This window comes from Methanobacterium aggregans (assembly GCF_017874455.1).
GTDB classification, from domain to species: Archaea; Methanobacteriota; Methanobacteria; order Methanobacteriales; family Methanobacteriaceae; genus Methanobacterium_C; species Methanobacterium_C aggregans.
This window is the reverse complement of record NZ_JAGGLN010000003.1, coordinates 288,358-346,028: the sequence shown is the minus strand read 5'-3', so window position 1 is coordinate 346,028 and position 57,671 is coordinate 288,358. Positions and strand designations below refer to the sequence as shown.

General features: G+C 39.6%; 52 protein-coding genes (2 of these 52 only partly in view). 26 read left to right on the top strand and 26 right to left on the bottom strand.

The window, feature by feature from the left end; all coding sequences use genetic code 11:
• Positions 1-741: the 5' portion of a tungsten-dependent formylmethanofuran dehydrogenase subunit FwdF gene (gene fwdF / locus J2756_RS06710; RefSeq protein ID WP_209583892.1), read on the bottom strand. It extends 315 nt beyond the left edge of the window; 741 of the gene's 1,056 nt are visible here — the first part of the coding sequence; it begins with the start codon at positions 739-741; its stop codon lies beyond the left edge, outside the window.
• The gene (locus J2756_RS06705; RefSeq protein WP_209583890.1) at positions 713-1,195 is read right to left on the bottom strand and encodes a 4Fe-4S dicluster domain-containing protein; all 483 of its coding nucleotides are present in this window, start codon (positions 1,193-1,195) and stop codon (positions 713-715) included. Before J2756_RS06705 ends, fwdF begins: the two co-directional genes overlap by 29 nt.
• 516 nt (positions 1,196-1,711) lie before the next feature.
• On the opposite strand from J2756_RS06705, the gene mobB reads away from it, so the two are divergent.
• The 3 genes from mobB (at position 1,712) to J2756_RS06690 (ending at position 3,940) form a co-directional block, all read left to right on the top strand.
• Positions 1,712-2,437 carry a molybdopterin-guanine dinucleotide biosynthesis protein B gene (mobB, locus tag J2756_RS06700; RefSeq protein WP_209583888.1) on the top strand — a complete coding sequence of 242 codons (726 nt, stop codon included), beginning with the start codon at positions 1,712-1,714 and terminating at the stop codon, positions 2,435-2,437.
• Complete coding sequence (moaA, locus tag J2756_RS06695) at positions 2,421-3,365, top strand: GTP 3',8-cyclase MoaA (RefSeq protein ID WP_209583886.1); 945 nt, start codon at positions 2,421-2,423, stop codon at positions 3,363-3,365. The genes mobB and moaA overlap by 17 nt, the downstream gene beginning before the upstream one ends.
• Positions 3,366-3,604: 239 nt before the next feature.
• Complete coding sequence (locus J2756_RS06690; RefSeq protein WP_209583884.1) at positions 3,605-3,940, top strand: carboxymuconolactone decarboxylase family protein; 336 nt, start codon at positions 3,605-3,607, stop codon at positions 3,938-3,940.
• Positions 3,941-3,994: 54 nt separating this feature from the next.
• On the opposite strand, the gene fdhD is transcribed toward J2756_RS06690, so the two are convergent.
• Together fdhD and hxlB are read right to left on the bottom strand one after the other, a co-directional pair.
• The gene (gene fdhD, locus J2756_RS06685; protein WP_209583882.1) at positions 3,995-4,747 is read right to left on the bottom strand and encodes a formate dehydrogenase accessory sulfurtransferase FdhD; all 753 of its coding nucleotides are present in this window, start codon (positions 4,745-4,747) and stop codon (positions 3,995-3,997) included.
• Between the two features lie 63 nt (positions 4,748-4,810).
• Positions 4,811-5,395 carry a 6-phospho-3-hexuloisomerase gene (gene hxlB, locus J2756_RS06680; protein WP_209583879.1) on the bottom strand — a complete coding sequence of 195 codons (585 nt, stop codon included), beginning with the start codon at positions 5,393-5,395 and terminating at the stop codon, positions 4,811-4,813.
• Between the two features lie 195 nt (positions 5,396-5,590).
• Between hxlB and J2756_RS06675 the strand changes: the two genes are divergently transcribed.
• The 6 genes from J2756_RS06675 (at position 5,591) to J2756_RS06650 (ending at position 13,305) form a co-directional block, all read left to right on the top strand.
• On the top strand, positions 5,591-6,454 hold the full coding sequence (locus J2756_RS06675; protein WP_209583878.1) for a LysR family transcriptional regulator: 864 nt from the start codon (positions 5,591-5,593) through the stop codon (positions 6,452-6,454).
• A 218-nt stretch (positions 6,455-6,672) separates the two neighbouring features.
• On the top strand, positions 6,673-7,587 hold the full coding sequence (locus tag J2756_RS06670) for a carbohydrate kinase family protein (protein ID WP_209583877.1): 915 nt from the start codon (positions 6,673-6,675) through the stop codon (positions 7,585-7,587).
• A gap of 443 nt (positions 7,588-8,030) precedes the next feature.
• Positions 8,031-9,329: a phosphomethylpyrimidine synthase gene (gene thiC, locus J2756_RS06665; protein ID WP_209583876.1), complete on the top strand. Its 1,299-nt coding sequence runs from the start codon at positions 8,031-8,033 to the stop codon at positions 9,327-9,329.
• A gap of 426 nt (positions 9,330-9,755) precedes the next feature.
• On the top strand, positions 9,756-11,333 hold the full coding sequence (gene lysS / locus J2756_RS06660) for a lysine--tRNA ligase (protein WP_209583875.1): 1,578 nt from the start codon (positions 9,756-9,758) through the stop codon (positions 11,331-11,333).
• A 257-nt stretch (positions 11,334-11,590) separates the two neighbouring features.
• Positions 11,591-12,109 carry a UGSC family (seleno)protein gene (locus J2756_RS06655; protein WP_209583874.1) on the top strand — a complete coding sequence of 173 codons (519 nt, stop codon included), beginning with the start codon at positions 11,591-11,593 and terminating at the stop codon, positions 12,107-12,109.
• Between the two features lie 5 nt (positions 12,110-12,114).
• Complete coding sequence (locus tag J2756_RS06650; protein ID WP_209583873.1) at positions 12,115-13,305, top strand: hypothetical protein; 1,191 nt, start codon at positions 12,115-12,117, stop codon at positions 13,303-13,305.
• 367 nt (positions 13,306-13,672) lie between these two features.
• Here the strand turns inward: J2756_RS06650 and J2756_RS06645 are convergent, their stop codons facing one another.
• On the bottom strand, positions 13,673-14,683 hold the full coding sequence (locus J2756_RS06645; RefSeq protein WP_209583872.1) for a chitobiase/beta-hexosaminidase C-terminal domain-containing protein: 1,011 nt from the start codon (positions 14,681-14,683) through the stop codon (positions 13,673-13,675).
• Between the two features lie 478 nt (positions 14,684-15,161).
• On the opposite strand from J2756_RS06645, the gene J2756_RS06640 reads away from it, so the two are divergent.
• Complete coding sequence (locus J2756_RS06640) at positions 15,162-15,872, top strand: head GIN domain-containing protein (protein WP_209583870.1); 711 nt, start codon at positions 15,162-15,164, stop codon at positions 15,870-15,872.
• A 160-nt stretch (positions 15,873-16,032) separates the two neighbouring features.
• On the opposite strand, the gene J2756_RS06635 is transcribed toward J2756_RS06640, so the two are convergent.
• From J2756_RS06635 to polC, 4 genes are all read right to left on the bottom strand, one after another.
• The gene (locus J2756_RS06635) at positions 16,033-17,589 is read right to left on the bottom strand and encodes a DUF11 domain-containing protein (RefSeq protein WP_209583869.1); all 1,557 of its coding nucleotides are present in this window, start codon (positions 17,587-17,589) and stop codon (positions 16,033-16,035) included.
• Between the two features lie 426 nt (positions 17,590-18,015).
• Positions 18,016-18,471, bottom strand: coding sequence for a nucleoside deaminase (locus J2756_RS06630; RefSeq protein WP_209583867.1), 456 nt, complete (start codon positions 18,469-18,471; stop codon positions 18,016-18,018).
• Between the two features lie 104 nt (positions 18,472-18,575).
• Positions 18,576-20,879, bottom strand: a complete 2,304-nt coding sequence (gene nrdD / locus J2756_RS06625; protein ID WP_209583939.1) for an anaerobic ribonucleoside-triphosphate reductase — start codon at positions 20,877-20,879, stop codon at positions 18,576-18,578.
• Between the two features lie 93 nt (positions 20,880-20,972).
• Positions 20,973-24,287 (bottom strand): DNA polymerase II large subunit, encoded by a 3,315-nt coding sequence (polC, locus tag J2756_RS06620; RefSeq protein WP_209583866.1) that lies wholly within the window; start codon positions 24,285-24,287, stop codon positions 20,973-20,975.
• A gap of 654 nt (positions 24,288-24,941) precedes the next feature.
• Between polC and J2756_RS06615 the strand changes: the two genes are divergently transcribed.
• From J2756_RS06615 to J2756_RS06595, 5 genes are all read left to right on the top strand, one after another.
• Entirely contained in the window at positions 24,942-25,103 is a 162-nt protein-coding gene (locus J2756_RS06615) for a preprotein translocase subunit Sec61beta (RefSeq protein WP_209583863.1), read from the top strand.
• A gap of 182 nt (positions 25,104-25,285) precedes the next feature.
• Positions 25,286-26,635: an adenylosuccinate lyase gene (purB, locus tag J2756_RS06610; protein ID WP_209583861.1), complete on the top strand. Its 1,350-nt coding sequence runs from the start codon at positions 25,286-25,288 to the stop codon at positions 26,633-26,635.
• Positions 26,636-27,050: 415 nt separating this feature from the next.
• Positions 27,051-27,953 (top strand): hypothetical protein, encoded by a 903-nt coding sequence (locus tag J2756_RS06605; RefSeq protein WP_209583859.1) that lies wholly within the window; start codon positions 27,051-27,053, stop codon positions 27,951-27,953.
• A gap of 212 nt (positions 27,954-28,165) precedes the next feature.
• Positions 28,166-29,080, top strand: a complete 915-nt coding sequence (locus J2756_RS06600; RefSeq protein WP_342593117.1) for a hypothetical protein — start codon at positions 28,166-28,168, stop codon at positions 29,078-29,080.
• 234 nt (positions 29,081-29,314) lie between these two features.
• Positions 29,315-29,716, top strand: a complete 402-nt coding sequence (locus tag J2756_RS06595) for a DUF126 domain-containing protein (protein ID WP_209583937.1) — start codon at positions 29,315-29,317, stop codon at positions 29,714-29,716.
• Between the two features lie 134 nt (positions 29,717-29,850).
• Here the strand turns inward: J2756_RS06595 and J2756_RS06590 are convergent, their stop codons facing one another.
• From J2756_RS06590 to J2756_RS06575, 4 genes are all read right to left on the bottom strand, one after another.
• Positions 29,851-30,255, bottom strand: coding sequence for a DUF5518 domain-containing protein (locus J2756_RS06590; protein WP_209583855.1), 405 nt, complete (start codon positions 30,253-30,255; stop codon positions 29,851-29,853).
• A 32-nt stretch (positions 30,256-30,287) separates the two neighbouring features.
• On the bottom strand, positions 30,288-30,710 hold the full coding sequence (locus J2756_RS06585; RefSeq protein ID WP_209583852.1) for a DUF5518 domain-containing protein: 423 nt from the start codon (positions 30,708-30,710) through the stop codon (positions 30,288-30,290).
• An 85-nt stretch (positions 30,711-30,795) separates the two neighbouring features.
• Positions 30,796-31,149 carry a zinc ribbon domain-containing protein gene (locus J2756_RS06580; protein ID WP_209583850.1) on the bottom strand — a complete coding sequence of 118 codons (354 nt, stop codon included), beginning with the start codon at positions 31,147-31,149 and terminating at the stop codon, positions 30,796-30,798.
• Between the two features lie 181 nt (positions 31,150-31,330).
• Positions 31,331-31,690, bottom strand: a complete 360-nt coding sequence (locus J2756_RS06575) for a DUF5518 domain-containing protein (RefSeq protein WP_209583848.1) — start codon at positions 31,688-31,690, stop codon at positions 31,331-31,333.
• Positions 31,691-32,091: 401 nt separating this feature from the next.
• Between J2756_RS06575 and J2756_RS06570 the strand changes: the two genes are divergently transcribed.
• The 6 genes from J2756_RS06570 to J2756_RS06550 all read left to right on the top strand — a co-directional run bounded on the left by J2756_RS06570 (position 32,092) and on the right by J2756_RS06550 (position 37,590).
• Positions 32,092-33,333, top strand: coding sequence for a metal-dependent hydrolase family protein (locus tag J2756_RS06570; protein ID WP_209583847.1), 1,242 nt, complete (start codon positions 32,092-32,094; stop codon positions 33,331-33,333).
• 18 nt (positions 33,334-33,351) lie between these two features.
• Positions 33,352-35,799: a heavy metal translocating P-type ATPase gene (locus J2756_RS06565; RefSeq protein ID WP_209583845.1), complete on the top strand. Its 2,448-nt coding sequence runs from the start codon at positions 33,352-33,354 to the stop codon at positions 35,797-35,799.
• 79 nt (positions 35,800-35,878) lie between these two features.
• Entirely contained in the window at positions 35,879-36,025 is a 147-nt protein-coding gene (locus tag J2756_RS06560; protein WP_209583843.1) for a YHS domain-containing protein, read from the top strand.
• A gap of 21 nt (positions 36,026-36,046) precedes the next feature.
• Positions 36,047-36,172 carry a hypothetical protein gene (locus J2756_RS11645; protein ID WP_281063382.1) on the top strand — a complete coding sequence of 42 codons (126 nt, stop codon included), beginning with the start codon at positions 36,047-36,049 and terminating at the stop codon, positions 36,170-36,172.
• A gap of 404 nt (positions 36,173-36,576) precedes the next feature.
• A complete protein-coding gene (locus tag J2756_RS06555) occupies positions 36,577-37,194 on the top strand; it encodes a zinc ribbon domain-containing protein (protein WP_209583841.1) in 618 nt (205 codons plus the stop codon).
• A gap of 168 nt (positions 37,195-37,362) precedes the next feature.
• Entirely contained in the window at positions 37,363-37,590 is a 228-nt protein-coding gene (locus J2756_RS06550) for a hypothetical protein (RefSeq protein WP_209583838.1), read from the top strand.
• A gap of 165 nt (positions 37,591-37,755) precedes the next feature.
• Here J2756_RS06550 and truD read toward each other — a convergent pair whose 3' ends face one another.
• The 5 genes from truD to ftsA all read right to left on the bottom strand — a co-directional run bounded on the left by truD (position 37,756) and on the right by ftsA (position 43,980).
• Complete coding sequence (gene truD / locus J2756_RS06545) at positions 37,756-39,009, bottom strand: tRNA pseudouridine(13) synthase TruD (protein ID WP_209583837.1); 1,254 nt, start codon at positions 39,007-39,009, stop codon at positions 37,756-37,758.
• Between the two features lie 856 nt (positions 39,010-39,865).
• On the bottom strand, positions 39,866-40,861 hold the full coding sequence (locus J2756_RS06540) for a hypothetical protein (RefSeq protein WP_209583835.1): 996 nt from the start codon (positions 40,859-40,861) through the stop codon (positions 39,866-39,868).
• Between the two features lie 146 nt (positions 40,862-41,007).
• A complete protein-coding gene (locus tag J2756_RS06535) occupies positions 41,008-41,829 on the bottom strand; it encodes a right-handed parallel beta-helix repeat-containing protein (RefSeq protein WP_209583832.1) in 822 nt (273 codons plus the stop codon).
• Complete coding sequence (locus J2756_RS06530; RefSeq protein WP_209583830.1) at positions 41,808-42,380, bottom strand: right-handed parallel beta-helix repeat-containing protein; 573 nt, start codon at positions 42,378-42,380, stop codon at positions 41,808-41,810. The genes J2756_RS06535 and J2756_RS06530 overlap by 22 nt, the downstream gene beginning before the upstream one ends.
• A gap of 256 nt (positions 42,381-42,636) precedes the next feature.
• Positions 42,637-43,980, bottom strand: a complete 1,344-nt coding sequence (gene ftsA, locus J2756_RS06525) for a coenzyme F390 synthetase (protein WP_209583828.1) — start codon at positions 43,978-43,980, stop codon at positions 42,637-42,639.
• A gap of 215 nt (positions 43,981-44,195) precedes the next feature.
• Here ftsA and J2756_RS06520 point away from each other — a divergent pair, with 215 nt between their 5' ends.
• Positions 44,196-44,981, top strand: coding sequence for a hypothetical protein (locus J2756_RS06520; RefSeq protein ID WP_209583826.1), 786 nt, complete (start codon positions 44,196-44,198; stop codon positions 44,979-44,981).
• Positions 44,982-45,116: 135 nt separating this feature from the next.
• Here J2756_RS06520 and J2756_RS06515 read toward each other — a convergent pair whose 3' ends face one another.
• Positions 45,117-45,848: an HAD family hydrolase gene (locus J2756_RS06515; RefSeq protein ID WP_209583824.1), complete on the bottom strand. Its 732-nt coding sequence runs from the start codon at positions 45,846-45,848 to the stop codon at positions 45,117-45,119.
• Positions 45,849-45,910: 62 nt separating this feature from the next.
• Entirely contained in the window at positions 45,911-47,212 is a 1,302-nt protein-coding gene (locus J2756_RS06510; RefSeq protein ID WP_209583822.1) for an amidohydrolase family protein, read from the bottom strand.
• Positions 47,213-47,447: 235 nt separating this feature from the next.
• Here J2756_RS06510 and hisG point away from each other — a divergent pair, with 235 nt between their 5' ends.
• Positions 47,448-48,308 (top strand): ATP phosphoribosyltransferase, encoded by an 861-nt coding sequence (gene hisG, locus J2756_RS06505; protein WP_209583820.1) that lies wholly within the window; start codon positions 47,448-47,450, stop codon positions 48,306-48,308.
• Positions 48,309-48,591: 283 nt separating this feature from the next.
• Complete coding sequence (locus J2756_RS06500; RefSeq protein ID WP_209583818.1) at positions 48,592-49,371, top strand: fumarylacetoacetate hydrolase family protein; 780 nt, start codon at positions 48,592-48,594, stop codon at positions 49,369-49,371.
• A gap of 200 nt (positions 49,372-49,571) precedes the next feature.
• Here J2756_RS06500 and J2756_RS06495 read toward each other — a convergent pair whose 3' ends face one another.
• The 4 genes from J2756_RS06495 to J2756_RS06480 form a co-directional block, all read right to left on the bottom strand.
• On the bottom strand, positions 49,572-49,958 hold the full coding sequence (locus tag J2756_RS06495) for a DUF5518 domain-containing protein (protein ID WP_209583816.1): 387 nt from the start codon (positions 49,956-49,958) through the stop codon (positions 49,572-49,574).
• Between the two features lie 241 nt (positions 49,959-50,199).
• The gene (gene leuS / locus J2756_RS06490; protein WP_209583814.1) at positions 50,200-53,076 is read right to left on the bottom strand and encodes a leucine--tRNA ligase; all 2,877 of its coding nucleotides are present in this window, start codon (positions 53,074-53,076) and stop codon (positions 50,200-50,202) included.
• Positions 53,077-53,194: 118 nt separating this feature from the next.
• Positions 53,195-53,512, bottom strand: coding sequence for a divalent-cation tolerance protein CutA (gene cutA / locus J2756_RS06485; protein ID WP_209583812.1), 318 nt, complete (start codon positions 53,510-53,512; stop codon positions 53,195-53,197).
• Positions 53,513-53,561: 49 nt separating this feature from the next.
• Entirely contained in the window at positions 53,562-54,368 is an 807-nt protein-coding gene (locus J2756_RS06480) for an NAD+ synthase (RefSeq protein ID WP_209583810.1), read from the bottom strand.
• A gap of 327 nt (positions 54,369-54,695) precedes the next feature.
• On the opposite strand from J2756_RS06480, the gene J2756_RS06475 reads away from it, so the two are divergent.
• Complete coding sequence (locus tag J2756_RS06475; RefSeq protein WP_209583808.1) at positions 54,696-55,691, top strand: ArsA family ATPase; 996 nt, start codon at positions 54,696-54,698, stop codon at positions 55,689-55,691.
• Positions 55,692-55,866: 175 nt separating this feature from the next.
• Positions 55,867-56,232: a cupin domain-containing protein gene (locus J2756_RS06470; protein WP_209583797.1), complete on the top strand. Its 366-nt coding sequence runs from the start codon at positions 55,867-55,869 to the stop codon at positions 56,230-56,232.
• 15 nt (positions 56,233-56,247) lie between these two features.
• On the opposite strand, the gene J2756_RS06465 is transcribed toward J2756_RS06470, so the two are convergent.
• Together J2756_RS06465 and cbiE are read right to left on the bottom strand one after the other, a co-directional pair.
• Complete coding sequence (locus J2756_RS06465; RefSeq protein WP_209583795.1) at positions 56,248-57,348, bottom strand: RDD family protein; 1,101 nt, start codon at positions 57,346-57,348, stop codon at positions 56,248-56,250.
• Positions 57,349-57,601: 253 nt separating this feature from the next.
• On the bottom strand, positions 57,602-57,671 hold the 3' end of the coding sequence (gene cbiE, locus J2756_RS06460) for a precorrin-6y C5,15-methyltransferase (decarboxylating) subunit CbiE (protein ID WP_209583793.1). Its footprint extends 566 nt past the window's final position; only the last 70 of its 636 coding nucleotides appear in the window; its start codon lies beyond the right edge, outside the window; it ends in the stop codon at positions 57,602-57,604.

Below are 57,671 nucleotides of genomic sequence, written 5' to 3'. Positions count from 1 at the left end.
ACACCATCCGCAGTTCACACATGCTTCTTCATCTATGAAGGAGTCTCCTTTGATTTCAGCATCTTCGGGTTTGATATCGTATTCTCCGTAGGAACATATTCTGCAGGCAGCTTTTATTGCGTTAACTGGGCATGCTTTTTTACATACAAGGCAGTAAACACATTTATCTTTATCAACGTTGATGTCTGAGGATATGGTTGGGTCATCAGAAGTAGGTAATCTATAATCTAATGTTATGGCATCTGCAGGACACATCTCTTCACAAACACCACAGTTTATGCAGGTTTCCTTGTCTATCTCAATTTCACCACTCACAAGTTTGGATCTGTCTGGCAGTTCCCTTGCAATGGTTATTGCTTCCTGTGGACATGCAGTTTCACATGCCTTACAGTAAATACAAGTATCCTCATCAATATCTGATGATTTTATGAGCTGAGGATATTCTTCCATGGTTTTTATAGATTTTCCCTCTATCTCAAGGTCTAATGCATCGAATGGGCAGATGCAACTGCACATACCACAGAGTACACATTTATCTTCATCTATGTCTATCCTACTGGATTCCTGTTCTGTTCTGACCATGGCTCCTGTTGGGTTTACCTCTATAGCACTTACTGGACATATTTTTTCACACAAGCCACATGAAGCACATAGCTCATCTTTGAAAAGCAATTTTCTGGCTTCTTCGCCTGTTCTTTCTACAGAAATATCTCTACCTTCCACCATTTCTGTTGTCTCCATTATCGTCTACCTCCTTAATCTTAATTGATTTAGTGGGGCACATTTCTCCACAAATAAGACATCCACAGCACCATTCAGGGTTTATGTCTGCCTTTAGATCATCCAACACAACGGCATTCATCATGCATGAATCAACACAGAGGCCGCATCCAATGCATGAATTTCTCACGGAACATTCATATTTTTTATTTGAACATATCTTCACTAAGGTTCTTGTTTTATCCTTATCTTTAACAAGAACATAGGTCATTGTAAGAAAATCCCTTGGACATAAATTTGTTATTGCTTCTGCAACTTCTATTGAATTCCAGGATATGTTTCTACCATTCAAATAGTGTGAAACTGTTGATCTATCCATTTCGAGTTCTTTTGCAATTTCTCGTTGACTATGTCCGTCCTTTCTTAACTCAACTGCTGCTAAATATTTCAAACCTGATATTATATGTTTCGGCATATGGACACCATGTGTGTTAATTACACTTATGGATCCTGTGGATATATACATTTTCTCAAAAAATTAAATAGAAAAATTTATATATGATTGTGTAGATTCAACACATAAAAATGGTGTTTTAGAGCAATGATTCTTAGAAATGTTGAAAACATAAAAATGAATATTAAAGAGTAAAAATTGAATTAAAAACAATTTAAAGCTTCAATTTAAAAGAATTGGATTAAAATCTAAAATTGATAATCAAAGCATGAAACATGGACAATAGTCATTAAAAAATCCTTAGAAAATCCTTAAAAAAATCCTTAAAAATAAAAAAATAAATTATGAGCATCCCATCCTATTTTTATAGGTGATATATTAAGTTGAGTTCATAGATTGAAACCCGAATACATATATCCAATAGGATTTTTAGTGGTTTACCACATTACCTTATATGAGTTGGGGCTATCATTTAAGTAGAATAAGTACTTATAAAAATTTTAACGATAATTCTAAAGTTAATTTTGAGGTGCAATCATGAGGATCGTAGGAGTGGCTGGAACTAAGAATACAGGCAAAACAACCCTTGTTACCCGTATCATTACCGAACTCAGGGAAAGGGGTTTTCACGTGGGTACTGTGAAACATGCACATGGTGGACTGGATGTTGAAGGCAGGGACACTTGGCAGCACAAGAAGGCCGGAGCTGAGCTTGTGGTTGGAACTGGAAACGAAACTCTGTTCAACCTCAATGAAGGCCTGGAACTTGAAGAAATACTGAACATCATGAAGTACATAAAAAACCTTGATTTTGTAGTTTTAGAAGGTTTTAAACATTCACCGTATGTTAAAATAGCAACATCAGATTTTTTAACCCCTGAAGATGATTCATCCACCATACTAAAAACAGTTGATGTGATGAGATTAGATGACCATGACGTCGTATCTCTGGTTGATCTTATAGAGGAACGAAGTTTTGGAATCATACAAAGGCTTGACTGTAAGAAGTGCGGCTTTGAAAGCTGCCAGGAATTTAGAACTGCCAAGATCAGTGGGGCTGCAGGTGCCAATGTTCAATGTGTTACAGATTCATCTGATGTTCTCCTCAAAGTTGACGACTCCTTCATACCCATGAACCCCTTCGTGAAGAACCTGGTTAAAAAGGTAACCCTTGGAATGGTTGAATCCCTTCGAACAGAAGAATTTGGTGCTGAAGACTTCAAAAAGATTGAATTGATGATAAAAAATGAAGACGACCGATAGATACCAGAGACCCATAATATCCCTGAGGATATCCATAACCAACCGCTGCAACGTCCGCTGCTTCTACTGCCACCACGATGGTATAGTTGCTGAAAGTTATGAAATGTCTCCAGATGAAATATTCAGGATAGCAAAGATTGCAAAGAACATTGGAGTTGAAAAAATAAGGCTTTCTGGCGGGGAACCCCTGGTAAGAAAGGATATAGTGGAGATCGTCTCGAAAATATCTTCACTGGACTTTAGAGACATTTCCATCACTACCAACGGAACCCTCCTTGGAAGGTACGCAGCTGAACTTGTTGATGCAGGGCTTAGCAGGGTTAATGTTAGCTTCGACACCCTGAACCCCAAAACCTACCGTTTCATAACCAAAAGGGATTACATGGAAAATGCCAGGGAGGGTATAAAGAAAGCTGTTGAAGCCGGCCTTGACCCTGTTAAGGTGAACATGGTGGTTATGAAGGGTGTTAACGACCATGAGATATGGGACATGTTCCAGTTCTGCAGGGAGAATGGAGTTATACTCCAACTCATCGAGCTTCTCAAGACTGAGAACTGTGAAGAAGCAGAGTTTTTAGAGGATTATCACTACGATATGAACCCCCTTGAAGAGGAGCTCAGTAGAATATCCCACAAGGTTAAGAAGAGACGTTTCATGCAGGACCGGAAGAAGTACTTCATAGATGATGGTGAAATTGAAGTTGTCAGGCCTATGGACAATACAGAGTTCTGCAAAAATTGTACAAGACTTAGAATAACCCCTGAAGGTAAGATTAAACCTTGTTTGCTTCGAAACGACAACCTCGTAGATCTTATAGAATCCATGCGCAGGGGCAGTTCTGATGAGGAACTTAAAAACCTCTTTTTAAATGCAATAAATAAGAGAGAACCATACTACGCTGAAACATGTGCCACAAAATCCAGTTGAATCCTTTAAAAAATTTTTTACCTCAAAACCTGAATTTAATTGAGAAACCTTTAAAATCTGTTTAAATCTGATTTATTCCCCTTATAATATATTAAACTTTTTTTATTAAAATTCTTGTTTTAAGGGTTCAATTTTATTGTGCTGCCCTTCATCATGTATTTTTCTTGGACTTAAAAAATTATATTCAATCCAAAAAAAATAGATAAAACCTAAAGGAAAGGGTAAAGGAGGAAAAGGGTATGTCTGATAAAAATATTAAAAACACACTACCAAATAACTATGAAAACATACAGAAAAGGTTTGAAGAGTATGGTGAAGCTTTGAATGGTCTTGGAATTGCAGTGAAGCAAAGCGGCCCCCTCGATGAGAAAACTTCACAGCTTGTGCAGCTTGCAGCATCTGCAGCCATAAGATCTGAAGGTGCTGTTCACAGCCATGCAAAAAGGGCTCTTAAAGCAGGTGCAAGTCCTGAAGAGGTTTATCAGTCTTTACTGCTCATTACAAGTACCATTGGATTTCCAAATGTTGCAGCTGCAGTTTCCTGGGTGGATGATCTCTTGGAAGATTTTTTATAAATTCTTGTATGAATGCTCTTGAGTTGAAATCCCTGTTATGAATGTTCATTACAATTAAAAGGAAATCCTTTCAGGGTGGGTGTATATGTTGAACCTGCCACCCCTTACAAATCCAACTATTGTAAGCCCTGATTCTTCTCCTGCCATAAAACCAGAAGCAGTGGGTGCTGCTTTTGATGTTAGTACAGGGATTCCCATTCTTGCAACTTTCATAACCATGTCAGAAGGCATTCTACCACTTGAAACAATGAAGCTTCTTGAAAAATCAAGGCCTTTAAGCAATCCTGCACCCATCACTTTATCAATTGCCACATGTCGACTTACATCTTCTATTGTTATGAACTCTTCTTCTGTTACAAGTGCTGCTATATGTGTACCACCTGTTTCCTTCCAAACCTTAGATTCTTCTCTCAGTTTTTTGAAAGATTCTAAGATCTGATCCTTGGATATGGTGTAATCAGAAACCACTTCATCCACGAATTCTATTTTACCTCTCCATCCTCCAAAGCAATCAGAACTCATTACCATTTCCCTTCTAATATCAAAGTCTTGAAGGTCAATTTCAATGTTTATGGTGTTTTTATCTATGTCAATTTTTTTTACGCTATCAATGGAATCGATCAATCCTTCCCCTGCCAGGTATCCCAGAGCAAATTCCTTTAAAAAGGTAGGACTAACAGAAAATCTTCCAAATGCAAGTTCATTCACGATGATTTCAATTTCTTCATCATTAACTATCTTCTCGTCCAGCTCGAACGTTTCTTTACCAACCCTTATGGCTTTGACATTCCTAAACATTTCAGACATGATTTCACACTCGCTTTAATCAGTATCTTGAACTTCTGTAAGTTCGTAAGGATGAACTTAGGATCACTCCAGAACAGTGTGCCTCTCCTTGAGGTCACTTTCTGTTTTACCCATTCTATCCATGAGCTGGGCTATCAATCCATCAAGGAATATTAAGCTTGAAACCTCGAATAATGTTCCAAGGGGCGAAAGTGAGAGATGTTTTCCGTTAATCTGCCTTTTTATATAATTTTTTTCTATATCAATCTTTGTCCTGCCCTGAATGTGTACTATAAGATCTGACATCTTTCCAAGGGTTGAGTCGTCATATGAAGTTACTGCAATAAGTTTTGCCCCTCTTTTTTTGGCTATCTTTGCTGTGCTTATTATGTAACTGGTTTCTCCAGAACCTGAGATTGCAAGGAGACAGTCATCCTGAGTTATAGCAGGTGTTATCGTTTCCCCAACAACGTAAACACTAATGCCAAGGTGCATGAGGCGCATTGCAAATGCCCTGGCAACCAGGCCTGATCTTCCCTGTCCAAGGAGGAAAACATCTTTTGAAGAGGTTAGTACATCCATCAATTCCATTATAGTTTTTTCATCAAGTTCAGATGAAACAACCCGTACATTGTCAATTATTTCATCTATTGCATCGTTTAAAATCATGAGTTCACCAAATAAGGATTTTTCAAATTATTTATGCTTTCACTGTTATATTTATATTGTTATATCCTGAAGTTTATATCCCTGATGAATGTACCACTTAACAGGGATTTATTATGCATTTCTTGAGGACATCAATTAAGTTGATAGCTTAAAAAACAGAAGGATACATTTGATTCAAAAAAAAGAGGATTGGAAATGGATTACCTTCCGAAGCTGAACCTTTTCATAAATGGTCATGAATTCAACTACAAGTTCTTTGAAACCCTTGAATGTGTTTCAAAAACATGGTCCCAGCGTGAAGCTGCAAAGAGGCTTGGAGTGTCCCATGCAGTCCTGAACCGCAGGATAAGGGATGCCGAGGACAAACTAGGTAAGAGGATCGTTGAAACAACTGGTGCAGGTTCAGGGCTGACAGATTATGGACTTGAAATACTTCAAAAGTATCAGGAGTACATGCAGCGGCTTCAGGGACGTGAAATTCCAGTTATATGTGGGGGACATATTTCTTCAGGACTCATGGAAGTTCTTTCATCTGAATATGGCCTTGAAAGCCATGTTTACAGGACACAGGATGAAAGTGCCATCCAGCTTGCCCAAAGGGATATGGTGGATATTTTAACCTTCGACGACCCTGTTCAGGCATTCATGAGGGATCTGGACTTCACACCAGTTGCCTACGACCACCTTGTTCTTGTATCTGGTGGTGGCTATACTCCTAAAAGCATGGATGACATCAACGGCATGAGCTTCGTTGAGGTACCTGGTTCCTCCCAGCGTCTGGCATGGAACACCCTTGATGAGAATGGAGTGGATTACAGAGTAGTTGAACTGGTTAAATCCCCCTACGAAGCCCTGAAAAGGGTTCAGAAAAATGAAGATCTTTATACATTCCTTAACAGCAGTTTTGCAGGGGGTTCCAACGTCCTTGAGAACGAAACAAAACATATAATAAGCCTTGTGAATCTTAACCCTGAAAACCTTGTATTGAAAGATTTTATAGAATTCGTGCTTGATGAAGGTCAGCAGATAATTCGTGACGAAGGCTTTGAACCCCTTTGAAATGTTAGTATTTAAATGAATTGAAGATCAGTTTTATTTTTGACAATTTGTTTTAGGCAAAATTAATTTTAAATTCATTGAAAAAAAAGGAATCCTTTTAAATTTCCTGTTCCTTTTACCAGAACTTCTTAACCATTTACACTATTAAAAACTTGTTTACTAGGTTCTGGTTGGTTAGTTTTAAATATTTCAAAGATAAAAATATGGAGGGTGATGGATTGAGCAATAAAAAAGATTTACTAGCGGTTGGACACACAGCACTGGACTACATAATACAGGTTGGAGAATTCCCACAACCAAACTCCTCAACAGCAATAAACAGGATGCGCACATTCCATGGAGGTGCTGCAGCAAATGTAGCAGTTGTTGCATCCACACTTGGACTTAAATCTTCCCTTGTATCTGCGGTTGGGAATGAATTTCCTGGATCTGACTATGAGAAGAAGCTCAAAGACCTTGGAATAGACACCGCAAACATGATACTCATTGAAGAAGAGAAAACACCCACTGCATTTGTGATGACAGATTCCTCCAACAACCAGATAAGCTACTTCTACTGGGGTGCAGCAGCACACTTCCAGGACTCAGAAGTTCCATACAATGCCATTGACCACGTGGAAGCTGTTCATCTGGCAACTGGAGACCCGGGTTTTAACAGAAGATCTGGAGAGGCAGCCCATGAAGCTGGAAAGATGATATCCTTTGATCCAGGTCAGGACCTTCACATGTACTCCAAGGAGGAGTTAAAAGAGGTTTTAAAGATATCAAACATACTCTTCGGTAACCACTACGAGATAGAAAGGATAATGAAGACCACCCAAATGGACATGGATGATCTGAGGAACTTCGGTCCGGACATAGTGGTTAAAACCTGTGGAAAAAGTGGCAGCACCATCTACGCAGATGAGGAAGTGATGGTGGATTCAGTTCCAAGGGAAGCTGTTGACCCAACAGGTGCAGGTGATTCCTACAGGGCCGGTTTCATGAAGGCCTATTTGAAGGGTGAAGACCTGGAAACCTGTGGTAAATTTGCTTCAGCAGTTGCATCCTTTATTGTTGAAGCTGAAGGATGTCAGACAAATGTTCCTAACCGTGAAATGGTGCTGGAACGCATGCATGAGAGATGGGATTGAAACCTAGCATGGAAACACAACATATAGTTTTTAAAATTAAATAGGGTCTTCTACAGTGATTTTGTACAGAAAATATTGTATACTGTCATATTGTATAATAAAATAGGATACAATAGCATCATTTAGAAGATCACTACTTACTATTGTCTTGCAATTACCTGGAAAGGTTGGACTAATTTTATTTTACATCAATTTATATAGGACATCCATAACTGGAAAATCAAATAGAAAGTCTATTAAAATATAAGTATACTAAACTTATAATAGCATTCAAGTAAACTTGATTTAGTTCCTTATGTTTTGAAAAGGGATACCTATTTTTACCCGTAACATAAAATGAGATCAAGATTTGAATATCACTGTTTTGATATATTGAAGCATTCAAGCTTGATATTTCAGACTGAAATAGCAGACTTTAGTTAAAAAATGAACATGGTGATTCTATGACACAGATGGACGATGCAAAAAAGGGCATTATAACAGAAGAAATGAAAGCAGTTGCAAAGCTGGAAAACGTTGATGAAGAGTTTATCAGAAAATCAGTTGCAGCAGGAACAATCGCGATTCCAAACAACGTCAACAGGAATGCTAGGCCTGTTGGTATTGGAGCAGGTTTAAGAACCAAGGTCAACGCAACCATTGGAACATCAACCGACATAAACGATGTTGACATGGAAATTGAAAAGGCAAAAATCGCAATGGAAAACAAAGCAGACACCCTCATGGAACTCAGTATTGGAGGAGATCTGGACGAAATACGAAGGACTATCCTCGGTGTTACAGACCTTCCATTTGGAAGTGTACCAGTGTACCAGGCAGCAACTGAAGCCATAAACAAAGAGGGTTCTGCAATCTACATGGATGAAGATGCCATGTTCAAGGCCATTGAAACCCAGGCAAAAGATGGTGTGGACTTCATGGCAATTCACTGCTCTGTGAACAAGGAAACCCTAAGAAGACTCAAAAGACAGGGCCGTGAAGGTGGACTTGTGAGCAGGGGTGGAGCATTCATATCAGCATGGATGGTTCACAACGAAATTGAAAACCCCCTCTACAAGAACTACGACAAGGTCATTGAAATAGCCAAGGAATACGACTTCTGTATAAGCCTTGCAAACGGTATGAGGGCAGGAGCAATAGCAGATTCAACAGACAGGGCTCAGATACAGGAGTTAATCATACTCGGTGAACTCATTGACAGGGCAAGGGAAGCAGGAGTTCAGACCATTGTTGAAGGACCAGGACACATACCACTCAATGAGATACCAACCAACGTAATGGTTCAGAAGAAGCTCTGCCGTGGAGCACCTTTCTACATGCTCGGACCAATCGTAACAGACATAGCACCAGCATACGACCACATAGTCTCATCAATAGGTGCAGCACAGTCTGCAGCAGCTGGAGCAGACTTCATATGTTATGTTACACCTGCAGAGCACCTGGCACTTCCAGGACCTCAGGATGTTAAGGATGGAGTTATAGCAACCAGGATCGGTGCATACGTTGGTGACATGGCCAAAGGAATTCACAACGGAGAATTAGACCTTAAAATGGCTAACGCACGTAAAAAACTCGACTGGGAAGGTCAGTACGCAGCAGCAATCTGCCCTGCAGATGCAAGGAAGATCAGGGAGGCAAAACCTCCAGAAGACCCTGACACCTGCACAATGTGCGGAAACTACTGTTCAATTAAAATAGTGAATGAATGGCTGGATGATGCAAGTCAGGACGTATTTGACTGATATCATCACCTTAATTCCTTTTTTTATTCTTTTTAAATTTAAATCAGTACTTCATTAAATTAAATCAGTTCATTAAATGATCTAAAACTATTATCCAATTCATTTAATTAATTAAGCTAATTATTCATTTATTTAATTGGGTTATCCAACTACAAAAATTCAAAAAAATCTTTTTACTGAATTTTAATCCCGTTGAACTGGATCGTGACCATCCCATGATCTGGTAAAAACTTTTTTAAAAGATTTAAATCATATAATCTCCTAAATTATATAAGCTGATTATAAAATACAAACTGATTATAAAATTTAGATGAATTATACCTGATCGAATCTGTATATAGCATCTTAATTTTATCATTTTTACAATTAACAATTTTTAAGGAGTTCATTATGGATTCCAGACTTGAATAAACTAAGGTGATACTATTGAAACACTGGATCGAAAGGATCGCAGAAGAGTTAAATGAAAGGGATGTCAAGGAGCATGTTATTGCAAGCGGGACATCCATATCAGGATCTATACATATAGGAAATTCATGTGACGTTTTTATAGCAAATGCTGTTGGTAATGCCCTCAGAAATCTTGGTGCATCTGCAAGGACCATCTGGATCGCAGACGACCACGACCCCCTCAGGAAGGTGCCCCATCCACTTCCAGAGTCCTACGAGAAGTACCTGGGAATGCCCTACTCCAAGATACCATGTCCAGAGGGCTGCTGTTCCAACTTCGTTGAGCACTTTGAGAAACCATTCCTTGAAACCCTGGACGAGTTTAAAATAGAACTTGAGGTTAAATCCGGGGAGCAGATGTACAAAGACGGAGTTTACGATGATTACATACGTACCTCCCTTGAAAAGGCCCCTGAAATAAGGGAAATATTCAACAGGTTCCGTGAACACCCACTTGGCGATGACTGGCTTCCATACAACCCAATATGTGAGGAGTGCGGACGTGTGAACACCACCTACGCCTACTCCTATGATGGAGACATGGTTTCCTACAGGTGCCAGTGCGGACACGAGGGAAGCATGGACATCAAAAAAGGGGAGGGGAAACTCACCTGGCGTGTTGAATGGGCTGCAAGGTGGAAGATCTTCGGTACAACCTGCGAACCCTTCGGAAAGGACCATGCAGCAAGCGGAGGATCCTACGATGTGAGTACAATTATATCAGAGGAGATATTCAACTACCCTGCACCCTACCCTGTTCCATACGAATGGATAACCCTCAAAGGAGAGGCCATGTCCAAGTCCCACGGAGTTTTCTTCACACCAGGCCAGTGGCTTGAAATAGGTGCACCTGAAACCCTGAACTACTTCATATTCAGAAGCAAACCAATGAAACACAAAGATTTCAGCCCTGAAATGCCATTTTTAGATTTCATAGAACAGTACGACCGTGTTGAACGTATATTCTACGGTGAGGAGGAGGCAACCTCTGAGAAGGAGGGTGAAAAATCCAAGAAGGTTTACGAGGCATCCCAAATATCTGTTAAGGATAAAATGCCATTCCAGCCTTCATACAGGTTCCTGACCGTGGCCTACCAAATAGTGGGAGATGATACTGAGAAGGTATTCAACATACTCAGGAGGAACTCCCAGCTGCCAAAAGACATGGAGAACCTGGAATTTGCCCAGATTGATGCTGAGGATGTTGAAAGGCTCGAGAAAAGGATTGGACACGTTAAAAACTGGCTTAACACCTATGCACCAGGATTTGTGAAGTTCCAGGTTATGGAGAAACTTCCAAGGGTTGAGATCAGCGATGTTCAGAAGGAATTCCTTTCGAAGCTTGCAGATGTCCTTGAAGCTGGGGAGTACACTTCTGAGGAGTTCCAGGACCAGATGTATTTAATACTGAACGATCTGGAGATGAAACCTCAAAAGGCATTCCAGGCCATTTACAAGGTAATGACCGGGAGAAAACAGGGCCCAAGAGCTGCATCATTTGTTCTGTCCCTTGATAAGGACATGGTGCTTAAGAGGTTCAGGCTGGAGGAATAAAAACTCCATTTTCTCCCATTTTTTTTATATTTTTCCCATATTTTATTGTTTTCAAGGATTTTATCCTAAAAAAACTTTTAAATGAAGATATCAAAGCAAATTTACCATTTTTTCATCCCACTGTTTTATTTTTTAAGATCAAATTTTTAAATCACTGTTACAGGAAGTCACAGCTTTATAACTGTCATAAAAGTAATTTACTAATTAAAGGGATTATAAAGGATTGAAAAGATTGAAAAAAGGATTTAAATGGTATTATGAAGGTTAAAATCACTGAAAGGGATGTTTTAAATCCCCTTGCTGAAACTGAGATTGACGATGTTCCACTGAACCCTATTCCAGATTCTTTAAGTAAAATATCACTTTTTGACAACACCAAACCCGGTGCAAGTGTTATATTAAGCACAATTCAGGAGAATCTGGAAGGTTTTGATTTTATCAGTGCAGATAAACCTGCAGGTGCAACTGCAAGCCCAGATCAGATGAAAAAGGCTGCTGATGCAGATCTGTGCATTCTTGCCCTGGGAGACTGTGGTTCCTGCACCACATGGGTGGTTCTGGATGCTGTGAAACTTGAGAAACGCAGCATGCCCACCATCTGCATATGTTCCACGGAGTTCAGCACCTACGCAGGGGAACTTGCCAGTTCCCACGGTGCAGCGGACCTTAGGATAATGGAGATTCAGCACCCCATTGCAGGGCAGTCTAATGCCCTGATTCAAAAAAAGGCCCTTAAAATCCTCCCAGAATTGAAGAAGATCATTGCAGGTAGGTGAGTTTCATGGATGAAAAGAAAGTCAAGATCAATGAAAACTGCGGATGTTCCATAGACGAACTCCTCTCTGGAAAATCATGTAATACAGATTCAGGAGTTAAAATGAATGGAGACAGGCTCTGCAGTGCCCATGAAAGTGATTTTGAGGTTTTCGTTGATCCAGACATTGAGAAGGTAAGCCATGATTTTTACATGCGTAAACTCACAGACGGGCTTCCTGTGGTTCCACCAACACGTGAAAGGGTGAACAGATTTCTCAGGTACACTGATATGGATCCTGATGAGGTTGTTGCAGTACTGCCCCCAATTCAAGGCAGGGCAACCATTGAGAAGATCGCGATAAACTCTGTTATGGCCGGCTGCATCCCCCAGTTCCTGGGAGTTCTTCAGCATGCTGTGAGTGCAGTTTCAAGGGAGAGGTTCAACCTTGCAGGGGTTAACGCCACAACCCACCCTGTTTCTATCTGCACCATCCTTAATGGTCCTGTGTCCAGAGAACTAGCTGTTAACAGCGGGGCGGGCTGTCTTGGTCCAGGTAACCTTGCCAATGCAACCATTGGAAGGGCACTGAGGCTGTGCCTCATGAACATTGCAGGTGCTGTGCCCGGTGTTGGGGACCATGCAACCATGGGTTCACCTGCCAAGTACAGCTACTGTTTTAGAGAGGCAGAAGGTGAAAGTCCGTGGGATCCACTGCATGTTGAGCAGGGATTCAAAGAAGATATGAGTACGGTGACCGTTATGGCTCTTGAAGCACCCCAAAACGTTAACGATCACAGGAGCAGGACCGCTGAGGATCTTCTGGATACCATCGTGCACACAGCTGCAACTGCGGGCTGCAACAACAGCCACGTGCCAGGGGAGCTTCTCGTTGTAATGAGTCCGGAGCATGCCAGGACAGTTTCAGATGACGGCTGGAACAAGGAGGATGTTAAAAATTACATCCACGAAAATGCAGTTGTACCTGTTGACCTTGCAGATCGTGGGGGCAGGAAGCTTGATCCTCAGTGGGTGGTTGGGGATGAGGTGAGATTGACACCTTCACCAGCCCATGTTGTGGTGGTTGTTGCAGGGGGTGCTGGAAGGCACACCATGATAGCCCACAGCTTCGGAACATCATCCCACTCTGTAACACTGCCCTTGACCCTTAAAAATGGGAATCCAGTTGGTTCAGTTGAGGAGTTCAGAAAGGGTTAAATAAAATTTCTAAAATAATTAAAAAAATTCTCAAATTTAATTTTTTTTATATTAAATGATTTTAAATTTATTATTTTTTAATTTTTATGGACAAATATCATTTATAAGACATTTTAAGTCCAATTTTATTTTTAATTCATTATAATTGAGCATTATAAAAAATAACGGATTATAATAAGAATCCTGTCGAATGTAATTTCAAGAGGTGTTTTTATGAAAGAGTTAATCCCAAAGACCGTACTCTTTTTAATAATTGGACAATTTTAATTCAATTTTTTTTCTCTTCTACTCTATTTAAGAGTCAAATTTTAAAATTAGAAAGTATTTCTTAAATTTTTGATCATTTTAAAAAAAAAAATAGTGGATTTTAGGTTAACACATATTTGGTTCCTGTTTTTGTCACGTACTTGTACGTCCAGCCGTACTTCCACTTGTAAGCTAACTTACGTGTTACTGAGCACTTCAACTTACCATGAGATCTGTACCAGTGCTTGTAGGTCTTGTAGTAGTAAGATTTGTACCATCCCTTGTAGCGTACCTTAACTGTGCTGCGGTACTTCATTGCCTTGTAAATCTTGTAGTTCTCTGTTACAACAGAAGCAACATTCCCTGCAAAATCAACACCAACGTACTTCAAAGTCTTAGAAGTTCCGAGAACAAGAGAACCATTGTACAGGATACCCCTGGTTGTTGGATCCGTACCATCCAGTGTGTAGTAAACAACGGCCCACTCATTGGCATAGAAAACCACTCTCAGTGGAGAAACATAGGATCCACTCTTAGGAACAGCATTTACTACAGGAGCCACAATATCAATGGTATACACCTGAGTGTAAACCTGACTGGTACTGTTTGCAGCATCCACAGCCATATACTTAAGTGTGGTAGTGTTACCGATCGTAATTGGGCCCGTGTACAGTGTACTGCTGGTTGTAGGAACTGAACCATTGGTTGTGTAGTAAATTTTGGTGCCGTTAGCATCAGTCGCATTCAGAACAATGGTCTGATTACGGTTGTACCATCCACCAGGAACGTTAACTCCAACACCAATAGTATTCAAAACACTGATGTAATTGGTCTTGGTTACTGTGTTGTTACCGTTTACATTGGCTGATGTCAATTTGACAGTGTATTTTCCTGTTTTTGTGTAGGTGTGTCTTGGGTTCTGCTCAGTGCTGGTGTTCCCATCACCGAAGTCCCAGTTCCAACTGGTTGGTGTGTTGTTGGATGTGTCGTTGAACTGCACACTCAAAGGTGCCGTCCCACTGGTCACGTTGCTCGTGAAGTTGGCAGACGGCATATCGGCCGCTGCAACAGCCCCACTGAACATGACCACAGTAGCACATAGAAGTGCCAAACAAATCATATTTTTCTGCATTTAAATCTCCCTTTCAATTTTTAATAATCTTTTTCAATTTTAATATTAGATCCCAAAGGAATCATAAACACTAATTAGACGAAATGATTATTTAAACATATCGATGAATCTTCAAGTTCATTGATTTGGAATTAAAAATAAGCCAACAACATTATTATAATCACTGATAACCCAAGTAAAGTATTCTAAAAAGGATTATCAACTTAAATCTTTGATTTTTATTATAAAAAACTAAATGAGAAAAGTTTTTTCAACTTAAAGCATATTAACTGGTTTAATCATTATTGATATGGCCTTTATAGAGGGCTAAAGTTTTTTATGATATTTAAATATACCATTTTTAATTTTTATTGGTTAAAATTACTTTATAAGTCACTTTAAGTCCAATCTTATTTCTAATTCCTTAAAAAGTTAATATTATAAAAATAACTAATTATAATAAGAATCCCGTGGAAATATAATTTCAAGAGGTGTTTTTATGAAAAAGATGGGCCTGGGAATTTTGGGATTGATCATTCTTGTTGTCATGGCATCTGGATGCGTTGGCACAGGATCAGGAAAGGTTGTGAATCAGACCAGGGATGTTTCTGGTTTCAACCAGATAAGCACGAATGGAGATATAAACCTTTTCATAAAGCAGGGAACCAATGAATCCCTAGTTATAGAGGCTGAAAACAATGTTATACCCAACATAAAAACCGCTGTGTCCAACAGCAGACTGACCATAGATCAGGGACTTGGACAGACAACTGTGATGCCAACAAAACCCGTGAATGTTTACGTAACAGTTAAAGACCTGAGCAGCGTGGATTCATCAGGTTCAGGATCCGTGCAGACAGATAAACTCAACGTGAACAGTTTAACCCTGACTATAAGCGGTTCAGGTAACGATACCATAAACGGACTGACTGCAAACACACTCAAAGTGGTGATATCAGGTTCTGGAAGTGTTACAGCAGCAGGCAAAGCTAACAGTCAGGATGTGACCATCTCAGGGTCAGGAGAGTACAATGGATCCAACCTCACAAGCAACACAGCATCTGTTAACATCAATGGATCAGGAAAAGCAATTGTTTACGCCCTGCAGCAGCTGAACATTATGATAAGCGGTTCCGGAGAGGTAAACTACCTTGGAAATCCTAAGCTGACCCAGCAGATATCTGGAAGCGGTAAGGTGACGAGTATATAAAACATTAATTTCTTTTCTTTTTTGATAATCCATTACATCAGTAAAATTCGTGGCAATCCACTTTAAATACTGATTAAAGAAGGAAATATGAATACATTGAATTATTAGGTTGAATTAGGGGATAAAAAACTAAAAAAAAGAATAAAAAAAGGTTTATGGTTTATTTTCTTCTTGGTAACATTCCACCGAATATTGCAAGGATTGCCGTTATAAGTCCTGCTATTGGCATACCAGTATGTTGCATTGGAACTGTTTTTGTTGTTGATGCAGCGTTCACTGTATTGTCGTTACTATTGTTTTGTGCTTGTACGTTGACCGTGAACGGTGTTAGTGGCTCTGTGTTTCTATTGTATGTGTCTGAGGTTATTGTTGGTATGATGGTGTAACTTCCACTTCCCAATGCCTTGACCGTGAGGTAAAGATAAGGGTCTCCAACAGCCACGTTAGTTAGGTTCCAAGTTACAGTTCTGTATAGTGGGTTGTAACTCCATGTTCCGTTATCAACACTTGCACTTACAAATTCCAAACCAGATGGTACCTGGAAAGACATCGTTACATTAGTTGCATTGTTTGGTCCGCTGTTACTGAGTTTGTAGGTTAAAACGAATGTTTCACCCACCGTTGGGTTATCCTTGGAACTTGTAACGTTCAGGTACAAGTATGCTGCTGGATTCACTGTTAAGAGTTCTGTAGCTGTTTGATTATCCGTAACTGCTTTTAGATTACCGGTTCCTGTCTGGTTTGCTGTGAACAATGCTGTTGCAATACCATTAACAGTTGTGGTTATTACAGGATTGAAACTTCCCAATGCACTAGTAAGATTTACAGGTGTTCCGTCTGGGATGTGTCCTGTGCTCGGATTGAATGGAGTAACTGTAGTACCATTATAGTAGTTGTTGAAGCTAACTGTGACTAAACTGGTCTGTGTGTTGTTGATAGTGGTTGGTGTGACTTCCATTGTCATGTATAACCATTGTGTAGGATTTGACATTCCAGATATGAGATTTGCCCATACTGGATTATTAGAACCCCACCAGTTATTATCAGCACTCACTGAACCACTATCTTCATATATAGAACACTCTCCGTTGTTAATGAACTGGCTGAATGAAACCACAGAAGTAGCAGTAGTAGAATCACTCCAATTATCAATGGCTCCACCACCTTCACCATTTGCTATGTTCTTTATGAATGTGCTTCCATAAACCACCAGAGAACCCCTATTTTCAATAGCACCACCAAAAGAAGTTGCTGTGTTGTTGGTGAATGTACAATTAGTCACGGTTAACGTACCATAATTATAAATAGCACCGCCATAAGAAGTTGCATTACCTTGAGTTAGTGTTAAATTCGTGATGGTTGCAGTAACCCCACTGTTAATGTGGAATATCCAGTTGGTGTCTGTTCCGTTGATTATGGTTCCTGTCTGGCTTTGGCCGTTGATATTCATGTTTTTGTTGATTGTGATGTTGGTGTTGCCTGTTCCACTGTAGGTTCCATCTGCGATGTGTACTGTTCCATTTTCATCAACACTGCTTATTCCTTGAGCTATCGTCTGGTAAGGATGGTCAATGGTTCCGATGTTGGAGTCATTACCTCCTGTTGCGTTAACATAAACCGTCGAAGCTGCACTGACACTAGATATTGAAACCATGATAGCAAAAATGGTGAGTAAAATGAACATAACTTGTGCTTTAGGCTTTATTTGTTTTCGCATATTTTCACCTCCTTCATGCTCGTTATAAACAGGATATTATATCCTAATCAGAATAATACATTCACAATAATAAAACTTTGGATTTTATCCGCAAAATACGGACAATTAACGCGAATAAAATCAATCCACAAAAAATATAGAAGCCCTAGGCAGTAATACTTTCAAATTAAACAGTCACATAATATACTGGCCAAAATATAAAAACAACCCCAGATTCCTGCATAAAAACAGATTAAATAAGTAAGATAACGTAATATAAACATTAAAATTGTTTATAAACAAAAAAAGTAACCATTCACAAAACACAAAGAATGAAAAAAGAGAATGTGTTGGCATGATAAAGTGGGACATGGAACATTTTAGCATAATAAAAACGAAATTTAAAAAAAACAATTTTTAGAGGTAATTATAAAATAAACTGGGCTTTCAGTACCCCACCCTCTCCATCTCTTCATCCCAGAGCTTGGAATTGTTTTCTATGTAATCCTCCATGAGCTTCCTGCACTCTGGAAGGTTCAGGTTCAAAACCTCAACACCATTCTCCCTCAGAAGGGATTCGGGACCTTTGAGAGTTTCGTTCTCTCCAATCACAACCATTGGGATTTTGTAGAGGATTATCATGCCAGAACACATCTCACAGGGCGAAAGGGTTGTGTAGAGTGTGCATCTACGGTAATCTGCACCTTTGAGTCTGCCTGCATTCTCGATGCAGTCCATTTCACCGTGGAGAACTGTGGAACCGTGCTGAATGAGCTGGTTGTGGCCCCTGGAGATGATCTTTCCATCTTCAACGAGAACTGCACCTATGGGGATTCCACCCTCTTTCAGGCTTTTTTTGGCTTCTTTCAGGGCTTCCTGCAGGAAGGTTTGGTGGTTTGGCATTTTTAGATCCTTCTTTTGTTTTAATCATTGCTAAAAAAAACGAAACTAGTATTTAATAAATTAAAATTAATGAAAAATAAAAAAATAATTAATAAAAAAGGGAATCAGAAACGTTTCCTATCCCTTAATTCCTGCATCTTTCCAGGGTTCCATCCGCCTGAAGCTGATTTGGACCTTCCAACCTGCTGAACGTAGCCGGTTATTCTGTCGTACCATTCAACTTCTTTCTGTTCCCCACAGGTTCCGCACTGGTCCTGAAGGCCTTTCATTAGGCTTTTGCATTTCATGCAGAAGCTCATTGCTGAGCTGTAGGCCCAGAATCCTATGTCGGAGTTTTTAGCCATTTTGTTGGTGAGGCTCATGAGTGAGTCTGGGTCTGCGTAGGATTCTCCCATGAATGCGTGGAATATGTGTCCTCCCAGCGTTAGTGGGTGGAATTTCTCTTCAATCCTTATTTTCTCAGGAAGCAAGACATCTGCATTCACAGGTACGTGGGATGAGTTGGTGTAGTAGTATGCACCCGTATCTCCCTGTGTGATTGCTTTATCCCCGAATTTTTCCTTGTCGAGCATTGCGAATCTGTAGGCAGTGGACTCTGCAGGTGTCTGGAGAACACTCCATCTGAGTCCTGTTTCGTTTTTAAGTTCATCTGCACGTTTGTTGATGTATTTTATAACGTCCAATCCGAAGTTTCTGGCATCTTCATCCTCTATTCCATTACCGCAGTGTTCAAGGAGCATTTCGTTGAGTCCTACAAATCCAAAGGACATGGTTGAATTCTCCACCCTGTAGTACCTTTCACCATCCACATCCTGGGTCAAGAATGGTAGAAGGTTGTAGTCATCAAGGCAGTGGAGTGACTGTCTTCTCCTGAGCATTAAAACCTGTTCTGCAAGGCCCATATAAGAATCTAGGTATTCAAAGACGTCATCATCATCCCCTGAGTTGTAGGCTATCCTTGGAAGGTTCAGTGTGACGTATGCAAGGTTTCCTGTTCTCAGGCAGTCCTTGTCCCAGTCTCCTGTCCAGTTATCGTTCAGCTGGGTTCTGCATCCCATGTAGTTGGCCATGTCTCCCCTGTAGTCAGGGAGCATGTTCGCGAAGTAGGCTGTTCCGTACTTGGCTGAGAGTTCGTGCACGAGGTGCAGGTCTTCCTCAAATTCTCCCTTAAGAACCTTGTCCCTGAGGGCGTAGATGGTGTTTGGGAAGAGATGTGGTTTTCCATCTGAATCTCCCTTTAGAAGTTCCTCTGTAAATGCCCTTCCAAGTGCCCTTGTTTCATTCTCAAAATCACCGTAAACCCCTACAACCTTACCCCCTGGTCCGTAGGCTGTTTCATTTTTAAGGAAATCAGGAACTGTGAATTCCAGGTTCATGGATGTGAATGGTACCTGACTGCCCCTTGCAGCGTAGGCCATGTTGAGGTTGTAGATGAGCATCTGAACTGCCTGTTTAATCTCATCGTATGAAAGTCCTGCGGCGAATGGTGCCACGAAGACATTCCACAGGCTCATTGACTGACCTCCACTCATGTTCTGCTGTGCAGCCAGCATTATTTCCCCTGTATGGTTCATGAGGGTTCCTATATGTTTTGGAGGTCCTGCAACTGAGGTGTGGTCTCCTGTACCGTCAACCCTTAATCCGTACCTTATGAAGGTTCTAATATCGTGCTGAAGACAGTTTAATGGTCTTCCTGCGAAGAACTCCAGGTCGTGTATGTGTATGTCCCCGCTCATGTGTGCATCTGCAAGTTCGTTTGGAAGACTTAGAAGTGCGTACTGTTTGAGGGCTTCGTCTGCAACGTACTTGTGAACTGTTTCAGGGTTGTGTATCATGTTTGCGTTGTCCCTGGAACCGTTCTTTATGAGGTTTGTGATGTTGTAAACAGGTATACCAAGTCTTGTGTATTTTTTACGTAGCGATTCAAGGCCGTTTTCCACGAGCTTTGTGTTCACTATTTCCCTTATCATCGGTGCGGTTAAATATTCTACATCCAGTTTTTTAAGCTCTTTCCATACTTGTGTGGCTATTTTTCTGGCCAGTTCACCTGAAGCCTCCGTCTCCACAATCAGAGTTTTCTCTATCTTCTTTTGATCGAAGGGTTCTATTGTATCCCTGGATGTCCTGACACGCAGAGTGTTCGTTGCAAGATATTTATCTGCAACCTCCTCATTTACCCTCTTCAAATTGTCGAAGACCAGTATCTTTATCTCTGCAGTGGATATGCCATCGTATGCTGTTTTTGCAACGTATGAGGCAATTTTTTCAGAAGCCCAAAGGGGAGCACCCACCATGAGACATGATCTAACTATTTTCTCGTGGCTGAACCTTTCGAATATTCCGTTGTTTTTTATTACACATGTTTGCGCCTTGGTAGGAAGTGCTGCAATAACACGTGAATCCTTCATTTCTAAGTCATCCCTCATTTAAACACCTTATATTAATTAAGACCTTAAAGTTCTTAAAGTTTTTTAATTAGCTTTTTTTATTGAAAATTTTTGTTATAAGAACACATCAAGTGAACTCTGTTTAGATTTATCACTTTCAAAGAGTGAGTTTATACTGAACTCGATCAAACCTATTCTTTGAACAAGATAGGGATCTATAGGATACCTTTTTGATAATTCATTGGATATTTCAAGGTATTTCATTACAGAACCCTTTGATATGTTGAGTATAAGATTACTGCCGCAGGTACACTCTCCTGAAAGGGGCATACGCCGGTACTTTCTACCGCACTTGGTGCAGCGGACTTTTTGCCTTGAGAATGCCCTTAAATTTCCTGCCATATCTGGTAAGAAGTGGGAGGTCAGAACCCCCTCAACAACACCCTTCTGATCAACAGCCCTTATCCTCTCTGCAAGAGTTATCTGACCTTCAACCTTCTCTTTCATGGTTGGAAGCTTTTTGTAAAGGCACTGTTTTGGTCCACTGTGTATGCTGGAAGTGTTGTGGGAGAACATGAGTCCATGGTACTGATCATCGGTTCCTATCCTCTTTTTCACGTTATCAACAAGGTCAAGTACATCAGAAGGTTTTTCAAATTCCAAAGTTTTCTCGTAGAGTTCTATTGGAAGTCTGGGCATTACATCTATGTTGTGTGACTCATCATCTATCTCTTCAGGGTCTATTCTTGATGATAAAACCAGAGGAGCATCCATTTTACCTCCACGTGTACTTGGAAGGTACACCTTTGAGAAGTTGAGGAGTGCGTCCATGAGGAGCATCACTGAATCCTCATCACTGTCACAGTTTCTCCTCTTGGCAGAGTGGAAGTAGGGATGGGCGTAACAGCACAGTGCCCTGGTGAATCCAACCACCCGTCCCAGAACACCTGCGGAGGTGTGAGGTGCCAGGCCCACAATGAGGTGGGAGATGAGATCCTCCTTCTTCTCAACGTTGTAAAATCTTTCAAGCCCATAGAAGTCCTCAAGAAGGTCATCTATAAAGTGGGAAACCCTTATGAGGTACTCTGCACAGTTATCTGAGATTACAACGTCCTGGATCTTGAGTTCCACTATCTGTTCATCATTTTTAAGTTCTACTCCATAGGCATCATGTGTGTATCCCATTTCAAGGAGTTTTTCATGGCTCACACCGATTTCTCTTGGAATGAAATGGGTCAGGGGCAGGTCAGTTGAATCATGTCTTATCGTAGCATCTTTAAAGGTATAAACCCCATTTTTAGCCCTTAATATTCCCTTTTCAAGGGGTTCTGGGAATTTTTCTTCGGATATCATTCCCTGCACACCCTTCACCTCATCCATCTTCCTGATCCCAACATTTTCAAATGCCTTTTTAAGGATGTTTGAAAGGTTTATTTTCTTCTTACCTGAACCTGTGGGCTCTGTTCTAGCACCGCAAACAGGACATATGGCCTGCATGGACCCAACACCGCACTCAGTACATTTGCACCGGGCAATATCAACTGTTATGCTTCCCTTCTTAGCTGCATCGATTATGTTACGTCTGCTGCCACCGTTGGTTCCGATTGGGAATAGAGAGTGGGGTGCAGGTTTCATCATTCTTTCCTTGGATTTTTCCGGCCTTCCAACCCTCCCCCCAATGTAAGTTGGGGCTTTGGCCATTATTTCAACCTCTGAAACCTTGTTCACAGCTTCAAGAGTTGTTGTATCCTCAGAAACATTAAGTGGTTCTCTGAGAGTGTGGAGGAGTGCGTAGGCATCTTCACAGTCCACAATGACCTTTCCCTCTTCAACAAGATGGGGAACACCTAAAATTTCCAGTATCCTTTTTCCAGGATTCATATCAAGTACCAGACCCTCAAACTGACCATCAGCAAGATCTGAATCTGCTTCAACCAAGTCTGAATTCATCCATTCAATGAGTTCATCTATGTCTTCCTTGGTTGCATCGTGGTAGAAGTAGGTGTATCTTGGATGTAAAGGTACTTTGTACCTTTTTGAGAGTTCAAATGCCATTTCTGCAGTTATATTTTCTGTTTCAAGGGTTTTAAGATCGATGCCATCCTTCAATGCTTCCTCTTCAGAGTATGCAGGGGATTTTTCTATGGTTTGAATCCACCATTCTTCACACCATCCTGCAGGAAGCAGTACATGGTTGTTACGAAGGAATTCACCAAATGCAACGAGCATGTCCCCAAGAAACAGGATCTCTTCAACTTGATGTTTGATTTTCTTGGCCTGTGCCTCTGATTCAACCCTTACAACACTTCCGTTTTTTAGTTTGACTATTGGACCTTCTATGGTGTCGCACGGTACCACACAGTTTCCTTTACCTGGTCTTTCGATTTTCATCTGGGTTCCGACTGCCAGGAATTCAACTATCTCCATTGTGGATGGGTGTACTCCCATGGCTGCAAGTCCTGTATTTCTGGACCTGCCGTACCTTAACCTGAAACCTCCCTTTGCTTTGGGGTAGGAGAGTACGGGCCTTCCACCGATAATATCCCTCATGTACTTGTCGTCAACCTTACCTGAATCATCATCATCCTTGGAATCCGGTGCCTTCGAAAACTTTTCAAGCCAGTTCCATCCATCAATATTGAGTTTGCTGGCGTACTTCATGACCTTAGGAGCCTTCTGTATAACCCCCTCTGCCATTGCCAGAAGTGCTCCTCCTCGTATGTTGTTGGTTTCAACACGCTCCAGATCCCTGTTTGAGACTTCAATCTTGTCTGTTGGTTCGCCTGTGACCTCAACTGGAATGTTGTTTATTGCAAGACGGGTTTCTTCTGGTTTTGGTGAGTACTGGAGGTTTGTGACCTCTGATTCGTAGAGCTCAACCTCTTCAACGTACCGTTCAACCTCAGTTTCAGTGGGTTTGAAAACGTCCAGTCCCAGGGAAATTCGGATGTAGTCCCCTATTAAAACTGCAAGTGCAGCTGCAGTTCCTCCTGCACTTCTTATTGGTCCTGCAAAGTACACTGCAAGGTAATTTCCATCATCAAAGTTCTTTTTTATCCTGATCTGTGATATGCCCTCCAGTGGTGCTGCAACAACACCTTCAGTGAGGATTGCAAGGGCGGTTCTTGTTGCCTGATCTGATTTTTGTTCCTTAACTTCAAGGCTGTCTTCTTCACCCTCTTCATCCGGTGTTGTAACGATCTCACGGGCTATCTGGAAGGCAACTTCTTCACGGGACATATCATTCTCAAGTTCCTTTATTCTGGCTGCAACACCCACCGGACCAACGAGTCCCTCAACCCTCTCTGCAAGGTCCTTTGCAAGGGGTATTTCAGGTTCAAGTTCAATATCATGACCCTTAAGCCTTGCCTTTCTCGCTATATCGTAAAGCTTCTTTGTTTCTTCTTCCAAATTCTCAAAGTATCCCATAACAGTCCCTTGATAATTTTTTTAAGTATTATTATTCAATTTGGTAGTTTTTCAATTTCATTAGAGTTCATCAAGCACATTTACGGCTTGAATTTAATGCAGCAGAAGAACTGACTCTTGTGTATATACTCTGTGTCTGGTTATCCTGGTGCCTGAGTCGCCCCTGAAATATGCTGCCTTTAATTCATGTCATTTTATAAAAAAATACGTAACAAATGCATGTCTGGCACCAGATAAGCACCTTTTATTTTATGTTCAAGATCATTTATAAGTCTGTTTATTCCACAAGCAAATTAATCTAAAAAGATTTTTAAACCCTGAAAATACTTATAATTATATTTAGGATATATAAAACAATTTAATAATTAAAATATAAGTTATTAATATTTAAAATCATTTATTAAAAGAAATTAATAATAATTATCTTATTTGAAAAGTTAATATTCTATTTAATGGAATTTAAAACAATTAAATAGGTTTTAATTCCTTTTTTTAAACAGTGTCTGGTCATGGGAATATTTTACCATATTATCCTATTTCCAAGCTGATAATCAAAAGCATATATAAAGCTTGAACCCAATATTTTAAAACAGAAAAAATTGAATGAAAGGTTTGTAAAAACGAAATATGGATAAAATTTTACGGTGATTGTATATGGCTAAAAAAGATAAAAAAGTTCTCCCACCAAGCGGAGCCGGTCTTGTAAGGTACTTCGATGAGGAAACAAGGGGACCTAAACTCACACCAGAACAGGTTGTTATCATGACCCTTGTTCTGGCTGCACTGTGCATTGCACTCAGGTACTCCTACTCCTAAACTGGAATCCACATTTTTTTATTTGAATCTAGATTTATTCGAATTTAGATCAATCTAAATATTTTAAAAGCCCAAAAAGCTATGTATTAATTTAATTAGGGTCAGATTGAGCTTTTTTTAGATCAGCCTGCTGGCCAGACCACTACAATTTTTTTATAAAATTTTTGAAAGAGGAATTACAAATGGCTATCCATCCCATTGAATACAGGTACGGAACAGAAGAGATGAGAAAAGTCTGGGAAGCAGACAACAAACTCCAAAAAATGCTTGAAGTTGAAGCTGCACTTGCTAAAGCTGAATCACAGCTTGATCTCATTCCAAAAGAAGCTGCAGACGAAATAAATCGTAAAGCAAGCACAGAATATGTTAAATCAGAAAGAGTGTCTGAAATTGAAAGGCAGACCAACCATGACATTGCCTCCATTGTTAAGGCACTTGCAGAGGTGTGTGAAGGAGATGCTGGAGAGTACGTTCACTTCGGCGCAACATCCAACGATATAATCGACACATCCCAGTCCATGCTCTTCAGGGACTCCATAGACATACTGAGGTCAAGGATAATTGAATTGACCCAGACACTTCTGAAACTTGCAGAGGATAACAAGTCCAATGTATGCATAGGAAGAACCCATGGTCAGCACGCCCTTCCAACAACCTACGGAATGAAATTTGCAATATGGGCAGATGAACTCCACAGACAGGTTGAAAGGCTGGACGAGTGCAGGGGCAGGATCTGCGTGGGTATGCTCACAGGAGCTGTTGGAACAACTGCAGCCCTTGGAACAGATGGGTTCATCATCAACCAAAAAGTTTCTGAGATACTCAACCTGAAGCCTGTTTTAATTTCAAACCAGGTTGTTCAGAGGGATGTTCATGCAGAGTTCATTATGTGCCTTGCCAACACTGCAAGCACCCTTGAGAAGATGGCCCTGGAGATAAGGAATCTTCAGAGAACTGAGATCAAGGAAGTTGGTGAAAGTTTTGACCCTGAAAAACAGGTTGGATCAAGCACCATGCCCCACAAGATGAACCCAATCACTGCAGAGAGAATCTGTGGTATTTCAAGGGTTATAAGGGCTTATGTTGCACCTGCACTTCAGAACAATCCACTATGGCATGAAAGGGACTTAACAAATTCTTCCTGTGAGAGAATAATCTTCCCAGAGTCCTGCATGTTAACTGATTACATACTGAAACTTTCACTGAAACTTTTCAACAACCTTGTTTTCCACCCTGAAAACATAGAACGGAACCTTAACATAACAAACGGACTTGTAATGGCTGAAAGGTTCATGGCAGAACTCACAAGGAAAGGTGCTGGAAAACAAACTGCTTATGCCCTTGTTAGAAGCTGTTCCCTTGAAGCATACGCAAAGGATGCAGGTTTAGAGGAAATTGTTTCGTCTAACAATGAGGTGAGGAAGTACCTGAGTGAAGAGGAGATTTCCACCATGATGGATCCCCACACCTACCTTGGATCATCGGTTCAGATAGTTGAAAATGTTTTAAAAGAATCAAAGGGCTGGTTTTAGGACCAATAAGTCCTTTAAATTTTTAATTTATTAAAAATAGTTTTACCTTAAACAGAGCATCTGCTCTTCCTTGGTGAATTTTTTTTATCCATTATAATTCCAGTTACATAGTTTTCTAAATCAATTGTTTTTAATTCCTTCTTTCTAGTTTAAGTCATTAATTGTTAACCTGTGATTGTTCACTCTTTTTATGTTCCTAAACCCGGAATATCCACCCTATGGGATTTTGGTTTTGAATATGGATTTGAACCCTTTTTCATTTCATTATTTTCAACTCTTAAAAATCTTATTTTTTCATATTGAATGCCAAAAACTATCCTTTACTTTATATAATCCCTGATTAAAAGGAAAATTTAATATGATACTGAAAATATAAAGAATTATGAATTTAATAAAACATGGGAGGTAAAAAAATATGGTGGATGTAAAGGAGATAATATCCGTGGATATCGTTCCATTCACATTGATGACATCATCGATACAAGCAATACTGGCCCTTATATTTGCAATAATATTCGTGATTACCTTTGGAAGTATCAGCGCATTTATACCACAATCAGGAACATTATTTGGAGTTGTTACGGCCCTTGGACTTGCCATGATCGTGATCTACCCCATTGGCACTTTCTTATTTGGAGTAGTAATTTCATTTCTTACAGCTCTATTCTACAACATTCTCGCGCCGAGAGTGGGCGGTATAAAGCTGGGATTTGAAGGATATGAAGTAAAATCCATACCAGTTGTACCTTTTTCCCTTATAATGGCATTTATTGAAGCTGTATGGGCATTCATAATCGGAATTCTATTGGCTGCTGTGCTGGTTCCCTTAACTGGAATTATGGGTACCATGATACCTCTTGTGGCCAATGAAACCGTGACCTCAGGAGTAACTGCAAGTTTAGGTGCATTTGGAGCCTTTGGAGCCCTCTTCTTAATTGTTGGATTACCAATAATCGCATTTGTAATGGGTTTCATAGCTCATGCATTGTTTGCACTGTTCTACAACCTCTTAATACCAAAGGTTGGAGGAATCAAACTGGAACTCAACCAGATCACTTCAATGAGCGAAATAAAATCCATACCCGTTGTACCAGCATCAGTTGCCATAGCAATAATTTTTACAATATTTGGATTCATTATAGGCCTTTTAAACCTTGTAAAAATGATCATGTTAGGATATGCAGCTGAAGGGGTGATTTCACTCGTGGTTACAACTGTGATTTACTTCGTTATTTACTTCATAATGGTTGCAGTTGTAACCTTGCTCTACAACTTCCTGGCACCAAACATTGGTAGAGTTAAACTTGAATTGAAATAGGGTTTAAAACCCTTCCTATTTTATTTTTAGATTATTTGATATGATCCTTGAGAATTCATCCCTGAAATTAACTGTTAACTCTGATATCCATCCCCTTCTTAAAACAATATTTACAGTACCATCCCCACTTCCAAAGTTATCTGATTTAAGGGCATAAAATAGTAAAATTTAATTATAACGTATTCTAGAGATTATTTAGATATAATTCGGAGGTGAATGATTTGTCAGATATTAAAGAGATTAAATCCATTCGTATAGTGCCATACACCTTGATGAATTCATCAATATCCGCTGTGGTGGCATTTATATATGCAATATTTATCGTGATAATCTTCGGGGTTGTTGGAGTATTTTTACCAAGCAGCCTCGGTATCACATCAGGAGTGATAGCAAGCCTTGGTGTGGCAGTTATCATCCTCTTGCCTGTTGGAAGCTTTGTATTCACTGTTACGCAGTCATTCTTAACAGCACTCATTTACAACGTGTTCGTTCCAAGGATTGGAGGAATCAAACTGGAACTTGTAGATCTAAAGGAGATCGTATCTGTTCCTGTTGTTCCATTCGCACTTATGCTTTCCGCGATCAGCACAGCCATAGTTTTCATAGCCATGCTGATAATTGGACCAATACTCCTGATAGGTTTACAGGGCGCAGCAATTGCAGCTACTTATCAAGGAACAGTGATACCTGGACTTGGCTCAATTGGTGCTTTGGGAATTGTGGGACTTCTGATCCTGGTAATTGGAGTTCCAATCATGATGTTCGTAGCCAGTTTCATAATGACTGCACTGACAGCGATATTCTACAACTTGCTTGCACCTAAAATTGGAGGTATAGAGTTTGAGTTTGAAGCTTTGAAGGGAAAACTGTATGGTATAAACTCAATTCCGCCAATAAAATTAGCATTGGTAGTTTCAATCGTTATGGCCATTGTTAACTTTATATTCCAACTCTTAAGTACAGTTGGCAGTATTGCAACGGGTTCATCAGCCGCAGCAGGGGTTATAAGCCTTTTAATAAATGTTGTGTTCAACTTGGTCATAACTTTCATTGTATACGCAATCATGGCAGTGTTGTACAACTATCTTGCACCAAAGATCGGTACAGTTAAACTTGAACTGGAATGAATTGCCATACCAAAAACACGGGCTTAAATAAAACCTTATAGCTGTTTAAATACTTTTTTAAGGTATTTAAGGCCCAAATATTTTTTTTAAAATTTTTTTAAAGCGATTTTTAGTTTTAATGTTTTTAAAACAGTTTTTCTGGTGTTGAGTTTAAATATTTCATTCATCATGACTGATACCACACTGCAAAAATTTTTTATGGATTCAGATGAAAGTTTAAACATGGAATCAAAAATAGTTAAAAGCAGAAAAATCTCAAAAGGCCATGCAAAGGGCGAAGTGATTATAACAAAGGATCCTATAAGTTTTCTTGGTGGTGTTGACCCTAAAACTGGTGATGTGATGGATCCAAAGCATGAGCTTCATGGAAAAAAAATAAGCGGGAAGATACTTGTGATACCTTCAGGTAAGGGTTCAACAGTTGGATCCTACGTGATATATCAGATGGCCAAAAACGGCACGGCACCTCTGGCCATAATAGCACTTGAAGCAGAACCAATAATCGCCACCGGAGCCATAATGGCAGGAATACCCATGGTTGACAGACCAGATGAACCAGTTCTTGATATATTAATGGATGGAGAATTGGTTGAGGTTGATGCAGACTCAGGAACCATAACTATACTGAATGGTTGATTCAGCAGGGCATTCCTGCTTAGAACATATCCCCACACAATCATTCTCTACTCCTTTTCCAAGAAGCTCATTCAAGAAAGGATCATTAAAAAATTTAAAAAAAAGCAGGTTTAAATTTAAAAAAATTAAAGTGATTAGTTTTTTATAACTTGATCCTCATTTTGAGCAACCATGTATCCTAAAACTCCTCCAATTGCTCCAAGAACTGCACCCACAATAATTGCAAGGATGGTGAAGAATACTCCAACGATCATGGTTATGGTTCCTGCAAGACCCAACTCTGAAAATATCAGCCCAAAGACTGCAGTTAAAACTCCAAAACCTGCAATAAATAGTATGCCTATTATAAGTCCACCGACAATTCCTGAAAGTGCACCGTCAACTGCTCCATCCTTTTCATCTCCACGGGACATGTAGGCCGTTAAGAAACCTCCCAATATCGGCCCCAAAAAGAAGAGAGGGAAGATTGCAATTGTCAAAACTATTGTCAAAACAACGTTTAAAAGTCCACCCAATCCAACAGCTTTCCAATCTGTCATTTTATCACCTTTTACATGGATCTGTTCGTGTGTTATTCCTTGTCTTCATCTTCCTTAACTTCAGGTTTCTTCGGGATGTCCTTTGATTCAGTTACAGGTTTAGATGATTCGCCCATGTAAAGCTTAATTAAAGCGCCGAAAAATCCTCCAAGAGCTCCGATTAAAATTGACATGCCTATGTAACCCACTGCAAGGATTATTAAAAGACCTGCTATCTTTTCTGCAGCTCCAGACCTCAGCATTAAAATAATTATCAGGAAAACTGCAGTGAATATTCCTACAAGACTTCCATGAATAGCTCCCTTCATATAATCTGTGGTAGCCATGTATCCTGTAAGTAGTGCGGCTAAAAATACTGCTGCGTATAGTGAGTAAGCTGGTAGAATGAATCCAATTACGAAATATAATATTACTGCAACTAAGAATCCTATGATAATTGATTTTTGATTTACCATGTTTTTTACCTTCCTTTTAGAATATTTAAAAACAACATGATATTTATGAATTTCTGTAAAAGAAGAATGAAATTAAAGATTAACCTTAAACAACCATGTCACCGCTGTTAATCTTATTTGCAGTATTATAAGCATCGTAAATAGCATATATCCATATTATCAACCAAGTAACAACCCCAATAACGATGAACATTAAAATTCCTGAAATTATGGCCCCAACCAAGAGAAGAATGCCCTTACCGACCTGTCCATTGTATATTTGACCTAAACCCACAACCAGGAAGGACAGAACAGCTGCCAAAGCTGCATTTTTCTGGGGGACTATCACGTTCTTCTCTGGCTCCATAAGCCTAACACCACAGTTAGGACATATTTCAGCCAGTTTGCTTATTTCTTCACCACAATTAAAACAAAACTTCGTTTCTGTGTCATTCTCCATACTTTACCTCCAATGGAAAAAGTGTATTATTCAAATTTCTATTTATAACACTGATTAATATGTGTTTCTCATTTTTATTTTGAAAATAAAGAGGTTTATACCATTAAATGGTTCAATGCAAAAAAAATCAATGAAAAGGGAAAAGGAAAACCTTTAAAAAATAGGGATGTGCTGAATATATTCAATCTTCACCCTTTACAACCGATCCAATAGCTCCACCAACTGCCATCACGATTATTACCCCTATAAGTCCAATGAATATTACAAATGAGGTTATTGTGGCCACTGCAAATCCCAGTAAACCTGCAATTAATGTACCGAATATTAAAAGCAGAAATGATAGCACTATTCCTCCAAATGCGCCTGAAACTGCTCCGTTGACCATTCCATTGCCGGCATCCCCTCCAACCATGTAACCCACAACCATACCTGCCAGAAGCAGTCCAATAAAACCTCCCCAGAAGGGTATTATAACTCCAAAAATCGCCCCTAAAATTATTGAAAGTACAAATCCAACAATTACAGCACCCCAGTCTATCATAGGATCACCTCAGATTTTTAACAATTTTTGAATGAAATACATCCGTGAAAGTCATACCTTAACTTGAGTTAATTGGGAATATGCACTGCTTACTTATATTATTTAACATTACAATTTATTTAATTTTTTTGCCATTTTAATGTTTAAACAAAATTAGTTACAACAACATAATTTAGAATTGGAAAATAAAAAAATATTTGGAGTTCAACAGCCCAAATCATGATTTACTGCCCTATTTTTCTTTAATTAAAACTTTTTTTACTAATTTTAGTAATAGATAAAAACTAAAAGGCCTATAATAACATTAGATTCAAAATAATTTCTTGGATATAATGATTACCTGAGCATTACAAAACAAGGACCATCAAATAGTTAATGATAATCAGACAGAGATGATGAAAATGACCTGGACTCTCATAAAAAACGGGACCCTTATAGATGGAACAGGTGCAGATCCCATTGAAAATGCTGCCATATTGATAAAAGACAACATGATCCAGGTAGTGGGGCCTGAAAACTCTGTTAAAATTCCTAAGGGGACCGGAGTTGTGGATGCATATGGAGGTTTTATAATGCCAGGTTTCATCGATACCCACCTCCATGTGATGGCAAACGGCTTCAACAGGGAGGACACGATTTACGATCCATTATCATTCTACTTCTACAGGGCGGTTGAAAATTTAAGGCTCACACTCAACGCTGGAGTAACATCTGTGCGTGATGCAGGACTTGCAGATGCAGGAGTCAAAATGGCCATTGAAAAAGGCATTATAAAGGGTCCAAGGATTCAGCTATGCATCACACCACTATCAATAACCGGAGGTCATTTCGATTTCTGGCTCAAATCAGGTTACGACGTTAAAGTTTCATATCCTGGCTATCCTGACAGTATATGTGATGGTACTGAAGAGGTGAGGAAGAAGGTCCGTGAGGTGCTTCGGGCAGGTGCAGAAGTTGTTAAGGTAATGGTGACAGGTGGAGTTATGAGTGTAAATGACGGCCCTGAATCTGCACAGTTCACACCCGATGAATTGAAGGTTGTTGTTGAAGAAGCCCAGTTTAAAGATAATATTAAGGTAATGGCCCATGCCCATGGAGTTCAAGGGATTAAAAATGCTGTTGAAGCGGGAATACATTCCATTGAGCACGGCACTTACCTCAACGATGAATCAATCCACATGATGCTTGAAGGGGGAACCTTCCTGGTTCCAACCCTCATGGTGAACAAAAACCTTAAAGAACTAGCGCTACAGGGTAAAACAAGGGAGTGGGAAACAGAAGCTGCCCTCAAGGTCTTCGATATCCAGAAGGAAAATGTTAAAAAGGCCTACACTGCAGGTGTCCCACTTGCCATGGGAACTGATTGTGGTGTTGTGGAACACGGAACCAACCTCAAGGAACTGGCACTTCTGTGTGAGATTGGTATGGATCCAATGGAGGCAATAGTTGCAGGGACAAAAAGAGGAGCAGAATGCCTTGGCTGGGACCATAAACTGGGTACAGTTGAGGAGGGCAAATTTGCAGACATTGTAATAAGCAGGATCGATCCCCTCCTTGATATCGAAGCACTTGGAGATCCTGAAAACATTGTTACGGTTATTAAAAATGGTGAAATTGTTAAAGATAACTTAGATCAGAAGTAGTTCAGGAAGATGCTGAAGATGGATAAAAAAGCTAAAAAAAAGGCCAATATTAAGATATCAGGAATGAGTTGTGCTTCCTGCGCCCTGAACGTTGAAAAATCCCTTGAAAAAATGGAGGGTGTTGGGGAGGCCCATGTTAACCTTGGTACAGAGGAGGCCACAGTTGAGTACGACCCTGAAAAACTAGGGCTCAGCCAGCTTGAAGCTGCAGTTGAAGGGGCAGGCTACGGGGTTGTTAAGGAAAGGGTGACTATCAAAGTTGGCGGTATGAGCTGTGCAATGTGCGTTAAGGCCATAGAGGACATCCTGGGCAAACTCCCAGGTGTGAGCAGTGTGAACGTTAACCTTGCATCTGAGAAGGCCTACGTTACCTACAATCCCAGAATGGTTCAAGTTTCAGATATGAAGGATGCAATAAATGACCTCGGCTATGAGTACCTTGGAGTTGAAGGGGAAGAAACAGAGGATCTGGGGGAAAAATTACGGACAGAGGATCTTAAAGGTAAAAGAAACCGTATAATTGTTGGTTTTGGTGTTTCCATTCCCTTAATGGTACTGATGTATTCAAACATAATGCTTCCAATTCCAATGCCTGAATTCATGCTCCTGGTTTCAATAATTCCATTCATCTACGTGAGCTATCCAATTTTCCAAGCAGCTTACAGGGCCCTGCGTAACAGGAATCTGGACATGGATGTCATGTACTCCATGGGTATAGGGGTTGCATTCATTTCAAGCATTCTTGGAACCTTCAGCATAGTACTCACACCGGAATTCATGTTCTACGAAACTGCTCTGATGCTTGCTGCTTTTTTGATGCTGGGTCGCTGGCTTGAAACCCGTGCAAAGGGCAACACATCCACAGCCATAAAGAAACTCATTGGAATGCAACCAAAAACAGCCACCATCATCAGGGAAGGAAAAGAGGTTCAGATACCCATAGATGAGGTGGGTGTGAATGATATAGTCGTGGTCAAACCCGGTGAAAAGATCCCTGCAGACGGTGAAGTTGTTGAAGGTGAAAGTTACGTTGATGAATCTGCAATAACAGGAGAACCTGTGCCTGTATTCAAAAAAGAGGGTTCAAGTGTTGTTGGTGGAACCATCAACAAGAACGGGGCTTTGAAGTTCAGGGCACTGAAGATAGGGAAGGACACTGTACTTTCACAGATAATAAAGCTTGTTGAAATGGCTCAGGGTTCAAAACCACCTGTACAGAGAATAGCGGACCGTGCAGTGACCTACTTCATACCTACGGTCTTAACAGTTGCAGTTGCTGCATTCCTACTCTGGTACGTTATCCTTGGAAGCACACTGCTCTTTGGACTCACAGTTCTCATATCAATTCTTGTTGTGGCCTGTCCATGTGCCCTGGGTCTTGCAACACCAACAGCAGTTACGGTTGGTATTGGAAGGGGAGCTGAACTTGGAATCCTCGTAAAAAATGGTGAAGCCCTTGAAGTATCAGAAAAACTTACAACCGTACTCTTCGATAAAACAGGAACCCTCACCAAGGGTAAACCCGAGGTTACAGATATTCTGGGAATTGGAATGGATGAAGATTTCATTTTACAGTTAGCTGCAAGCATTGAAAACAATTCTGAGCATCCCCTTGCAGATGCAGTTGTTAAAAAAGCCCGTGAATATGGGCAGGATATCCTTAAAACCAAAGAATTTGATAGTTTTGGTGGAAAGGGTGTAAAAGCTGTGGTTGATGATGAAACTGAAGTTCGGGAAGTTTTTGTAGGAAACAGGGCCCTTTTCAGGGATCAGAATATCTCTCTGGACGATGCAGTTGAAGCTAAAATTCTCAAAATTGAAAATGAAGGAAAAACTGCGGTTTTAGTTGGGATCAACTATGAAATAAGTGGCATAATTGGTATTGCAGATACACTCAAGGGGGGCACAGTGGCTGCGATAGGGGAGCTCAAAAAAATGGGCCTTAAAGTGGCCATGATAACCGGGGACAACAATAGAACTGCAAATGCCATTGCCAAACAGGTGGGAATTGACGTTGTTATTGCAGAAGTCCTGCCTCATGACAAAGCAGCCCAGGTCATGTCACTGCAGGATGAGGGAGAAGTTGTTGGATTTGTAGGTGATGGGATAAACGATGCACCCGCCCTTGCCCAGGCAGACGTTGGTATAGCTATTGGAAGTGGAACAGACATTGCAATAGAAAGTGGTGACATAGTGCTCATCAAGGATGACCTCCTTGATTCTGTTGCAGGTGTACAGTTATCCAGAAAGGTCATGGGACGGATAAAACAGAATCTCTTCTGGGCCTTTGCCTACAACGTTGTTTTGATACCTGTGGCCGCAGGAGCACTTTACCCTGCATTTGGGATAACCTTCAGGCCAGAGTATGCAGGTCTTGCAATGGCTTTAAGCTCAGTTACAGTTGTGAGCCTTTCACTGATGCTCAAAGGATACCTTCCTCCTGTTAAAAACCTGAAAAAATCATAAAGTAGTTTCAATCCATAAAAAAATTTAGATTATAAAATTCAAGGTTACATAGTAACAAAAAAAAGATGAGGTGAGTTGGATGGCAGTGGATCCTATATGCAAGATGGATGTGGATGAAAAAACAGCCAAATGGGTGAGCGAGTACAGGGGCAAGAAGTACTACTTCTGTGCTCCTGGCTGTAAAAAAACCTTCGAAGAAAACCCTGAAAAATATGCAGAAGAATAAACGTAACTTGGAGGGTTTATAATGGGATTATTAGACTCTGTAGCTAAAAAAGCCACCAAAGAACTTGAAAAACAGGCCAAAGATAAGGGCGGAAAAGAAGTTGAAAAAAGAGCTAAAAAAGAACTTAAAAAGAGGTTCAAAATTTAATTACAGATTTTTAAAAACCTATTTTGAACCTTAAAACCTTTCTAATTTTTATTTTAATATTTTAAACCCTATTTTTTTCTTATTAAAGTTTCCATGCTCCCTCAATTTAATAACCTTCCATTTAAAGATTTTTAAATTATTAAACCTCGTTCAATTATATAATTGGCCCACAGATCCCTGTATCCTTCTTTTTAAACCTCCTTAAATAACAGTGCCTAATACACACTACACTCACCTTTTACATGGAAACTTTTATTACCTTAATAAAAAAAACTCTTAAATAAGTATAGTGCATTACAGTAATTGCCTGGGAGTTGGCATTCTGGAGGATTGCCTGGAGTTTCAATTAAAAGTCATTCCTCCAGTAACCTGAAGTTATTGAATCAAGGTTTGGTGGTGGTAAAATGCATATAAATGATGGTGAAGAGTATTTGGTGTGTGATGACTGCAGAGGTTATTACAAACTTCAAGAGGGAGAATCTCCTGAAGAATTTGAAAACTGCAGGTGCGGAGGTAGTTTGAAGTACTACGGAAACCAAAAAAAAGTTTCTGCAAAGAGATCGAATCCAGAAAAATTGGAATATGTCAATGGAGATCCATTATGCACACGCTGTGGGGCCAAAAACCCCCGAAGTTCCAGATTCTGTTTCAGATGCGGCACACATCTACCAGTACATGAAAAGGGTTCAGCTGGACTCCATGAAATGGAATCTGCAGAAGCGAGAGAAAAAATGAAGGGAGATATAAGATCCTGGGGAAAGGGTCTTATCTTCATTGGCGTGATTCAGATCATTTCCATGGGATTTCTGGATCAGTTCTGGGGAGTTTTATTGATGGTTGCAGGTATTGTATCCTTCAAAGTTGTGCACAGAGTAATGTTCGTGGTGTACGGTACCATAATCTTATTTGCAGGTCTTGGAAACTTACAGGTAGGAGGTTTATTAACTGCATTCAGCATCTTTCAGTTTGTGATTGGTTTTAGACAGTTCCAGAAGTTCATTCAGTGGCGGAAGGTAACGTGACCATGATATCACGTTTTCATTGAGCTCATAATGGCATTTTTGGAAGTTTGGAATTCTTTACATCCCCCATTAAGATGTTCGCAGATCTACGAACAAGAATCTTTATATATTAGTTCGTATACAATCATACTATCGAATTGTTGCTAAACCTAGCATGGGAGTGAGATTATGAAAGCCGAAGATTACTGCAAAAAATGCCCAGAATGCGGGTGTGCTGATAAAAACATTGACATAGTGAAGGTTCCAAAGAAAACCGAGGGTATTCCAGAGGATGTTTTAGAGTCTGCATTAGAATCTGGAAAACTGACCATCATCCGCTGCAGTAACTGCAGACACATATTTGAGTACTCCAAGGATAGGAAGATGGATGTGGAATTTAAAAGGATATGCATCTAATAAAAGAGATTTTTTCCACTATTTAACTTATTTTAGCAGTTCAAATTAGGATATATTAAAAAACCTAGAATCAAGAAATATAGTAGATTTAAACTAATTTTAAACCATTTAACAATGAATTAAACCTTTAACAATAAAAAAAAGAAAATTAAAATTTATTAATACTCAGTAAACATCTTCTTTCATAATTTCCCTGAGCACTGCAGTTGCATAACATCCCTTTGGAATGGAAAACTCCACGAGAACACCTTCTGGAGTTGCAGTTGCTGAAGTGTCCCATATCTTAAACCTCATTGCCCTGCGCAGTCCATGACTTCCAAGTCGGGGTGTTTTTGGGCATTCAAAGTCACTTCGATCAATTCCTTCCTCTGCAAGCACAGATTCTTCCATTTTACCCAGTTCACCATCTGCCAGGGGAACCTTGGTACCGTAGAGTGGAGAAGTTGGATGAGCCTTGAACTCTTTTATATCAGCATCTATGGTTTCTGGGTTGAATTCATGGACTATATGTTCCTCATCATCTATTATTATGTCTCCTTCAACGTATCTGTCTATTCCAAGTTTTGCTCTTTCACTGACTGCCTTGTTGAATAGGTAGGACTGGTAGGCATGTACGAACATTCTTTTAAGGGGTTTGGGAAGGCTTTCAAGTGCTATTTTATAGGCTTCTTCATCAAATTCTCCCCGTTTCTTTCCCTGTTTCATGAGTTCCCTGAGCATCATCTTCTCGTACCTCATGCCTGCAGGCATGCTTTCATAGGCCTCCTGAAACTTTCCTTCATCGTAAAGAGCCCTTGGAGTTTTAATATGATCAGCCTCATCAGGGTAGGGGTTTCCTATGTAGGAGTCCACAGCACCCTTGATATCGTTGTGCACCAGTTCCATTCCAACTTTATGGGTGTTGGGACGGTTTTTACCGAATCTCTGCCAGCCGTAGTAATTGGGAACACCCTTAAGACTGAGTTCAGAGAGTATATCCAGGGCTGTCTGAGCATCTGCCTCTGGATCCTCGGTTTCCCTGATCAAAATTCTGAACTTGTTCCCAACAAGCTGTCCTATCCTTAACTTCTTCTCGTTAGGAACTATTTTAAGTATTTTAACCCCTCTGAGCTTTTCTTCAAGATTTTGAAGTTCCTCAGGTTCCACGTTACTCACACAGAGCCACTGCCTTGTGTGGGCTGCTTTGTCCTTCATACCTGCAAATCCAGTTCGCTTACGATTTATATGCAGTTCCCTTGCAATGTCCAGAACAACGTCCAGGGTGTTTCTACCGATTTTATCTATGAATATCCATGTGTTGGGGCCTGTGCCGCTTGGAAGGCTTTCAGGTATTTCTTCCACATAAAAATCCTCGTATTTTGTTCTTATCTTCCCACTAATCCCTTTATTGGATGTGGTATAAGTTTCAGCGTTTAGCATGAGTTTTCTCCCTAATTATCATTTTTATTTATTATTTTTGAAATTAATATAATTTCAAGGCAAAAATGTATTTTTTTCATTTCTTTATGGAACTAAACTTTTCTTTGAACTTCTTACATAAATTAATTCATCAATTTTTTATTTTATTTTTATCTTTTTATTCAAGATTGTTCATTTCTTGTAGAAGTTATCAAATTTACTTTGACCTGTACAATACTAAAGAAAATTTATTTCTTCATGAAAAAATACAAACTTGCTGTATATAAGAAAGATAATCAAATCATTTTTATTAAAAACCTCCAAGATCACATAAGATACCCAACATTATATTAATGCAATAACAACTACTCCCATAAATATCACAACCCTATTCAAGTAAATAGGAGGTTACTAGTATAGGCTATTCAAAGAAAAAAAACTATAGAAAATTGAGCATAAATATGGAAATTATCATTAAAAGAGTGATTAAATTATCCCAATGATATTTCCAATCTCTACTATTGTCAGCTTAAAATGAATTCTACTTAACTTTTTTTAACTGTTGAGCTTTTTTCTTATTCCTGCGCCGAGTATTCCTCCAATTGAGCCAATGATAAAAAGGAATATCAAAGTTAAAATACTTATTATTAAGTTTGCAAGTATAACTAGATCAAGCGATTTTCCAGCATTACTTCTGTAGAGTAAGACCAATAACTGAATAAATGCTCAGCCCAGTTGAGGTTTGAAAATAGAAACCCCAACCAGGACTTTACCATCTCCCCAATTACACTTCCACAATTATTAGCTAAATCATCAATAAAGTATAACAGCATATTTTATTAGATAGATAAATACCTAATACTCCGATTTAAATCAATCACAATGGCGGATCTAAGAAATTTCGAGGATTATCTGGACTAAATACCTTAAAAATCATACCTAAACCAAATATTACAGCTACAATCATGAAAAAAGAGGTCATTATCATATTTGCGTTGTAATTATCAGTTGGAAGTGGCATAGTACCTAATCCCCAACCTTCTGCAAAAAATAGAATTGCTGTTAAAAAATAGAATAATCGCCTGGAAATTGTATTTAATACTAATTCTTGACTTTTAACACGAATTAAAACGAAAATCATGCTGAATGCTAACCCAACCATTCCTAAAGTAAGTATTTGACTTGGATTGTACACAACACTTAAAATACACGCTAAACTTACAAGTATTAGGGCTGCAGGGGTACGCAGATATTCTGTTGGAGTGGCTGTTTTTTTCCTTTCTACAATTTTTTCATCCGGAAAATCTGGAATAGCAATATATTCAAAATTCCCACCACATTCACATTCATCCGGGAAATCTTCGGGGGACTCGTCTTTATGTACTTCATAGTATGCTCCACATTTATTACAAACAAGATAACCCTTAATTGACGGTTTTAAAAATTGTAGTTGATCAACTATTTTATTTAATTCAGAGTTAAGGTAATTTTCTCCATAAACTCTTTTGTCTGCAGACATTAAACCTCCATGAACCGCTCTGGAAATTTCTAAACACGTTTTCTCCCCATTTAAGTATATCCCAACTTTATACCTATACTCAATTGGAAGACGCTTATAAGCCAACGAATCACCAAAACGCGTCTTAACATAAACACCATCTATTTGAGTTCCTTCACCTAAACTGTAACCTCTCTTCCTAAATATGAAATCAATATAATCAGATAACTTTTCAACCGACATGGACCCAAAATCAAATAAATAACTATCTCCAGTCCACTCAAAGGGTACCTCCATTAATTGCAGAACTTCATCAGGATCTAAACCTTTACGTTTAGATTCATTCCTTATTTTAATTTCTATACTAGAAACCATTTGAATGCACCGCCCATTTATTATATTAGTTCCATTATTACAAGACTGTTATTTCTTTTGCAACATCATGTAAGAATAGAAATTTCCTAGATAAACTCACTAATGTTTTGTAAATACAACATAATGCCTAAAGCTTACTCAGATATTTAACCGTTACTGACCATACTCGATAGTATCACATCATTAAATGCTCCGACAACATATTGTATTATATCCTTTATGTCAGATGGTATCGCTATTAATTGCATTGGAGGTAATTCCGCACCAAGATTACCTTCTACAGGATTTGGTAGTAAAAGTAGAGTTAAAGGATTACCTGCTATTAAAGTTCCAAATAATCCACTACCCATATTTTCACTAATAACTGGATTTCCATCACAATAAATACCATTTCCACCATTATTGCTCAATTCATTGCCGAATATTATATTATCTACTGAAGGGAAACGAACTAAAGGGTTAAGCATGCTAAGTATATCTGCTGAAAGATCTCCATGAGCTACAATACCATCTAAAGCATTATGATCAATTGATATGCTGCCAAGGACATGATTTTCCCCAGAAACATATATACCAATCCCTCCGTTGTTATTACATTGACTATAAGTGATATTATTCCCTATACCATTTACATAAATTCCAACCCAATTGTTGTTATTAGCACTATTATAGTCCAGTCGGTTATTATTTCCTTGAACCGCAACTCCACCACCATTAAATGTAAGTATATTATGGGAAACATTTTCAGAATACCCACTCACTGAAATTCCATAACCACTATTATAATTTACATCATAATTTGCCGTAACAGTTGCATAGTTACCATTCACTGCAATACCATTATCATTATTTAGAGAGTTAAGTTTAACCATTATATCTCCTCCATAAACAGAACTTATTGTGGAAATATAATCCAATGCCGCAGGAACAGATACCATCTCCATAACTATATCAGTGAAAAACTCCATTCCACTAACTCCCAACTCACCCATAAATGTACTGTTATTCCATTGCCACTATTATTGGTTATTTTATTGTTTGAGATAGTCACATTTTGTCCAGGTGCATAAATTCCATCGAGACCATTGTTGTAGATATCAAATCCACTAAGATTTATGTTATCCGAAGTCACATAAAGCCCATGACCACCATTATCATGAATAACATTATCACTTGTAATGACTGGTTTTTTTCCAGTAACCTTAATTCCATTGCCAACATTATTAGCAGCAGTATTACCTGTAAGAGTTCCATTATCACCTATAAGTGATATTCCATTGCTGTTTGCCATAGCTGTGTTTCCTGAAACATTAGCATTCTTACCCGTTACAACTACTCCTGCACCTTTATTGTCAAAACCACCACCATAGAGGTAGGAGATTGTTTTGTTGTTACCATTACCGTTCAAGATATTCTCATAGACACGGGCATTATCTCCTATAACTCCTATTCCTGAGCCGCTATCGTCATTACATCCATAATTAGCATATACCGTTGTGTTATCCCCATTATTATTCACGGTGTTTCCTGAAACAGTTGAATTGTCCCCAGAAACGAGTATTCCAGTACTTCCATTAACACTGAAACTTCCCCATAAAGAAAGTTAATAAATTGTTTTTGTAATATAAAACTAAAATGTAAGAGGTAATTAAACTATTCAAAAATAGGATTCAAGCCACTTTTATCTATAAAAATGCTCCTTTTATAAAAAATATTTATGGAACTGGTCCCTTGGTGGGCACTCTTTCTGGTCATGACTTTCCTTTCATAATCTTTCAGCGACGGTCCACCAAACGTTTAGGTCTTCCCCTTACCTTGTAAAATTCAAGACCTTCCTCTGATGTGAAGTTGAAGATGATGTTGAAACTTCCATCTGCATGCGCCTCATGTAGGCCGGGTTTGTATTTTAGGAAGGATTTCAGGAATTTGTCCTCAACCATGTCCCTGTTGCAGTCTGCAACATCCCTACACTCCATGCTGACCCTCATTGTAACCTCCTCATCATCCCCGTACAGAAAAGCTTCGTACTCTCCTGTCAGGTACTCCATGTTATCCCTTTGGAAGACCCCCTGCTCCACATCAACCCTGTTGAAGGGTGAACCTGCAACCCAAACTGTTTCAGCTTCCCTCTGAGGATTTAAAATACGCATATGGGTTCTTCCACAGTCACACTTCCCACGGGTAACAACCACTGTTGTATCGTCTGTGTCGTAGTTTAAAAGAAGGGTTCCTGTTTTTCCTCCAGGAGGTAGAAGTGTTGTAAGGACTATCCTTCCACATTCCCCATCATCCACGAAGTTTTCAAGATGGGGATCGTAGACGTCCAGATGCACAAGGTCTTCAGGTACGTGAAGGCCTGTCTTTTTACTGCACTCCCCACACATGGTTCCCTCTGTACTGCCATAGGTGTTGTAAACTGGTACACCCCACACTTCCTCAACGTAGGCACGTGACTCCTCTGAAAAGCTTTCACCCCCAGCTATAAGTCTTTTTATACTTGATTCTTGAGGATCTATGCCCCCTTCCTCCATTCGGCTTGCAAGTCTCAGGAGCTTGAACACACTGGCAACCACTCCAGTTGGTTCGTAGTTCTTCATTATGCGCACTGGAAATGTGCATTTTCCCTCAGGTATTATTGTCATACCTATTTTCTGGGCTGCAAGTGTCATGGTGTTGGCCCCTACATTCATTCCATAGGATGCACAGACCACAACCCTGTCACCAGATGTGAAGTTCTGGGAAACAAATGCACGGGCGTACTTCTCTGCGTAACGGTTCCAGTCATCCCATGTTAGAAAAAAAGATTTTGGGGTTCCACTGGTTCCACTGGTCTCATGGATGGTAAACACATCCTCCCAATTAGTGGATTTGAATTCAAATTCATCTGTTTCAGGGGGCTGTCTCTCCCTGACAGTTTTACCAGATATTATGGGTAGTTCCCTAAGATCTTCGTGGCTCCTTACATCCTGTGGGTTCACATCATTTTTATGGAACCACTTCCTGTAGAATGAAGAATTCTCGTAGGCATATTTAACTGTGTAATGTATCCTTTCATCCACAAGGGAATCCAGTTCATCCCTCGACATGGTTTCAATTTCTTCCCGAAAGTACTGTACCATATAAACCACCGTCCTGATTTACAAAGAACATGAACAACAAACTTCCTTTATAATTTATTGTACTTCATTCAATAAAATAATAATCCAAATAATGAGAAGGTTCAGATATCTTCAAATCTTAAATGAAAAAAAGGTTTTAGATACCTTCACAAGATCTTCAATGAAATCTGGGCTCTTCTAAAGATTAAGTTCTAAACTTATGATCAGGTGATGGTATGAAACATGAAATCTTCGGTCTGGACTTCAGTGCAGCTGCAGATCCTGGAGAAAAGATATGGATATCCAAGGGGCATTTGAAGAAGGATGAAATTGTTCTTGAGTACACAGAAAGTGCAAAGGCACTCTGGGGAAGTTTAATATCCAAAGAAGATTACTACACGAAAATCCGAGATTTGGTACTTGAAAACCCCTCTGGAGTTTTTGGTATGGATTTTTCATTCAATTTACCAGAAGAGTGCCGGGCCGGGGCCACTTGGAAAGATTTCATCTGCAGCATCCGCAGAAATTTCCTAAATGCCGAAGATTTCAGGGCACACTGCCTAAAAATGACTGGAGGCCGTGAAAAACGTAGAAAGGTTGAGTTGGATATGGGAGCGCCACTTTCACCCTACAACCTCTGGATATACAAACAAACTTACCACGGCATGAGGGATATTCTGTCACCCCTCATGGACTCTGCATCAATAGTACCCTACACAAAAGCCCTCACTGAAAGACCCTGGATTTTGGAGGTTTATCCCGGACTAATTTTGAAGGAAAGGGATCTTTACATCCCATATAAAGGAACCGGACACAATAAATCAACAAAAAGTCAAAATCGGGAATTAATTGTTGATGAGGTAACTTCAAAATCCGTTGATGGTGTTGATTTGAAGGTTGATAAATCATTTATTGCCAAAATGAAGGAAAATTCTGGTGGAGATGCTCTGGACAGTTTCATGGCATTGCTTGTAACTTACAGGTTTTATAAGCAGTTTATAACCAATGAAAAGTTATTTTAGGGGTTAAAAAATTAATAAATGTGAAAATAAGGACGCTATGATATTATTTAAAAAAATAAGAAATAAAAGATTATTTTTGAAAAATTTGAAGATTATAACTGTTCTATATCCCTGTTCCTATTATTTTACTGACCCTCAATGCTGCACAGGATAATAGTCTGGATTCACATCTATTCCACTTTCCGAAGCTATCTTCAAGATTCCCCCTGTATCCTCAAGATCTTCAAGCACAAAATCTGCCCCTGCAGACTCCAGTTCATCCACTGTGAAATCACCAGTTGCCACCCCCACGGTTCTAACGCCGGATTTCTGGCCTGCAAGTATGTCACGGGGAGTGTCACCAACAACAAACACATTTTTCCTGTCAAAAACTCCGTATATATCATCAGCACGTTGAAGGGCGAGTTTTACAACCACATTCCTCTGAGCAGCCTCGTTACCAAAACCACCGAATTTGAAGTATTCCCTGAGACCGACCTTACCCAGTTTAAGCCATGCAATGGGTTCCATGTTACCTGTAACAAGTCCAGTTGGTATACCCATCATTTTAAGGTTTTCAAGGACATTTTTTGCCCCAGCCAGAGGTATGAGATTCTCTTTAAACAGATTGTCCTGGAAGTATGATGCCATTTTATCCATACATTCATTGATACCTGCTTTTATTATTCCCCTGTCCAGATCTTCCTGTGAAAGTATGTTGCAGAGTATCTGAAGGTCAGTCATTCCCTGAAGGTTTTCAACTGATTTTGGGTTTTCTATCCCATAAACATCAAGTACAGCATGTTTCATGGCCATGTAATGGAAATGAGAGCCTACAAGAAGTGTTTTGTCTATATCGAACAGTATTAAATTGTTTGGATGATCCATGAATCCTTATTCTCCTGATCCTATTTTTTAGTTAAAATTCAACTTTCAGATGTTGATGAAACTCAGAGTTTCGATAAAAGGTCTTCAGATGCTTCCTCAGCCATTGAAATCACTTCTGCCTCATCTATGGTGAGAAGTTCCCTGTTTTTCATTAGCATCTCTCCATTGCAGATGACTGTGTCAACATCTGCACCGTTTGCAGAGTAAACAAGGTGAGATACTGGATTTCTCAGCGGGGTTAAACTGGAGGATTTCATATCCACCAGAATGATATCTGCCTTTTTACCAACCTCAATGGTTCCAATTTCATCTTCAAGTCCCAGTGCAGCTGCACCCCCAATTGTTGCCATGTCAAAAACTGATTTTGCAGGCATTACAGTTGGATCAAGGGTTGTGACCTTCTGCAGAAGGGCTGTGATTTTCATCTCCTCAAGGAGGTCCAGGTTGTTGTTGGATGCAGCCCCATCCGTGCCCAGAGACATGCAAACCCCATTTTCAAGCAGTTTTGAGACAGGAGAAACTCCTGATGCCAGTTTCATGTTGCTTGCAGGGTTGTGGGACAGTTTAACACCTCTCTCCTTTATGATGTCCATCTCGCCCTCGTCAAGCCAGACTGCATGGGCTGCAAGGACATCAGGCCCTAAAATCCCGATTTCATCCAGGTACTCAAAGGGTCTTTTCCCATTGGCCTCCATGACATCTTCCACTTCTTTCTTGGTTTCAGAAACGTGAATATGGATCCTGAGGCCCTGCTTATCTGCCTGTTTTCTCACACCTTCAAGAAGTTCCATGGAACATGTGTAGGGAGAGTGGGGTCCGAATGCCACTTTTATCCTGCCGTCTGCAGTGTTGTGGCATTTATCTATTATCCTCTGGGTTTCCTTAAACTCTGCCTTCCTTTTATCTCCATCTCCAAGGTCTATCATCCCATGGGAGAGCGTTCCCCTCATCCCTGCTTTATCAACTGCATCTGCAACGTGGTCCATGAAGAAGTACATGTCGTTGAAACAGGTTGTTCCAGATTTTATCATCTCAGCACAGGCGAGCATTGCACCGGCTTGGCAGTGTTCACCCTGGAGGTTGGCCTCAACTGGCCATATATGATCGTTTAGCCATGTGTCAAGGAGCATATCATCTGCAAGGCCCCTCATGAGGGACATTGAAAGGTGGGTGTGGGTGTTCACAAGTCCTGGTGACAAAACCTTTCCCTCAGCATCTATCACTTCATCAGCATCATTTGAACCTAACTTTGAGTTTGAATAATCTATTTCAGCGATTTTATCATTATCCGTGATCAGTGAACCTTTTTTTATTTCATCACCAATTATTATGGCGTTTTTTATGAGAATGGTTTTTGTTTCCACTTGCAACTCCCCTATCATGAAATTATTAATGAAATTTTAAACTCTTTATAGTTTAATGGAAGAACATAAATATCTACCATTCCTAACTCTATTATGTTACCAAATTGTGGATTCAATTAATTAAGATACAAAACTTTATGAATGAAATAGGAAAATTTGAAGTTCATTGATTTGAGCAAACTTTTCATGCTTTTAAAATGTTTTTATTTAAATATTTTACTTCAGGAGGATTTAAATGCAAATAAGAATAGCCCTACCATCAAAGGGCAGGATCAGCAACCCATCTGTCCAGCTTCTGGGTAAGGCAGGTATTGGTGTGAAAGACACAGCTAACAGGAAGCTCTTCTCAGAGACCTACGATGAAGAGATAAGTGTGATGTTCACACGGGCAGCGGACATCCCGGAATTTGTTGCTGATGGAGCTGCAGACCTTGGAATAACTGGTATGGATCTTATCGAGGAGAATGAAGCAGACGTGGAGATACTGGAGGATCTGAACTTTGGAAGTGCCAAACTCGTTCTTGCAGTTCCAGAAGACTCTTCAATTGAGAGCATATCTGATATAAAGGACGGAGCAGTTGTTGCAACTGAGTTTCCACATTTAACAGAGAAATTCCTCAATGGCAGGGGAATTAATGCTAAGATCGTGGAGTTGAGCGGTTCAACTGAAATTGCACCATTTATCGGTGTTGCAGACATCATATCAGACCTCACAAGTACAGGTACAACCCTTAAAATGAACCACCTCAAGATAATAGGAACCATAATTGAAAGCTCCATAAAACTCATTGCCAATAAAAGGAGTTTCAAGGAAAAGAACGAGAAGGTTGATGCCATAAGAACAGGTATAAAAGGTGTTCTGGACGCTGAAGGTAAGAAGCTGGTGATGATGAACGTTGCAGAGGAGTTCCTTGAAGATGTGAAAATGGCCATGCCCGGACTTACAGGTCCAACAGTATCCAACGTACTTTCAAATAAGGGAGTTATGGCTGTTCATGCAGTTGTGGACGAAAAGGATGTTTTCAACCTTGTTAACGAACTCAAAAAGATAGGTGCACGGGACATACTGGTTGTGCCAATAGAGAGGATCATCTAACCAACCTTTTAAAAAAAAAGGTTGACCAAAAACTCCACTAAAAAAAAAGATTAAAAGACAAATTCCCAAAAAAACCTTCAAAACAACCTTTTAAAAAAAAGGTTGACCAAAAACTCCACTAAAAAAAAGATTAAAAAATAAATTCCCAAAAAAACCTTCAAAACTTCATAGAACTCTCTTAAATTATTATTTTTTAATTTTTTTATAAAAATTTAGGTTTTAATTATAAAATGCAAATGCAGTTCATTCTAAAATTTTATAAAGATCAGCTTTAGGTGTTAAAATGAAACTATTAAGATTCAGAACAGATGGTGTTGAAAAAACAGGACTTCTAAATGAGGATGAAATAACAGAACTCAACTGTTCAATGGTTGATGCCCTTAATGCTTCAGATATCAACGAATTTAAGACAGAAAATTCTTACAATCTCAGTGATGTGGATGTGCTACCCCCAGTATCTCCCTCAAAGGTTGTCTGCGTTGGACTGAACTACAAAGATCATGCAAGGGAACTGGACATGGAACTTCCAGAAGAACCTGTGATATTCATAAAACCCTCAACTGCAGTTACTGGACATCTTGATGATGTCAGATACCCCCCATGTTCAACACAAGTTGATTACGAGGCAGAACTGGGAATAGTGATCAAAAAAGAAGCCCATAATGTTGATAAAGGGGATGCGCCTGATTTTATAGGAGGTTACACAATTTTGAATGATGTAACTGCACGTGACAAACAGCGCAAGGATGTTCAGTGGACCAGGGCCAAAGGCTTCGACACCTTCGCACCAATAGGACCATGTATTGAAACTGAACTCAACCCCGTGGACCAGCACATATCCCTAAGGCTCAACAACGATTTGAAGCAGGATTCAAACACAAAAAACATGATATTCAATGTGTACGAACTGGTTGAGTTCATATCCCATGTTATGACCCTTAATCCCGGTGATGTGATTGGTACGGGAACTGCTCCAGGCGTGGGGCCCATGCAAATAGGAGACACTGTTGAGGTAGAGGTTGAAGGTATTGGTGTGCTGAAAAACTTCATTAAATCCGTTTAATATCATCCACACTTATAACCCTATTAATCTTGTTTTAGAATATTTGGATAATAAAGTAGATAATAGAAAAATGGGATAATTAGCTGATTTTTTTTGATGGAAGTTGTTTTGATAAAAAAAGTATATAAAAAGGTTTTAGGAAAAAGGGGGTTTCATAAACCCATCGTGAGATGAATTTACAAATCCTTAAATCTTCGTTTTTATTCAGATTCCTCTGCAGAAGATCTGTCGATTTCTGATTCTGTTCTCACCATTGATCCAAAGGCTCCACCTGCTGCTGCAAGAATTATCTGCATCACCAAGTATATGATAAGTGTTACAGCCAATGCACTTATAAGGGCTGTGCTTGCACCCTGAATCATGATCATCACCACAAGTAGGATCAGATTTATGATGCCTGTCACCACTCCCATGATGGTACCATTGAACGCCCCATTCTTGGTGTCTCCACCGACCATGTAACCCACAAGCATTCCTCCCAACATCAGAAGGGGGAACATTAAGTTCACGCCAGCTATGAAGTATGATACGAAGTAGAGTATTACAGCAATGGCTGTTCCGATTATAATAGGTCTCCATTGAATCATTTCTTTAACCATCTTTTTCACTTCCTTAAAATCTATGTTAAAACATTGTGGAAGGTGTGTTATAATACTTTTTCCAGATTTACACCCAAATCTATGCCAAATTATTATCAAAAGAATTGTTTAATGAAGGGGCGGCTCTTTTAAAAGAAATGATATCAACTAAAATTTAGCAGATTTAAATACTTAAAAACATTTAAATAAAAAAAGAAGTTGAATTGATGTTTTGGCACATCAAAACTACTTATTCAATGTATATAGCTGGTTTATACGGCGATGCATTCTTTGATTTGCCTTCAGGGTCGTACGTTGGTTCATCATACACAATGACCTCTGCATCGACTTCCCCTCTGAGGTATTCAGTTGCGTCCTTGATTATGGAGTACTCGTCTATCTGACCAGCGTACTTTATACGGGTCATATCGCGGGCTATTTTCTTTGCAAACATTGCAATTTCCTTTTTATCATCATGGATGTTCTGTTTTGATGCCTGTCCCATTATCCTGCCAATATCTGGTTTTCCAACTTCCTTGGCAATATCAAAGATCCTCCACTTCCAGTCTGGAGCAACATAAACATGTATCTTTGTTGGTTTCACATCTATTATCTTTTTTATTTCATTGATATCATTTGCAAGGCTTTGAACGATTTCTTCAGCCTTCTGCACCTTTTCATCAATGACTTCCTCGCGGTATTCCGGCCATTCTGCTTCTGATGCAAATCCTTCACCCTGATGATTTTTCCAGAGCTCTTCACAGGCATGAGGCACGAATGGAACCATTAAACGTATCCACACTCCAAGCACATATGCAAGAACCCTGCTTATCTCCTCCCTTGCAGTTTCATCGCCCAGTTCATGCTGTACCCTGTGGAAGTAGTGGTCTATATCCTTTTTGAAGAGGAACAGTGATTCCTGGAGGGCTTTTCTTGTTTGGAACCCTTCAAGGGCTGTAGTTGCATCCCTTATTCTCATGTTAACCTGGCTGAGCAGCCAGAGGTTTACAGGTTTCTCAACTTCAGGAACTGATTCATGATCATTGAGATTTATTTTAGAGCCGTATATCTCCTCAACACGATCTGAAAATTCCACGAACCAGTCAAGGCGTTTGCTTATTCCTTTAACCTCTGTCTCCCTCCAGTCGAAGTCCTGCCATGGTTCAGCAGAGGACATTAAAAAGAGCCTTACAACATCGGATCCGTAGGTTTCTATGGCGTCTTCCAGCATGATGATGTTTCCCTTGGATGATGACATTTTATGGCCTTCAAGAAGTCCCATTCCAAATACAACTATTCCCTGGGGCCATTTTTCCTCTGGAAAGATTGCTGAATGGTGGAACATGTGGAAGGAAAGGTGGTTTCCAACCAGATCCTTAGCTGAAAGCCTCCAGTTAAGGGGATACCAGTAACCAAACTCACTTCTTATATCTTCAAGCATATTTTCAGTTATATTTCCATATCCATTTTCACTGGATTTGATGCCTAAGAATACCTCATCAAAGAACTGGTCGTTGAGATCCTCAGGGTCAATGTCCTTCATGTACTTTGCAATGGTGTAATAGGCCATGTAAATGGTTGAATCGCTTAAAGGTTCTATTATCCAGTTTTTGTTCCATGGAAGCTTTGTTCCAAGGCCTAACCTTCTTGAACATGCCCAGTCCTGGAGCCATCCAATGTAGTAATTGAAGTTTGAACGCACTTCCTCTGGAACAATGTTCATGCCTTCAAGACATTTGTAGGTGGCTTCCTTCCAGTTTTCATTGGAGTACTTCAAGAACCACTGATCGTCAAGTATTTTAACAACACATTTAGTTCCACACCTACATATAACAGGTCTTTCAGAGAATTCATACATTATGTCTCCTTTTTTATCGTTCACAAGGATTTCTATGATTTTATCCCTTGCTTGAGATACTGAAAGTCCCTTATATTCACCAGTTTTTTCAGCCATTACTCCCTTTGCATGTTCGAGTTTGTATATCTCGTTTGTAGCATCTTTGAGGTTGGGATGGTTCTGGTTTTCAACCCCAAACTTCTGGATCATTTCCTGTGCAGGTATCTCCCCAAAGCCCTTGAGTTTTATTATACCAACAGGCTGCATTCCCTGAACTTCTTCAGTTATACCGTACTTCTCAAGCTGTTCTGTGTCATTTTTAAGGTCCATGAGGGCTATGTAATCTGCGGGAGCATGCCCCGGCACCGAGTAAACAACACCTGTTGCATACTCTGGATCAACAAAGGATGCAGGCAGTATTATATGTTCATCACCCGTTAATGGGTTTTTAACGTACTTACCAATCATTCCAGGGGCATCAACATCATCTATTATTGTTAAATGCTTTTTCTGGTTGATTATGTTGTCGTAGGACTGTCTGCTCACGATCCAGGTTTCATCATCCACCTTTATCCTTACGTACTCTGATTCAGGGTTAAGCCATAGGTTTGTGGCTCCAAAAAGGGTTTCAGGACGGAAAGTGGCTGCCACGAGGTAATCATCACCAATCTGGAATTTTATAAGGGTTAATTCGTTTATTCCAACACCTTCACCTTCCAGAAGGTCGTGATCGCCCACAGGGTTCTGACATTCTGGACAGTACTTAACAGGATGTTCTCCTATCCTCACAAGGTCTTTTTCCTTGAGTTTTCTGAATTGCCATTCAATGAACTTCTGGTAGTGAGGATCTATGGTCCTGAACTCCCTCCTCCAGTCAATTGAGTAGCCCATGCGGTTCATAACATCATGGTACTCACTGCTGAAGTACTTCACTATGTACTGAGGGTCTATGAACTTTTGAAGTTCATCTTCAGGGACTTTATGAACGTTTTTGTAAATATCAAGTGTCCATGGATCCTGTCTCTTGATCCTCTTTGCAATTCCTATGACAGGTGCACCTGTAACGTGCCATGCCATTGGAAAAAGTACGTTGTAACCCTGCATTCTTTTGAATCTGGCGTAAACATCAGGTACTGTGTAGGTTCTTCCATGTCCAACGTGCATTGCACCGCTGGGGTATGGATATGCCACCGTTAGGAATATTTTCTCCTTTTCGCTGGGGTTGGATTCGAATAATTTTGATTCCTGCCATTTCTTCTGCCATTTCTCTTCAATTTCAATCTTTGTCAACTGATCACCGCCAAAATGAATTATAAATAATTTTTGTGAATTTAAATAAGTTTGAAACATTTAATATTCTTTAAATATCCTTATATTCAGTGCTTAAGAAGTTTTAATTTATTTTAATCTATTTATCAAGAATTTCCCTTTTCAACCATTTCAAATAATCTTCAGAACCATTTTTTATTTCTATCTGAAGCATGCATGGTATTTCGTAGCTGTGAATTTCTTTAACCCGCTTTATAACATCCTGAACCTTGTTTGAAAGGGTTTTTGCAATTAAAAGTGACTCTGAATCTTCTTCTATTTCTCCCTTCCAGAGGTACATGGACTCTATCCTCGGAATGATATTTGTACATGCAACTAATTTTTCCTTCAAAAGAACTTTAGCTATTTTCTTTGATTCTGAAACTCCTGAAGTTGTTATATATACAAAGGAATACATTTTAATCCTCTTAATCCATTCAATGAACAATAGGAACCTAGGTAAAGTTTCATCTTACCGCTGCAATTGGTGCAGGTTTTAGCTTGTGTTCTGCAGATCTCACCATTCTCTTTATCCTTAAAACTTCTTCAAGTGGAATTTTAAGTTCATATGCAACTTCCTGATCTCCCAGTTTCTTATCAACCATCAGGTAAAGAAGCCTGTCCAGAGTCTCGTACTTCATGCCCAGTTCATCTTCATCAGTCTGCCCAGCCCAGAGTCCTGCTGTTGGGGCTTTTTCTATGATTTCAACTGGAACCTGGAGGTACGATGCCAGTGCACGAACATGGTTTTTGTAGAGGTCACCTATTGGAAGAATATCCACCCCACCATCACCGTACTTGGTGAAGTATCCCACAAGAAGCTCTGTTCTGTTTCCTGTTCCAACAACGAGTCTTTTCATTGCATTTGCATGGTAGTAAAGAATCATCATCCGTATCCTTGCCTTCAGGTTTGCACCTGCAAGTACGGTGTTGTAACCCTCATCTGAATGACTGCACAGATCCTTGAAGGGTTCTATTAAGCCATCAACTTCCACTGTTTCGTACTCTATCCCCAGGGACTCAGCAACTTTCACTGCATCCTGAACATCTTCTCTGGATGTTGTTTCACTTGGCATTATAATTCCAAGGATCTTATCCTTTCCAAATGCTCTGGCACAGAGGTAAGCTGTTGTTGATGAATCCAAACCCCCGCTTAAACCTATAACAGCTCCTTCTGTTTTTGATTGATTCAGATTGTCTTTTAAGAAGTTACAAATTAGTTCTGCGGTCTTTTTTTCATCTATAGGTGGGATAGTCCTGTTTTCTCCGTGCATATCTACCACTCTTTCTTAAATTATTCCATGTCATATCTGCAGGAATTTTAATTAGACCAGTCAAAGTTTTTTTTAACTTTTCGTGCAGTTAAAAACTTTTAAATATCTATAAATTTTTTTTATAGTTCCATGGAAATTTTTTTTTGAATCCTGCTTTTAAACGATCTCTAGTTATATATCTTTTGAATAATATTCATTTGCACAATTTTTATAAGCATGCATCGATCTACATAGGATAACGTATAAATGAATGTAACGTATCAATGCATGAAAAGTGTTAGATTGATTTTAAGCTTATAGCTTGATACAAAGAATGGAGGGCATAAAATGGCATTTAAAGACCTTTTCAAGTTCAATAAAGGAAAAACAACATTTGTATTCATAGGTGGTAAAGGTGGAGTCGGTAAAACAACCGTATCCGCAGCAACAGCACTCTGGTGTGCAAAGCAGGGACAGAAAACTCTTATCATTTCTACAGACCCTGCCCACTCTCTCTCAGACTCATTCGAGAAGAATATCGGTCACAACCCAACACCAATAGCTGAAAACCTTGAAGCATTGGAGATAGACCCTGAAATTGCTATGCAGGATTACCAGGCAAAGATGAAGGAACAGCAGTCACTAAACCCTGGAATGGACATGGGCATGATGCAGGACCAGATGGATATGGCTTCAATGTCCCCTGGAATAGATGAAGCAGCTGCATTCGACAAGTTCCTCCAGTACATGATGACAGATGAGTACGACATGGTCATATTCGACACTGCACCAACAGGACACACCCTGAGGTTCCTTTCATTCCCTGAAATGATGGATTCATGGGTTGGAAAGATGATAAAGGTTCGAAGACAGATTGGAAGTATGGCAAAGGCCTTCAAAAACATCATGCCATTCATGGGTGATGAGGACGAAGAGGACAAAGCAATGGAAGACCTTGAAGCAACCAAAAAACAGATCAGGGAAGCAAGGGGTATTATGGCAGACCCTGATAGAACAACCTTCAAAACAGTTGTCATACCTGAGGAAATGTCCATCTACGAATCTGAAAGGGCTGTTGAAGCACTGCACAAGTTCAACATCAACACCGATGGGGTTATAGTCAACCAGATCCAGCCTGAGGAAGCTGACTGCGACTTCTGTAAAGCCAGAAGGCAGATCCAGGAACAGCGCCTTAAAACCATTCAGGAAAAATTCGGTGACCAGGTCATAGCTGAAATACCGCTCATGAGCCATGAAGTTAAGGGAATGGATCAGCTCAAACAGATTGGAGACATTCTCTACGGTGAAGAAGGAGAAGGTAAAGGACCTATCGCACTTAACTGAATTCATTGAAGGTTTTTAAAACCTTAATTTTTTATTTTTGAGTTATCTGAATCTATTTAATCCATTAATTTTAATAATAATCTTATCATAATAAATTTTAAATGTATCTCATCAATTTTGATTAAAATATTTTATTAAGGATTTCTTATTCTATAAAAAAAGGAGAGATGGTTTTATGTTGATAAAGGACATCAAAAAATCCGATTACTTCAAAGCAATGGATGAAACCTTCTTAACTGAGCTTCTGCACCCTGAAAATGAGGGTGTTGAGATGGGCTGCAGCATAGCCCATGCAGTTCTGAGTCCTGGAAAAAAATCACTGCCCCACAGGCTTAAAAAGTCTGTGGAGGTTTACTTCATACTCACTGGAACTGGTGTGATGCACATCGATGATGAAGAGGGTGCAGTTGAACCGGGTCAGGCAGTTTACATTCCACCGGGAAGAGTGCAGTGGATTGAAAATGTTTCAGATGAAGATCTGAAGTTCCTCTGTGTTGTGAGTCCTCCATGGAGGGAGGATGATGAGGAAATCTGCCCTTAAATATCCTCAATACGTCTATTTTTTGATTACAACTGTTTTTGATGCTATATCCCCTATTCTCTGGTTCCTGTCCGATGCTACCATTGCAACAAGTGCCAGTAATCCAGGTATTAGGTAGGGCATCAGATCCACCACTAGAAGTATGGTTCTCAGAAAGCTTTGAAGCACACTTATCTTTTCCTGTGCATATTCTGTCACAACCTCTATTCCAAGGGCCATTTTACCAAGGGTTTGACCTTCTATATGGAAGAGTGCGAAGTAGATGAATGAAGCAATCAAAGTTAGTACAGCCCACACCACTGAAAATGTATCGAAGTTGGTGGTGTCTGCATTTGGGATCACCAGTGCAAGAACTATAAACAAGCCTGTACTGAAGACCCCAAGGATTATGATGTCTATTAAAAAGGCCAGAAACCTGCTTAAAAGTGGTGCGTACTCAGTTAACCTGCTTCCACATTCAGCACAGTACAAGGCTTCTCTAATGTTCGGTTTGTGACATACTGGACAGTATATTGGTTTTGAAGAGGTTTGAAAGCTGTTGTAACTGGCCTGTAAGGGTTCATAGTCATGTGGAGGTTCAGAATATATTGGTAAGGGTTCTGAAGTTTTTCTTATGTCCACGGGTTCTGTGGTTTCTTCCATGATAACATGTTTTTCCGGGATGTTTTCAGCATGATTTAAAGCAGCAGGCGATTCAGCTTCATTAACACTTTCTTTACTGGAATCTTCCACATATTTGAAGTTCTTTTCGCTGAAAGCACTGGACTTCTCCACTTGAGGCTTTTCTTTTTCATGAATCTTTGCTTCCTGAACTGGTTCAGGATCCGGTGCGGCTTCCGGAACAACTTCCCCCCTGCTCTGTGCAAGTCTTCTGCTTATTTCCTTGTTTGAATAGGTTTTAACCTCTTTTGACTCTTCTGGTTCTTCTCCCTTTATTAAGTTGTAAACGAAGGATGCCAGTACAGTTGAAACAGTTAAAACAATTAATCTATCAAATGGATTGTCACTTGGCTCATAATTAGGCCATAAAGTTTGAATTCCTATGGCAAAAAGTACCATTACCCCTATAAAGGTTAAAATTCCTGCAATCAAAGCTACAGACTTTCTAAAACTCATCAAAACACACTCCTAAAGATGTTATTTTTTAAATTTCTCAGAATATCATTACAATTAATAGGAATATCAACTAAAATTCATTAAAAAGATTTAAAGCCCATTTTTTAATCCATATAACATAAAATATCTGTAAAAGACAACCCAATATAAAAATGAATTAGTATATAATATTAACTATTCTTAAGAAGGCGATATTGTTCTCTGCGAGCAAAATTGACAATTAAAAAAAGTTTAGAATCATAGATTAAAAAGTTCAGTAGACAACCACAACACACATGTAACCAAATTCCATACCACAAACGTCACATAAACTGGTTTCAACA

What these genes read in the sequence shown, in the direction of transcription:
- hxlB (WP_209583879.1), bottom strand. Translation starts at nt 5,395, where the DNA reads ATGATTTTAAACGATGCAATAGATGAAATAATTGACAATGTACGGGTT.
- J2756_RS06575 (WP_209583848.1), bottom strand. Translation starts at nt 31,690, where the DNA reads ATGATAGACTGGGGTGCTGTAATTGTTGGATTTGTACTTTCAATAATT.
- moaA (WP_209583886.1), top strand. Translation starts at nt 2,421, where the DNA reads ATGAAGACGACCGATAGATACCAGAGACCCATAATATCCCTGAGGATA.
- J2756_RS06580 (WP_209583850.1), bottom strand. Translation starts at nt 31,149, where the DNA reads ATGGAGAATGACACAGAAACGAAGTTTTGTTTTAATTGTGGTGAAGAA.
- J2756_RS06645 (WP_209583872.1), bottom strand. Translation starts at nt 14,683, where the DNA reads ATGCAGAAAAATATGATTTGTTTGGCACTTCTATGTGCTACTGTGGTC.
- J2756_RS06560 (WP_209583843.1), top strand. Translation starts at nt 35,879, where the DNA reads ATGGCAGTGGATCCTATATGCAAGATGGATGTGGATGAAAAAACAGCC.
- fdhD (WP_209583882.1), bottom strand. Translation starts at nt 4,747, where the DNA reads ATGTCTGAAATGTTTAGGAATGTCAAAGCCATAAGGGTTGGTAAAGAA.
- polC (WP_209583866.1), bottom strand. Translation starts at nt 24,287, where the DNA reads ATGGGATACTTTGAGAATTTGGAAGAAGAAACAAAGAAGCTTTACGAT.
- J2756_RS06650 (WP_209583873.1), top strand. Translation starts at nt 12,115, where the DNA reads ATGGATGAAAAGAAAGTCAAGATCAATGAAAACTGCGGATGTTCCATA.
- J2756_RS11645 (WP_281063382.1), top strand. Translation starts at nt 36,047, where the DNA reads ATGGGATTATTAGACTCTGTAGCTAAAAAAGCCACCAAAGAACTTGAA.
- hisG (WP_209583820.1), top strand. Translation starts at nt 47,448, where the DNA reads ATGCAAATAAGAATAGCCCTACCATCAAAGGGCAGGATCAGCAACCCA.
- J2756_RS06690 (WP_209583884.1), top strand. Translation starts at nt 3,605, where the DNA reads ATGTCTGATAAAAATATTAAAAACACACTACCAAATAACTATGAAAAC.
- cutA (WP_209583812.1), bottom strand. Translation starts at nt 53,512, where the DNA reads ATGTATTCCTTTGTATATATAACAACTTCAGGAGTTTCAGAATCAAAG.
- J2756_RS06605 (WP_209583859.1), top strand. Translation starts at nt 27,051, where the DNA reads ATGGTGGATGTAAAGGAGATAATATCCGTGGATATCGTTCCATTCACA.
- J2756_RS06470 (WP_209583797.1), top strand. Translation starts at nt 55,867, where the DNA reads ATGTTGATAAAGGACATCAAAAAATCCGATTACTTCAAAGCAATGGAT.
- J2756_RS06705 (WP_209583890.1), bottom strand. Translation starts at nt 1,195, where the DNA reads ATGCCGAAACATATAATATCAGGTTTGAAATATTTAGCAGCAGTTGAG.
- mobB (WP_209583888.1), top strand. Translation starts at nt 1,712, where the DNA reads ATGAGGATCGTAGGAGTGGCTGGAACTAAGAATACAGGCAAAACAACC.
- J2756_RS06540 (WP_209583835.1), bottom strand. Translation starts at nt 40,861, where the DNA reads ATGGTTTCTAGTATAGAAATTAAAATAAGGAATGAATCTAAACGTAAA.
- ftsA (WP_209583828.1), bottom strand. Translation starts at nt 43,980, where the DNA reads ATGGTACAGTACTTTCGGGAAGAAATTGAAACCATGTCGAGGGATGAA.
- truD (WP_209583837.1), bottom strand. Translation starts at nt 39,009, where the DNA reads ATGCTAAACGCTGAAACTTATACCACATCCAATAAAGGGATTAGTGGG.
- nrdD (WP_209583939.1), bottom strand. Translation starts at nt 20,879, where the DNA reads ATGAAGGATTCACGTGTTATTGCAGCACTTCCTACCAAGGCGCAAACA.
- J2756_RS06565 (WP_209583845.1), top strand. Translation starts at nt 33,352, where the DNA reads ATGGATAAAAAAGCTAAAAAAAAGGCCAATATTAAGATATCAGGAATG.
- J2756_RS06615 (WP_209583863.1), top strand. Translation starts at nt 24,942, where the DNA reads ATGGCTAAAAAAGATAAAAAAGTTCTCCCACCAAGCGGAGCCGGTCTT.
- J2756_RS06500 (WP_209583818.1), top strand. Translation starts at nt 48,592, where the DNA reads ATGAAACTATTAAGATTCAGAACAGATGGTGTTGAAAAAACAGGACTT.
- J2756_RS06585 (WP_209583852.1), bottom strand. Translation starts at nt 30,710, where the DNA reads ATGGTAAATCAAAAATCAATTATCATAGGATTCTTAGTTGCAGTAATA.
- J2756_RS06590 (WP_209583855.1), bottom strand. Translation starts at nt 30,255, where the DNA reads ATGACAGATTGGAAAGCTGTTGGATTGGGTGGACTTTTAAACGTTGTT.
- J2756_RS06520 (WP_209583826.1), top strand. Translation starts at nt 44,196, where the DNA reads ATGAAACATGAAATCTTCGGTCTGGACTTCAGTGCAGCTGCAGATCCT.
- purB (WP_209583861.1), top strand. Translation starts at nt 25,286, where the DNA reads ATGGCTATCCATCCCATTGAATACAGGTACGGAACAGAAGAGATGAGA.
- J2756_RS06555 (WP_209583841.1), top strand. Translation starts at nt 36,577, where the DNA reads ATGCATATAAATGATGGTGAAGAGTATTTGGTGTGTGATGACTGCAGA.
- J2756_RS06515 (WP_209583824.1), bottom strand. Translation starts at nt 45,848, where the DNA reads ATGGATCATCCAAACAATTTAATACTGTTCGATATAGACAAAACACTT.
- J2756_RS06675 (WP_209583878.1), top strand. Translation starts at nt 5,591, where the DNA reads ATGGATTACCTTCCGAAGCTGAACCTTTTCATAAATGGTCATGAATTC.
- J2756_RS06635 (WP_209583869.1), bottom strand. Translation starts at nt 17,589, where the DNA reads ATGCGAAAACAAATAAAGCCTAAAGCACAAGTTATGTTCATTTTACTC.
- J2756_RS06640 (WP_209583870.1), top strand. Translation starts at nt 15,162, where the DNA reads ATGAAAAAGATGGGCCTGGGAATTTTGGGATTGATCATTCTTGTTGTC.
- thiC (WP_209583876.1), top strand. Translation starts at nt 8,031, where the DNA reads ATGACACAGATGGACGATGCAAAAAAGGGCATTATAACAGAAGAAATG.
- J2756_RS06480 (WP_209583810.1), bottom strand. Translation starts at nt 54,368, where the DNA reads ATGCACGGAGAAAACAGGACTATCCCACCTATAGATGAAAAAAAGACC.
- J2756_RS06570 (WP_209583847.1), top strand. Translation starts at nt 32,092, where the DNA reads ATGACCTGGACTCTCATAAAAAACGGGACCCTTATAGATGGAACAGGT.
- J2756_RS06550 (WP_209583838.1), top strand. Translation starts at nt 37,363, where the DNA reads ATGAAAGCCGAAGATTACTGCAAAAAATGCCCAGAATGCGGGTGTGCT.
- J2756_RS06655 (WP_209583874.1), top strand. Translation starts at nt 11,591, where the DNA reads ATGAAGGTTAAAATCACTGAAAGGGATGTTTTAAATCCCCTTGCTGAA.
- J2756_RS06475 (WP_209583808.1), top strand. Translation starts at nt 54,696, where the DNA reads ATGGCATTTAAAGACCTTTTCAAGTTCAATAAAGGAAAAACAACATTT.
- J2756_RS06630 (WP_209583867.1), bottom strand. Translation starts at nt 18,471, where the DNA reads ATGCCAAACCACCAAACCTTCCTGCAGGAAGCCCTGAAAGAAGCCAAA.
- J2756_RS06465 (WP_209583795.1), bottom strand. Translation starts at nt 57,348, where the DNA reads ATGAGTTTTAGAAAGTCTGTAGCTTTGATTGCAGGAATTTTAACCTTT.
- J2756_RS06495 (WP_209583816.1), bottom strand. Translation starts at nt 49,958, where the DNA reads ATGATTCAATGGAGACCTATTATAATCGGAACAGCCATTGCTGTAATA.
- J2756_RS06535 (WP_209583832.1), bottom strand. Translation starts at nt 41,829, where the DNA reads ATGGAGTTTTTCACTGATATAGTTATGGAGATGGTATCTGTTCCTGCG.